The sequence below is a fragment of the Stenotrophomonas sp. GW821-FHT01H02A genome (assembly GCF_059422145.1).
The window spans coordinates 1-57,143 of record NZ_JBWKWI010000011.1; the positions used below are offsets into that span (position 1 = coordinate 1).

51 protein-coding genes, 1 tRNA gene and 1 pseudogene (1 of these 53 running past the window's edge) are annotated in these 57,143 nt (G+C 66.3%); 23 read left to right on the top strand and 30 right to left on the bottom strand.

The genetic code is table 11. From position 1 onward, the window contains the following. Positions 1–363 (bottom strand): annotated as a pseudogene (locus AC07WC_RS15815) (hypothetical protein); the annotation flags it as partial. Positions 364–604: 241 nt separating this feature from the next. Here AC07WC_RS15815 and AC07WC_RS15820 point away from each other — a divergent pair. After that, the gene (locus tag AC07WC_RS15820) at positions 605–2,092 is read left to right on the top strand and encodes an MATE family efflux transporter (RefSeq protein ID WP_495210847.1); all 1,488 of its coding nucleotides are present in this window, start codon (positions 605–607) and stop codon (positions 2,090–2,092) included. Here the strand turns inward: AC07WC_RS15820 and AC07WC_RS15825 are convergent. The 8 genes from AC07WC_RS15825 to ffh all read right to left on the bottom strand — a co-directional run bounded on the left by AC07WC_RS15825 (position 2,089) and on the right by ffh (position 8,139). Continuing rightward, positions 2,089–2,466 carry a DUF6404 family protein gene (locus AC07WC_RS15825; protein ID WP_495210848.1) on the bottom strand — a complete coding sequence of 126 codons (378 nt, stop codon included), beginning with the start codon at positions 2,464–2,466 and terminating at the stop codon, positions 2,089–2,091. The genes AC07WC_RS15820 and AC07WC_RS15825 overlap by 4 nt on opposite strands. 85 nt (positions 2,467–2,551) lie before the next feature. Further along, a complete protein-coding gene (rplS, locus tag AC07WC_RS15830; RefSeq protein WP_019184486.1) occupies positions 2,552–2,959 on the bottom strand; it encodes a 50S ribosomal protein L19 in 408 nt (135 codons plus the stop codon). A gap of 155 nt (positions 2,960–3,114) precedes the next feature. Then, the gene (gene trmD, locus AC07WC_RS15835; protein WP_495210849.1) at positions 3,115–3,873 is read right to left on the bottom strand and encodes a tRNA (guanosine(37)-N1)-methyltransferase TrmD; all 759 of its coding nucleotides are present in this window, start codon (positions 3,871–3,873) and stop codon (positions 3,115–3,117) included. 5 nt (positions 3,874–3,878) lie between these two features. Beyond that, the gene (gene rimM, locus AC07WC_RS15840; protein WP_495210850.1) at positions 3,879–4,391 is read right to left on the bottom strand and encodes a ribosome maturation factor RimM; all 513 of its coding nucleotides are present in this window, start codon (positions 4,389–4,391) and stop codon (positions 3,879–3,881) included. Between the two features lie 42 nt (positions 4,392–4,433). Further along, positions 4,434–4,694, bottom strand: a complete 261-nt coding sequence (gene rpsP, locus AC07WC_RS15845; protein WP_017356068.1) for a 30S ribosomal protein S16 — start codon at positions 4,692–4,694, stop codon at positions 4,434–4,436. A gap of 127 nt (positions 4,695–4,821) precedes the next feature. Then, positions 4,822–5,610, bottom strand: a complete 789-nt coding sequence (locus tag AC07WC_RS15850) for an aminotransferase class IV (RefSeq protein WP_495210851.1) — start codon at positions 5,608–5,610, stop codon at positions 4,822–4,824. Then, positions 5,607–6,683, bottom strand: a complete 1,077-nt coding sequence (locus AC07WC_RS15855) for an NAD(P)H-dependent flavin oxidoreductase (protein ID WP_495210852.1) — start codon at positions 6,681–6,683, stop codon at positions 5,607–5,609. The genes AC07WC_RS15850 and AC07WC_RS15855 overlap by 4 nt, the downstream gene beginning before the upstream one ends. A gap of 76 nt (positions 6,684–6,759) precedes the next feature. Next, a complete protein-coding gene (gene ffh, locus AC07WC_RS15860) occupies positions 6,760–8,139 on the bottom strand; it encodes a signal recognition particle protein (RefSeq protein WP_019184491.1) in 1,380 nt (459 codons plus the stop codon). 131 nt (positions 8,140–8,270) lie between these two features. On the opposite strand from ffh, the gene AC07WC_RS15865 reads away from it, so the two are divergent. After that, a complete protein-coding gene (locus AC07WC_RS15865; protein ID WP_019184492.1) occupies positions 8,271–9,065 on the top strand; it encodes a cytochrome C assembly family protein in 795 nt (264 codons plus the stop codon). A 29-nt stretch (positions 9,066–9,094) separates the two neighbouring features. On the opposite strand, the gene radA is transcribed toward AC07WC_RS15865, so the two are convergent. Then, positions 9,095–10,477, bottom strand: a complete 1,383-nt coding sequence (gene radA / locus AC07WC_RS15870) for a DNA repair protein RadA (protein WP_495210853.1) — start codon at positions 10,475–10,477, stop codon at positions 9,095–9,097. A gap of 149 nt (positions 10,478–10,626) precedes the next feature. On the opposite strand from radA, the gene AC07WC_RS15875 reads away from it, so the two are divergent. Beyond that, positions 10,627–12,690: a putative bifunctional diguanylate cyclase/phosphodiesterase gene (locus AC07WC_RS15875; protein ID WP_495210854.1), complete on the top strand. Its 2,064-nt coding sequence runs from the start codon at positions 10,627–10,629 to the stop codon at positions 12,688–12,690. Between the two features lie 94 nt (positions 12,691–12,784). Here the strand turns inward: AC07WC_RS15875 and cyoD are convergent, their stop codons facing one another. The 5 genes from cyoD to AC07WC_RS15900 all read right to left on the bottom strand — a co-directional run bounded on the left by cyoD (position 12,785) and on the right by AC07WC_RS15900 (position 18,172). Continuing rightward, positions 12,785–13,135 carry a cytochrome o ubiquinol oxidase subunit IV gene (gene cyoD / locus AC07WC_RS15880; protein ID WP_019184497.1) on the bottom strand — a complete coding sequence of 117 codons (351 nt, stop codon included), beginning with the start codon at positions 13,133–13,135 and terminating at the stop codon, positions 12,785–12,787. Then, a complete protein-coding gene (cyoC, locus tag AC07WC_RS15885; protein ID WP_070426876.1) occupies positions 13,135–13,776 on the bottom strand; it encodes a cytochrome o ubiquinol oxidase subunit III in 642 nt (213 codons plus the stop codon). The genes cyoD and cyoC overlap by 1 nt, the downstream gene beginning before the upstream one ends. After that, positions 13,773–15,770, bottom strand: coding sequence for a cytochrome o ubiquinol oxidase subunit I (gene cyoB, locus AC07WC_RS15890; RefSeq protein WP_495210918.1), 1,998 nt, complete (start codon positions 15,768–15,770; stop codon positions 13,773–13,775). Before cyoB ends, cyoC begins: the two co-directional genes overlap by 4 nt. Before the next feature lie 8 nt (positions 15,771–15,778). After that, the gene (gene cyoA / locus AC07WC_RS15895) at positions 15,779–16,840 is read right to left on the bottom strand and encodes a ubiquinol oxidase subunit II (RefSeq protein WP_495210855.1); all 1,062 of its coding nucleotides are present in this window, start codon (positions 16,838–16,840) and stop codon (positions 15,779–15,781) included. A gap of 327 nt (positions 16,841–17,167) precedes the next feature. Further along, the gene (locus AC07WC_RS15900; protein ID WP_495210856.1) at positions 17,168–18,172 is read right to left on the bottom strand and encodes a 2-hydroxyacid dehydrogenase; all 1,005 of its coding nucleotides are present in this window, start codon (positions 18,170–18,172) and stop codon (positions 17,168–17,170) included. 70 nt (positions 18,173–18,242) lie between these two features. Between AC07WC_RS15900 and AC07WC_RS15905 the strand changes: the two genes are divergently transcribed. From AC07WC_RS15905 to AC07WC_RS15930, 6 genes are all read left to right on the top strand, one after another. Further along, positions 18,243–18,587, top strand: coding sequence for a hypothetical protein (locus AC07WC_RS15905; protein ID WP_495210857.1), 345 nt, complete (start codon positions 18,243–18,245; stop codon positions 18,585–18,587). A 41-nt stretch (positions 18,588–18,628) separates the two neighbouring features. Continuing rightward, entirely contained in the window at positions 18,629–19,429 is an 801-nt protein-coding gene (locus tag AC07WC_RS15910; protein ID WP_495210858.1) for an alpha/beta fold hydrolase, read from the top strand. Continuing rightward, positions 19,426–20,760: a GGDEF domain-containing protein gene (locus tag AC07WC_RS15915; protein WP_495210859.1), complete on the top strand. Its 1,335-nt coding sequence runs from the start codon at positions 19,426–19,428 to the stop codon at positions 20,758–20,760. The genes AC07WC_RS15910 and AC07WC_RS15915 overlap by 4 nt, the downstream gene beginning before the upstream one ends. Positions 20,761–20,913: 153 nt before the next feature. Further along, the gene (locus tag AC07WC_RS15920) at positions 20,914–21,546 is read left to right on the top strand and encodes a TetR/AcrR family transcriptional regulator C-terminal domain-containing protein (protein ID WP_495210860.1); all 633 of its coding nucleotides are present in this window, start codon (positions 20,914–20,916) and stop codon (positions 21,544–21,546) included. A 48-nt stretch (positions 21,547–21,594) separates the two neighbouring features. Beyond that, positions 21,595–22,695, top strand: coding sequence for an efflux RND transporter periplasmic adaptor subunit (locus tag AC07WC_RS15925; RefSeq protein WP_495210861.1), 1,101 nt, complete (start codon positions 21,595–21,597; stop codon positions 22,693–22,695). Beyond that, positions 22,692–25,769, top strand: a complete 3,078-nt coding sequence (locus AC07WC_RS15930) for an efflux RND transporter permease subunit (protein ID WP_495210862.1) — start codon at positions 22,692–22,694, stop codon at positions 25,767–25,769. Before AC07WC_RS15925 ends, AC07WC_RS15930 begins: the two co-directional genes overlap by 4 nt. Before the next feature lie 63 nt (positions 25,770–25,832). On the opposite strand, the gene AC07WC_RS15935 is transcribed toward AC07WC_RS15930, so the two are convergent. The 9 genes from AC07WC_RS15935 to murJ all read right to left on the bottom strand — a co-directional run bounded on the left by AC07WC_RS15935 (position 25,833) and on the right by murJ (position 39,862). Further along, positions 25,833–25,908: transfer RNA gene (locus tag AC07WC_RS15935), tRNA-Thr, on the bottom strand. A gap of 401 nt (positions 25,909–26,309) precedes the next feature. Then, a complete protein-coding gene (locus tag AC07WC_RS15940) occupies positions 26,310–29,426 on the bottom strand; it encodes a TonB-dependent receptor domain-containing protein (RefSeq protein WP_495210863.1) in 3,117 nt (1,038 codons plus the stop codon). A 421-nt stretch (positions 29,427–29,847) separates the two neighbouring features. Beyond that, a complete protein-coding gene (locus AC07WC_RS15945) occupies positions 29,848–31,728 on the bottom strand; it encodes a M61 family metallopeptidase (protein WP_495210864.1) in 1,881 nt (626 codons plus the stop codon). A gap of 140 nt (positions 31,729–31,868) precedes the next feature. Further along, complete coding sequence (locus AC07WC_RS15950; RefSeq protein ID WP_495210865.1) at positions 31,869–32,696, bottom strand: hypothetical protein; 828 nt, start codon at positions 32,694–32,696, stop codon at positions 31,869–31,871. A gap of 200 nt (positions 32,697–32,896) precedes the next feature. After that, entirely contained in the window at positions 32,897–33,847 is a 951-nt protein-coding gene (gene ispH, locus AC07WC_RS15955; protein WP_495210866.1) for a 4-hydroxy-3-methylbut-2-enyl diphosphate reductase, read from the bottom strand. A gap of 53 nt (positions 33,848–33,900) precedes the next feature. Continuing rightward, positions 33,901–34,407 carry a signal peptidase II gene (gene lspA, locus AC07WC_RS15960; protein WP_495210867.1) on the bottom strand — a complete coding sequence of 169 codons (507 nt, stop codon included), beginning with the start codon at positions 34,405–34,407 and terminating at the stop codon, positions 33,901–33,903. Further along, a complete protein-coding gene (ileS, locus tag AC07WC_RS15965; RefSeq protein ID WP_495210868.1) occupies positions 34,407–37,238 on the bottom strand; it encodes an isoleucine--tRNA ligase in 2,832 nt (943 codons plus the stop codon). Before ileS ends, lspA begins: the two co-directional genes overlap by 1 nt. Further along, on the bottom strand, positions 37,235–38,182 hold the full coding sequence (locus tag AC07WC_RS15970) for a bifunctional riboflavin kinase/FAD synthetase (RefSeq protein ID WP_495210869.1): 948 nt from the start codon (positions 38,180–38,182) through the stop codon (positions 37,235–37,237). Before AC07WC_RS15970 ends, ileS begins: the two co-directional genes overlap by 4 nt. Before the next feature lie 75 nt (positions 38,183–38,257). Continuing rightward, the gene (murJ, locus tag AC07WC_RS15975; RefSeq protein ID WP_495210919.1) at positions 38,258–39,862 is read right to left on the bottom strand and encodes a murein biosynthesis integral membrane protein MurJ; all 1,605 of its coding nucleotides are present in this window, start codon (positions 39,860–39,862) and stop codon (positions 38,258–38,260) included. 116 nt (positions 39,863–39,978) lie between these two features. On the opposite strand from murJ, the gene rpsT reads away from it, so the two are divergent. Then, positions 39,979–40,248 (top strand): 30S ribosomal protein S20, encoded by a 270-nt coding sequence (gene rpsT, locus AC07WC_RS15980; protein ID WP_019184515.1) that lies wholly within the window; start codon positions 39,979–39,981, stop codon positions 40,246–40,248. Between the two features lie 184 nt (positions 40,249–40,432). Here the strand turns inward: rpsT and obgE are convergent, their stop codons facing one another. From obgE to rplU, 3 genes are all read right to left on the bottom strand, one after another. Then, positions 40,433–41,485: a GTPase ObgE gene (gene obgE, locus AC07WC_RS15985; protein WP_046272194.1), complete on the bottom strand. Its 1,053-nt coding sequence runs from the start codon at positions 41,483–41,485 to the stop codon at positions 40,433–40,435. Positions 41,486–41,679: 194 nt separating this feature from the next. After that, positions 41,680–41,940, bottom strand: a complete 261-nt coding sequence (rpmA, locus tag AC07WC_RS15990; protein ID WP_019184517.1) for a 50S ribosomal protein L27 — start codon at positions 41,938–41,940, stop codon at positions 41,680–41,682. A 15-nt stretch (positions 41,941–41,955) separates the two neighbouring features. Then, positions 41,956–42,273, bottom strand: coding sequence for a 50S ribosomal protein L21 (rplU, locus tag AC07WC_RS15995; protein WP_495210870.1), 318 nt, complete (start codon positions 42,271–42,273; stop codon positions 41,956–41,958). Positions 42,274–42,568: 295 nt separating this feature from the next. Here rplU and uvrA point away from each other — a divergent pair, with 295 nt between their 5' ends. After that, a complete protein-coding gene (gene uvrA, locus AC07WC_RS16000) occupies positions 42,569–45,544 on the top strand; it encodes an excinuclease ABC subunit UvrA (RefSeq protein ID WP_495210871.1) in 2,976 nt (991 codons plus the stop codon). Then, the gene (locus tag AC07WC_RS16005; protein ID WP_088432134.1) at positions 45,541–45,948 is read left to right on the top strand and encodes an acyl-CoA thioesterase; all 408 of its coding nucleotides are present in this window, start codon (positions 45,541–45,543) and stop codon (positions 45,946–45,948) included. The genes uvrA and AC07WC_RS16005 overlap by 4 nt, the downstream gene beginning before the upstream one ends. A 76-nt stretch (positions 45,949–46,024) precedes the next feature. Here AC07WC_RS16005 and AC07WC_RS16010 read toward each other — a convergent pair whose 3' ends face one another. Beyond that, positions 46,025–46,471 (bottom strand): copper chaperone PCu(A)C, encoded by a 447-nt coding sequence (locus tag AC07WC_RS16010; RefSeq protein ID WP_495210872.1) that lies wholly within the window; start codon positions 46,469–46,471, stop codon positions 46,025–46,027. A gap of 34 nt (positions 46,472–46,505) precedes the next feature. Here AC07WC_RS16010 and AC07WC_RS16015 point away from each other — a divergent pair, with 34 nt between their 5' ends. The 4 genes from AC07WC_RS16015 to AC07WC_RS16030 all read left to right on the top strand — a co-directional run bounded on the left by AC07WC_RS16015 (position 46,506) and on the right by AC07WC_RS16030 (position 50,147). After that, complete coding sequence (locus AC07WC_RS16015; RefSeq protein WP_495210873.1) at positions 46,506–47,285, top strand: enoyl-CoA hydratase/isomerase family protein; 780 nt, start codon at positions 46,506–46,508, stop codon at positions 47,283–47,285. A gap of 102 nt (positions 47,286–47,387) precedes the next feature. Next, positions 47,388–48,296, top strand: coding sequence for an acyl-CoA thioesterase II (tesB, locus tag AC07WC_RS16020; RefSeq protein ID WP_495210874.1), 909 nt, complete (start codon positions 47,388–47,390; stop codon positions 48,294–48,296). Between the two features lies 1 nt (position 48,297). Next, positions 48,298–48,807 (top strand): putative signal transducing protein, encoded by a 510-nt coding sequence (locus AC07WC_RS16025; protein WP_495210875.1) that lies wholly within the window; start codon positions 48,298–48,300, stop codon positions 48,805–48,807. 131 nt (positions 48,808–48,938) lie between these two features. Beyond that, a complete protein-coding gene (locus AC07WC_RS16030; RefSeq protein ID WP_495210876.1) occupies positions 48,939–50,147 on the top strand; it encodes an RNA polymerase sigma factor in 1,209 nt (402 codons plus the stop codon). Between the two features lie 58 nt (positions 50,148–50,205). On the opposite strand, the gene AC07WC_RS16035 is transcribed toward AC07WC_RS16030, so the two are convergent. Continuing rightward, on the bottom strand, positions 50,206–50,811 hold the full coding sequence (locus AC07WC_RS16035) for an EF-hand domain-containing protein (protein WP_495210877.1): 606 nt from the start codon (positions 50,809–50,811) through the stop codon (positions 50,206–50,208). Between the two features lie 154 nt (positions 50,812–50,965). Here AC07WC_RS16035 and AC07WC_RS16040 point away from each other — a divergent pair, with 154 nt between their 5' ends. Both AC07WC_RS16040 and AC07WC_RS16045 read left to right on the top strand, forming a co-directional pair. Continuing rightward, positions 50,966–51,721: an arginyltransferase gene (locus AC07WC_RS16040; RefSeq protein ID WP_495210878.1), complete on the top strand. Its 756-nt coding sequence runs from the start codon at positions 50,966–50,968 to the stop codon at positions 51,719–51,721. 37 nt (positions 51,722–51,758) lie between these two features. Further along, positions 51,759–52,964, top strand: coding sequence for an endonuclease/exonuclease/phosphatase family protein (locus tag AC07WC_RS16045; protein ID WP_495210879.1), 1,206 nt, complete (start codon positions 51,759–51,761; stop codon positions 52,962–52,964). 230 nt (positions 52,965–53,194) lie between these two features. On the opposite strand, the gene purT is transcribed toward AC07WC_RS16045, so the two are convergent. Beyond that, positions 53,195–54,382, bottom strand: coding sequence for a formate-dependent phosphoribosylglycinamide formyltransferase (purT, locus tag AC07WC_RS16050; protein WP_495210880.1), 1,188 nt, complete (start codon positions 54,380–54,382; stop codon positions 53,195–53,197). A 131-nt stretch (positions 54,383–54,513) separates the two neighbouring features. Here purT and AC07WC_RS16055 point away from each other — a divergent pair, with 131 nt between their 5' ends. The 5 genes from AC07WC_RS16055 to AC07WC_RS16075 form a co-directional block, all read left to right on the top strand. Continuing rightward, positions 54,514–55,383: an SPFH domain-containing protein gene (locus AC07WC_RS16055; protein ID WP_088432124.1), complete on the top strand. Its 870-nt coding sequence runs from the start codon at positions 54,514–54,516 to the stop codon at positions 55,381–55,383. 88 nt (positions 55,384–55,471) lie between these two features. Beyond that, a complete protein-coding gene (locus AC07WC_RS16060; RefSeq protein WP_088432123.1) occupies positions 55,472–55,651 on the top strand; it encodes a type II toxin-antitoxin system antitoxin in 180 nt (59 codons plus the stop codon). Next, positions 55,648–55,836: a DUF4177 domain-containing protein gene (locus AC07WC_RS16065; protein WP_495210881.1), complete on the top strand. Its 189-nt coding sequence runs from the start codon at positions 55,648–55,650 to the stop codon at positions 55,834–55,836. The genes AC07WC_RS16060 and AC07WC_RS16065 overlap by 4 nt, the downstream gene beginning before the upstream one ends. Before the next feature lies 1 nt (position 55,837). Then, positions 55,838–56,380 carry a PH domain-containing protein gene (locus tag AC07WC_RS16070; RefSeq protein ID WP_495210882.1) on the top strand — a complete coding sequence of 181 codons (543 nt, stop codon included), beginning with the start codon at positions 55,838–55,840 and terminating at the stop codon, positions 56,378–56,380. A 9-nt stretch (positions 56,381–56,389) separates the two neighbouring features. Further along, a protein-coding gene (locus tag AC07WC_RS16075) for a M15 family metallopeptidase (RefSeq protein WP_495210883.1) crosses the window boundary here: on the top strand, positions 56,390–57,143 show its 5' portion. The gene runs 53 nt beyond the window's last position; the window shows 754 of its 807 coding nt (coding positions 1–754); the start codon lies at positions 56,390–56,392; the stop codon falls past the right edge of the window.

A 57,143-nucleotide genomic window follows, 5' to 3' on the forward strand; every position in this document is an offset into this window, starting at 1 on the left:
GGTCAACAACCAGGGGACCGGCACGGTGTCGCTGCTCCCCACCACCAACGCGTGGGTGGCAAACAGGGAGAACACCGCCGTCCACACCAGAAGCAGCAAGCCCAGACACCGCAGGAACGGGCGGCTGCGCCACTGACGATAGAGAGGCGACAGCGAGAAGCACAGCAGGCCGTAGAGCAGCACAAGCCCGATGATCGCGCGCTCGTGAGGACTGATGGCCACCATGCCAAAGTGGATGACATAGGCCACCGCGGCTGCCAGCATCGCGATGACCAGGTCACCCAGCTTGAAGAACGCATCCAGCGCTGCCTTCGCTTCCAGCGTACGGTGCAGGAACGCTTTACCGTCCTGCAGGCCGCCCAACGATCCATGTAACAAAAGCAATCTCCTGAGACAGAATCACGGCGCGAGGCGGGGACGGGCCCTAGATAGGTGGATGAATGTGCGTCAGTTTTATACCACACCACTGTAATCATCGGAACCTCCAACACCCGCGCAAGCCTCTGAATACGCTGGAAGTCCTATCGATTCACGCACATAACATCGGCTGATCTATCGTGCGTGGCACATCCCTTGCATACCTCCCGCTCCCGGACATTCCCACATGGCCAAAGCGCCACTTGACCTGACCACGGGCCCGATCGGGCGCAACCTGTTCCTGTTCGCCCTGCCGATCCTGGCGGGCAACATCGCCCAGTCGCTCAATGGCTCGGTGAACGCGATCTGGGTTGGCCGCTTCCTCGGCGAAGCGGCGCTGACCGCCACGGCGAACGCCAACAACATCATGTTCTTCCTGATCGGCTCGGTGTTCGGGATCGGCATGGCCGCCTCGATCCTGATCGGCCAATCCATGGGTGCACGCGACCTGCCCCAGGCCCGGCGCGTGATGGGCACCAGCGCGACATTCTTCATCGGCCTGTCGGTGGTGATCGCGATCGCTGGCTGGTGGCTGTCGCACCCGCTGCTGGCGGCGATGGGCACGCCGGCCGAATCCCTGCCGCTGGCCGAGGCCTATCTGCGCATCATCTTCCTGGCGATGCCCACGCTGTACGCCTTTGCATTCCTGAGCTCAGCACTGCGCGGCGTCGGCGACTCGCGCACCCCCTTCCGCTTCCTGCTGCTCTCGGTGCTGTTGGACATCGGCTTCAACCCACTGCTGATCTTCGGCATCGGGCCGTTCCCGCAGCTGGGCATCGCCGGCGCGGCGTGGGCCACGTTGATCGCGCAGACGCTCTCGTTGCTCGGCCTGCTCTGGTACATGCGCAACAAGCGCCATGTGCTGTGGCTGGGGCGCAAAGACATGGCGCTGTTCAAGATCGATGGCGAAATCCTGCGCGCCCTGGTGGTCAAGGGCGTGCCGATGGGCCTGCAGATGGTGCTGATCTCGCTGTCGATGATCCTGATGATGACCATGGTCAACGGCTACGGCACCGACACCGCCGCCGCCTATGGCGCGTCGCTGCAGCTGTGGACCTACGTGCAGATGCCGGCGATGGCGATCGGCGCGGCGTGCTCGACCATGGCCGCACAGAACGTCGGCGCGCAGCGCTGGGACCGCGTGCGCGGCACCGCGCGCAGCGGCGTGCTCTACAACTTCCTGCTGACCGGCGTGCTGATCCTGCCGCTGATCCTGCTCGACCGCTACACGCTGGCCCTGTTCCTGCCCGAGGGCAGCCAGGCGCTGGAGGTGGCCCGCCACCTCAACCACATCGCGGTGTGGTCGTTCCTGTTCTTCGGCGTGAACTTCGTGATCTCCGGCGTGGTGCGCTCGACCGGCGCGGTGATTCCGCCGCTGCTGATCCTGGCCGCCTCGCTATGGGGCATCCGCGTGCCGTTCGCCGAACTGCTGCAGGACCGCTGGGGCGCCGACGCAGTGTGGTGGAGCTTCCCGGTGAGCTCGTTCTGCGCAATGCTGATGTCGCTGGCGTATTACCGCTGGGGCGGCTGGCGCAAGGCGCGCATGCTGCCCAGCCACCGCGAGGAACTGGCAGCGCCGGCCGAGGTCCCCGCCTCGCCGCCGTCGCCGGTGGCGGACCCGAACCCGACCACACCGCTGCAGCCCGCCCCGGCGGGCAGCGCACGGCCGGATTAAGCCACGCGTCCCTGCAGCAGGGTCTTCCAGGCCGGCAGTCTGTAGCGCCGGCGCTGGTAGCGCATCAGCAGCGCCATCATCACGCCGAACAACAACCCGGCCATCACAGCACTGCCAACGGTGATGCCGGGCGTGAGCGAGCCAAGGTCAAGAACCAGCCCCATCAAGGCGCGCCACAGCACGCCCCACAGCACCCCGAACAGCCCGCCCATCACGAGCAGATTGGCACCGAAGCTGGCGAGCAGCGGGGGCGGCACGCGCAGCCCCATGCGCCACAGCAGTCGATGCATCGGCGGCGCACACATGCCCACCGGCACGTTGGCGTCGGCCATGGCCTGCAGCGCGTAACGAACATCAGCGGGATAACGGTCCATGTGTTTCTCCTTCACGAGGCCACAAACGCAAACGGCCACCCGAAGGTGGCCGTTTGAGGCGACAACCGGAGTTGTCAGCCGGGAATTACTGGGCAGCCTTGGCAGCCAGGCGCGCGGCCTTGGCCTGCGCAGCAGCAGCCAGATCTTCCTTGATGCGGGCAGCCTTGCCTTCCAGGCCACGCAGGTAGTACAGCTTGCCGGCGCGGACCTTGCCACGACGCTTCACTTCGACCGAGTCGATGATGGCGCTGTGGGTCTGGAAGACGCGCTCGACGCCGTAGCCGTGCGAGATCTTGCGGACGGTGAACGCGGAGTTCAGGCCGGCGTTCTTGGTGCCGATGACGACGCCTTCGTAAGCCTGCACGCGCTCACGGTTGCCTTCCTTCACCTTCACGTTGACGACGACGGTGTCACCCTGGCTGAACTTCGGCAGCTCGCGGGTGATCTGGGCGGATTCGAAGTCCGAGAGGATGGATTTGTTCAGCTTGCTCATGGGTGCACCGATAGTGTTCGGGTGGTCGTGTCGTTCGACAACGTGGGCTCATGCAGTCACCGGACTGTGCTGCACGTTTTTTGTAGGGATTCCTACCAGCGGGCCCCAAAAGGCCGATGGCAATCCCGGATTATAAACAAGATCCCGCCCCCGCGCTAGGGGGTCGGATCCTTCGCAACGGCCTGCCGCGCCTGCTCCAGCAGGAGGCGGTCGGCCTTGGACAACTGGCTTTCATCGAGCAGGTCCGGCCGCCGCAGCGAGGTACGCAGCAGCGACTGCTGCCGGCGCCAACGGGCGATGGCGGCATGGTTGCCCGAGCGCAGCACGTCCGGGACAGTGCCCCATTCATGCTGCGCCGGATGGCTGTAATGCGGGCAGTCCAGCAGCCCCTGCGGGCCTTCGAAACTGTCCTGGGCGGCCGATTCGGCATCGCCGAGGGCCCCGTCCTGCAGGCGGGTCACCGCATCGACGATCACCGCCGCGCCCAGCTCACCACCGGACAGGACGTAATCGCCGAGGGAGATTTCCTCGGTGACCTCGGCCTCGAGGAAGCGCTCGTCGATACCCTCATAGCGGCCGCAGAGCAGGATCATGCGCGGCAGCGCCGCCAGCTCCCGGACCTTGGCCTGGGTCAGCGGCGTGCCCTGCGGGCTGAGGTAGATCACCGGCGCGGGCGCCGGATCCGCCGCCTTGGCCGCGGCCAGGCACGCCCGCAGCGGCTCGATCAGCATGACCATGCCCGGGCCACCGCCGAACGGACGGTCGTCCACCCGGCGGTAGTTGCCTTCGGCATAGTCACGCGGGTTCCAGCCGTGCAGGTCCAGCAGACCACGTTCGGCGGCGCGGCCGACCACGCCCAGCGCGGCCGATTGCGCCATGAACTCGGGGAACAACGTGACGACGTCGATGCGCATCCGGCCTAGAACTCCGGATCCCAGTCGACCACGATCAGGTTGGCCTCGAAATCCACCGAGACGACGAAATCGGGCTGCACGAACGGAATCATCCGCTCACGATCACCCTGCACCACGAGCACATCGTTGGAGCCGGTCGAGAACAGGTGGGATGCCCGCCCCAGTTCGACGCCATCGACGGTACGCACCTGCAGTCCTTCCAGATCGACCCAGTAATACTCATCGGGCTTCGGCGGCGGCAATGCGCTGCGCGCGACGTAGACTTCGGTCCCGTACATCGCCTCGACCACGTCGCGGTCGGTGATGCCCGGAAACACGGCGACCAGGTGCTTGCCGGACTGACGTCCGCGCGCCCCGATGAGCGTGCTCTCCTGGCCGGCGGGGGTCCGCAGGATCCAGGGCTGATAGTGGAAAATGGCGGTACGTGGCTCGGTCCAGGACTCGAGCTTGATCTCGCCTCGCACACCAAAAGCGCCGACAATCCTGCCCAGCAGGATGCGGCGCTCGGTATCTTTCATCTGTATAGACCGATGGGCCGCGGCAGGCGCGACCCTTCAGGATCAGGCCGCGGAGGCCTGGGCCTTGGTCGCTTCCTTGTACAGGTTGCGGACCTTGTCGGTCATCTGGGCGCCATTGGCGACCCACTTGTCGACCAGCGGCAGGTCCAGCACGATGCGGGACTCGGCACCCTGGGCAACCGGGTTGTAGTAACCGACGCGCTCGATGTTGCGGCCATCACGGGCGCTGCGCGAGTCGGTCACGATGATGTGGTAGAACGGACGCTTCTTGGCGCCGCCGCGGGTCAGTCGAATCTTGACCATGGTGTTGTTTCCTCAATTGCCCAGTCGCCAGGATGGCGCGGTAAGCCGGCGATTATAGCGGCGGCCTCCGTTCATTCCAAGCCTGTGAAGAGTGGGAAAGCTGAACAGGGGTTGCGGGCCGTTCCATTCAGGGCGCCAGGCGCTGCCAAGGTGCCTGGGCAAGCACCTGCCGGGCCTTGACGCACAACGCTTCCGAGTGTCCCAGTTCGACCCCGTCGATCACGGTGATCGGCCAGATCCCGGCTGCATTGCAGGCGATGGCGGCGTCGAATCCTTCCATCTCCGCCAGCGCGACCGGGCGCACCTGCTGATCCTCACCCCACCCCGCCTGCAGCAGACGCTCATGGGTGCCGCGCAGCGCGGGCGCCTGCGGCCAGATCAACGTGCTGCCCGAGGCGAAGGCGACGTTCCAGGTGGTGCCTTCACTGATATACCCGTCGTCACCGACGAACAGCGCGTCGTCCACGCCCGCCTGCAACGCCTCGCGGCGATGCTGGAACAGCGCGAACGTGCCGACGTGCTTCACGTGCGGCAGCTCGCGCTGGTAACGCACCGTGCGCAGCCGCCGCGGCAGGGGCGGCAGGTCCACCGGCGGCGCGACGGCCACCAGCACATCCACGGCGACGGGCTGCAGCGGCCGCCGGAAATCGAACTGCCGCGAGAATACCGTCACCCGCAGCGACGCATCGGCCACGCCTTCGGCCTGCAGCGCGTCGTGCATCCAGGCCCGCACCTGCAGCGGATCCAGCGCGGCGCCGAACAACTCGGCCGAGCCCTCCTTCAGCCGCTGAAGATGCAGGTCCAGGGCCTGCACCGCACCACCGCGCACCTGCAACGAGGTGAAATGGCCGTAGTTGGTCAGTGCGCCAGCCAGGTCATCGGTGCTGGCAAGGATGCCATTGCAGTACAGCGTCATCCCAGCAACGCCTTCGCATCGGACCACATCTGCTGCAGCACGTCGGCCGCAGGGCGTGCCGGTGCCATCCACGCGGACTGCCCGGCCCAGGCCTGCATTGCATCAAGATTGTTGTCCCGGCCCGCCTGCGCGCGCATCGGCGCGGTCAGCCCGCGCTGCACCGGATACGGCCGCGGCGGTGGTGCGTCAGCAGACGCCGCGGCGCGCACATAGGCGGTGGCCAGGCCACGCCCGAGGCGGCCACTGAAGGCGCGTGTCGGCCAGGTGTCTTCGGGCTCAGCCTCGGCCAATGCCTGCGACCACGCCGGATTCAAGCGGCACTCCGGGGTGCGCAGGAACGCGGTGCCGACCTGCACCGCACTCGCGCCCAGTGTCAGTGCGGCCGCGATGCCACGACCATCGGCGATGCCACCGGCCGCGATGACCGGGATATCCAGATGGTCGGCCAGCCGCGGCAGCAGCGCGAACAACCCGACCAGCTGGCGCTCGGCTGCGTCGGGATCGAACGCACCACGATGCCCGCCGGCCTCGAAGCCCTGCGCGACCACCGCGTCGGCGCCGGCGGCCTGTGCGGCACGCGCTTCGGCCAGGGTGGTCGCACACGCGATCCAGGCGATGCCCACGTCTTTCAGGCGCTGTACCTGCGCCGCGGAGAACACGCCCATGATGGTCGAGGCCACCGCCGGGCGCGCCTCGATCAAGGCATCGAACTGCGCATCGAAATCGGCCGGTCCGGCATCGGCGGCACTGACCGGCACCTCCGGCCCCCATTGCGCCAGGAAGCGGCGCGTCGCGGCTTCCGCATCGGCGTCGCGCCTGGGAAGGGGATCCGGAATCCACACATTGACCTGCGCGGGTCCGTCCGACTGCGCGCGGAAATCGGTCATCCAGGCCACGATGTCCTGCGGCTGGGACAACACCGCGCCCATCGCGCCCATGCTGCCGGCGTTGGCCAGCGCGGCCGACAACGGCACGGGGCAGGCGCCGGCCATCGGCGCGAGCAGGATCGGGGCCTGCAATGCAAAACGCCGACAGAAGCTGTCGGCGCGTTCGAGAAGCGGGGAACCATTCACGCGCGGCGCACCTGTGGAAGGAGACGGTGCCAGCATACGCCGCACCGCCCCTGCCCGGAATGCACGCGCGCAGGACTCAGCGGAACGGCATGCCGCCGCGGCCACCCATCGCGCCCATCATCCCCTTCATGCTGCGCATCATGCCCTTCATGCCGCCGCCGGCCATCTTGCTCATCATCTTTTCCATCTGCTGGAACTGCTTCATGAGCTTGTTGACGTCGGCCGGGGTCAGGCCGGAACCACGCGCGATGCGGGCGCGGCGCGAGCCGTTGAGCAGGCCCGGATTGCGGCGCTCTTTCTTGGTCATCGAGTTGATGATCGCGATCATGCGCGGCACTTCCTTGCCCTGGCTGACCTGCTGCTTGAGGTGCTCGGGGATCTGGCCCAGGCCCGGCAGCTTGTCCATCAGGCCGCCGATCCCCCCCATGTTCTGCATCTGCTCCAACTGGTCGCGCATATCGTTCAGATCGAACTTCTTGCCCTTGGCGACCTTCTCGGCCAGCTTCTGCGCCTTGTCCTTGTCGACCTGCTGCTCGACCTGCTCCACCAGCGACAGCACGTCGCCCATATCCAGGATGCGGCTGGCGATACGGTCCGGGTGGAACACATCCAGGCCGTCCGGCTTTTCGCTGACGCCGACGAACTTGATCGGCTTGCCGGTGATGTAGCGCACGCTCAGCGCGGCACCGCCGCGGGCGTCACCGTCGGTCTTGGTCAGCACCACGCCGGTCAGCGGCAGCGCATCGCCGAAGGCCTTGGCGGTGTTGGCGGCATCCTGGCCGGTCATGGCGTCGACCACGAACAGCGTTTCGGCCGGGTTGACCGCAGCATGCAGCGCCTTGATCTCGGCCATCATCGCTTCATCGATGGCCAGGCGACCGGCGGTATCGACGATCAGCACATCGACGAACGACTTGCGTGCGTCGTCGATCGCCGCGCGGACAATGGCTTCCGGCTTCTGGTCGGCGGTGGACGGGAAGAACAGCACGCCGACTTGGTCGGCCAGGGTCTTGAGCTGCTCGATCGCCGCCGGACGGTAGACGTCGGCCGAGACCACCATCACCTTCTTCTTGCGCTTTTCCTTCAGGTGCTTGGCCAGCTTGCCCACCGTGGTGGTCTTGCCCGCACCCTGCAGGCCGGCCATCAGGATGATCGCCGGGGCCGGCACGTTGAGGTTCAGGTCCGAGGCGGCCGAGCCCATGACCGCGGTCAGCTCGTCGCGCACGACCTTGATCAGCGCCTGGCCGGGGGTCAGCGACTTGAGCACTTCCTGGCCGACCGCGCGCACTTTGATGCGCTCGACCAGCGCCTGCACCACGGGCAGCGCAACGTCGGCTTCGAGCAGCGCGATGCGGACTTCGCGGGTGGCCTCGCGGATGTTTTCCTCGGTCAGGCGACCGCGGCCGCGCAGCCGCTCGATGGTGCCGGAGAGGCGCTGGGTCAGGGACTCGAACATGGAAGCGACCTGTTCAGAACAAAAGACAATGAGACCGCCAGTATAACGGTTCCGCCCCGGCTCCCGGACCGGCCGCAACGCGTGGCCGGCCGGGCATCGCCAGCACCCCGGGGGTATGCGAAACTGACACGATGACAATCGTTCTCATTGCGACCCTGCTGTACCTGACCGCCACCGGCCTGCTGGTGCGCGCGGTCGTCCGCGATGATGCGGTGACCTCACCGGCGTGGTTGTGGCCGGCGCTGCCGGCGATGCTGCTGCACGGTGGCTATCACGTACTGGTCGCGATGCGCACCAGCGGCGGCCCGGACATGCACTTCTTCGCCGCCCTGTCGCTGGTCGGCCTGGGCATGGCCTGGCTGACCTCGCTGGTCGCTGCGCGTGGACGCATGGCCGCGCTTGGCGTGTTGGTATTCCCGATGGCCGCGGCCGTGCTGTGGATCTATCACGCCTACGGCCACGAGCCGAGCAGGCCGCTGGGCTGGCAGCTGGCCACCCACGCCTGGATGGCCCTGCTCGCCTACGCCACCCTGAGCGTGGCCGCCCTGCTGGCGATCATGCTGTGGCTGCAGGAGCGCGCCCTGCGCCGCCGCGACTTCCGCCCGTGGCTGCGCGCCCTGCCCCCGCTGGCCGATCTGGAAGCCCTGCTGTTCCGGGTGATCGCGGTCGGCTTCGCACTGCTCACGCTGACCCTGGTCACCGGCGTGCTGTTCGTCGACGACCTGCTGGCACAGAAGCTGGTCCACAAGACCGTGCTCAGCATCCTGTCCTGGATCGTGTTCGGCACCTTGCTGATCGGACGCCGCCGCTACGGCTGGCGCGGTGCCAAGGCCGTGCACTGGACCCTGACTGCGATGGCGCTGCTGCTGCTGGCGTTCTTCGGCAGCCAGTTCGTGATCGAACTGGTGTTCGGGCGCACCCGATAAAGGCTGCCGACCGCTGGTCGGCAGGCCGGTCACAGCGCGTCGATCGCCTCCGAGAGCCGCTCCACCGCGATCACTTCCATGCCCTTCACGCTGCCGGTCTTCGGCGCGTTCGCCTTGGGCACGATGGCGCGCTTGAAGCCATGCGTCGCCGCCTCGCGCAGACGGTCCTCGCCGTTGGGCACCGGGCGGATTTCACCGGAAAGGCCCACCTCGCCGAAGGCGATCGTCTTCTCCGCCAGCGGCCGGTCCTGCAGCGAGGACAATACCGCCAGCAGCACGGGAAGATCGGCGGCGGTCTCCTGCACGCGGATGCCACCGACCACGTTGACGAACACGTCCTGGTCGCCGACCAGCACGCCACCATGACGGTGCAGCACCGCCAGCAGCATCGCCAAGCGGTTCTGCTCCAGGCCGACCGCGACCCGCCGCGGGTTGGACAACGGCGAGGCATCCACCAGCGCCTGCACTTCCACCAGCAGCGGCCGGGTGCCCTCGCGGGTGACCATCACGCAGCTGCCCGGCTGCTGGGTGCTGCCGCCGGAGAGGAAGATCGCCGAAGGATTGGAGACCTCCTTCAGCCCCTTCTCGCCCATCGCGAACACGCCCAGCTCGTTGACCGCACCGAAGCGGTTCTTGAAGGCGCGCAGCAGGCGGAAGCGGCTGCCGCTCTCGCCCTCGAAGTACAACACTGCATCCACCATGTGCTCGAGCACGCGCGGGCCGGCGATGCCCCCCTCCTTGGTGACGTGGCCGACCAGGAACACGGCGGTGCCGGTTTCCTTGGCGAAGCGCACCAGCCGCGCGGCGCTCTCGCGAACCTGGCTGACCGAGCCGGGGGCGGCGGTCAGCGACTCGGTCCACAGTGTCTGCACCGAATCGGCCACGATCAGCCGCGGCTTGGCCACGCTGGCGTGTTGCAGGATCGCCTCCACCTGGGTCTCGGCCAGGGCGTTGACGTTGTCCAGCGGCAGGTCCAGACGCACCGCGCGGCCGGCAACCTGCGACAGCGATTCCTCACCGGTGATGTACAGCACCGGCAGGGACGCAGCCATCTTCGCCACCGCCTGCAGCAGCAGCGTGGATTTGCCGATGCCAGGATCGCCGCCGACCAGGACCACCGCGCCTTCGACCAGGCCACCACCCAGCACGCGATCGAACTCGCCGATGCCGGTACTCACCCGCAGGTGTTCGGTCTGCTGCACGTCCTTGAGCGCCATGATCTTCGGCGCATCGACCTTGCCCGCCCACCCCGAGCGACGCGATGCCGGAGAGGACTTGCTGGCGGGAGTCGCGCTTTCCAGCGTGATCTCGCTCAGCGTGTTCCAGACGCCGCACTCGGTGCACTGGCCCTGCCACTTGCTGTATTCGGCGCCGCATTCGCTGCAGACGTAAGCGGTGAGTCGCTTGGCCATGTCCACTTCCACTTCATCAATTGTCAGGCAGGATAGCCGAGCCGCGTCGCAGCAACCGAGACGCCGAGCGCGCCCGCTCAAGATTCCGGCCCCGTTGCCGATACTCCGGCGGGCCACTGCCCCTCCTTCCATATTCTCCAGGCTTTTCCATGACCGGCACCTACAGCCAGAGTCTTGTCGTGTTCTCGCTGCTGGTCGCCATCCTCGCCTCGTATACCGCGCTGGACATGGCCGGCCGCCTGGCCAGTACCCGCGGCCGGGTCGCCCGCTGGTGGCTGGCCGGTGGCGCCGGCGCGATGGGGCTGGGCATCTGGTCGATGCACTTCATCGGCATGCTCGCCTTCCACCTGCCGATCCCGGTCGGCTATGACCTGGCCATCACCCTGTCCTCGCTGGCGGTGTCGGTCGGCGCGTCGGCCTATGCGTTGTGGCTGGTCTCGCGCGCGGAACTGCCATGGTCGCGGCTGTGTGCCGGCGCGGTGCTGATGGGCCTGGGCATCGCGGCCATGCACTACCTGGGCATGGCCGCGCTGGAGATGCAGCCGGGCATCGACTACGACCCGCTCTGGTTCATCGCCTCGATCCTGATCGCCATCGGCGCTGCCGGTGCGGCGCTGTGGATCGCCTTCCGCCTGCGCCTGGAACAACGCCGCCCGTTCCTGCTGCGCGGGCTGGCCTCGCTGGTGATGGGCCTGGCGATCGTTGGCATGCATTACACCGGCATGGCTGCCGCCAACTTCCCCGAGGGCGCTCTGTGCGGCGCGGCGTATGGCCAGGGCATCGATACCAAATGGCTGGCAGTGCTGGTGATCGTCACCACCCTGGCCACGCTGGGGATCGCGCTGATCGCCTCGGTGTTCGACCGCCAGATGCGTACCCGCACCGGCCTGCTCGCCGATTCACTGGCCCAGGCCAACGAAAAACTGATGCAGGCCGCACTGCATGATCCGCTCACCCAACTGCCCAACCGGATGCTGCTGCAGGACCGGATCGAACAGGCCATCGAGAAGGCGCAGCGCCGACAGTTCAGCTTCGCGGTGATGTTCTGCGACCTGGATGGCTTCAAGGCAATCAACGATGCCTACGGCCACCAACTCGGCGACAAACTGCTGATCCAGGTCAGTGAGCGCATCGCCACCCTGCTGCGTGCACAGGACACCTTCGCGCGGCTGGGTGGAGATGAGTTCGTCATCGTCTTCCAGGTGGAGGACCCGGAGGACGCCGCGGTAGTGGCCGAACGGATCATCGCCAGGGTGGCTGAGCCGTTCGAGATCGATGCGCTGGAACTGCAGGTCAGTGCCAGCCTGGGCATCGCGCTGTACCCGGCCGATGCCACCACCGAGCGCGACCTGATGGCGCATGCCGACGCGGCGATGTACCACACCAAGGATTCGGGCCGGAACGGCTATACTTTCTTCACCCAGTCGCTCAACGTCAGCGCCAACCGTCAGCTGAAGTTGCTGCAGGAACTGCGCAAGGCGGTCAACCGCGGCGAACTGGTCCTGCATTACCAGCCGAAGTTCCAGGCCAACGGACAGTCGCTGATCGGAGCCGAGGCGCTGGTGCGCTGGCAGCACCCCGAACTGGGGCTGTTGTCACCGGATGCGTTCATTCCAATCGCCGAACGCAGCGGGCTGATCCTGTCCATCGGTGACTGGGTGCTGGACCAGGCCTGTGCGCAGCTGCGCCACTGGCACGACGCCGGCCACCCGGACTGGACGATGGCGGTGAACCTCTCACCGCTGCAGTTCGGTTCCAGCACGCTGCTGGACACCGTGCGCCGCACGCTGGACAAACACGGGCTGGACCCGAAGCGGCTGACCCTGGAAGTCACCGAGACCACCGCGATGCGCGATGTGGAAGCGAGCCTGCTGATCCTGCACGGGCTGACCGCGATGGGCGTGAACATCTCCATCGACGACTTCGGCACCGGCTACTCCAGCCTGCTCTATCTCAAGCGCATGCCGGCCACGGAACTGAAGATCGATCGCGCCTTCGTGCACGACCTGGAAGACAACGCCGAAGACGCGGCGATCGTTTCCTCGATCATCGCATTGGGCCGTTCGCTGCAGCTGCAGATCGTCGCCGAGGGCGTCGAAACCGCGGGGCAACGCCAGTATCTCAGCGACATGGGCTGCGACCAGCTGCAGGGATATCACCTTGGGCGGCCGGTGGACGCGGCGGAGTTCATGCGGCTGGCGAAGGCGGCATAACACCGCACGGAACGCTGCGGCACCCTCACCGTACCGCCCAACAGAAAGGCCGCCCGAGGGCGGCCTTTCTGCGTGTGGCAACGTCGCGAGGACGTCAGTGCATCATGTGCACGTTCATGTTGTGCATGACCCACAGCGAACCGGCGACGATGATGCCGATCACCACGACGGTGAAGGCCGCCGCGCTGACGTTCCAGCGCTGTTCCGAGGAGCGGTCCAGGTGCAGGAAGAACACCAGGTGCACCAGGATCTGCAGCACGGCAGCGACGACGATGATGACGCCGGTGGTGAAACGCGGCAGGTCGCCGTGCATGACCGCCCAGAACGGGATGATGGTCAGCACCGCGGCCAGCAGGAAGCCGATCAGGTAGGACTTGACGCTGCCGTGGCTTTCGCCGGCGGCACCGTGGCCGTGATCGTGTGCGTGATTGTCATGTGCGGCCATTACAGCGCTCCATTCAGATAGACGACGGAGAACACGCCGATCCAGATCAGATCCAGGAAGTGCCAGAACAGGCTCAGGCACGCCATGCGGGTCTTGTTGGTCTGGGTCAGGCCGTTCTGCTTGATCTGGATGAACATGATCAGCAGCCACAGCAGACCCGCGGTCACGTGCAGGCCGTGGGTACCGACCAGCGCGAAGAACGCCGACAGGAACGCACTGTGGTCCGGACCGTAGCCCTGATGGATCAGGTGGTTGAACTCCCACACTTCCATGCACATGAAGCCGAAGCCCAGCAGCCAGGTCAGGGCCAGCCATGCATACATCTGGCCCACCTTCTGCTTGTGCATGGCGATCATGCCCAGGCCGAAGGTCAGCGAGGAGACCAGCAGCAGCGTGGTTTCCCAGGCGACGAAGGACAGTTCGAACAGGTCCTTCGGGCCGGGGCCGCCGTCGGTGCCGCCGGACAGCACGATGTAGGTCGCGAACAGGGTGGCGAAGATGAGGCAATCGCTCATCAGGTACACCCAGAAACCGAAGACGGTGTTGCCGCCGGTGTCGTGGTGCTCGTGGTCGTCATGGCCGTGGGCCGCCGCGTGCGCGGCGTGCCCATGGTTCATGGTGTTGGGGATAGTGGTGCTCATGCCTTCAGCTCCGATTTCACCAGGCCCTGCGCCACCAGGTGGCGACGGTGCTCATTTTCGATCCGCTCCACTTCCGCGGCCGGCACGTAGTAATCCACGTCCTTGTCGAAGGTGCGCCAGATGAAGGTGCCGATCATGCCCACCAGGCCCACGATGGCCAGCCACCAGATGTGCCAGATCATCGCAAAGCCGAACACCAGGCTGAAGGCACCGATCACCACACCGGTACCGGTGTTGCGCGGCATGTGGATGTCGCTGTACTTGGCCGGGCGTTCCCACGCCTCACCACGCTGCTTGCGTTCCCAGAACTCGTCCAGCTCGGTGACGCGCGGCAGCGAGCCGAAGTTGTAGAACGACGGCGGCGAAGAGGTTTCCCACTCCAGCGTACGGGCGTCCCACGGATCGCCGGTCAGGTCGGCGGTCTTCTTGCGGTCGCGGATCGACACGGCGATCTGGATGATCTGGCACAGGATGCCGGCACCGATGATGAAGGCACCGCACATGGCGATGATCAGCAGCGGCTGGTACTCCATGTTCGGGTAGCTCTGCATGCGGCGGGTCATGCCCATGAAGCCCAGGATGTACAGCGGCATGAAGGCGACATAGAAGCCGATGAACCAGCACCAGAACGCGCGCTTGCCCCAGGTTTCATTGAGGCGGAAGCCGAACATCTTCGGCCACCAGTAGGTGATGCCGGCGAACATGCCGAACACCACGCCGCCGATGATGACGTTGTGGAAGTGGGCGATCAGGAACAGGCTGTTGTGCAGCACGAAGTCGATGGCCGGGATCGCCAGCATCACGCCGGTCATGCCGCCGATGGTGAAGGTGACCATGAAGCCGATCGTCCACAGCACCGGGGTCGTGAACTGCACGCGACCGCGGAACATGGTGAACAGCCAGTTGAAGATCTTCACGCCGGTCGGGATCGAGATGATCATCGTCGTGATGCCGAAGAAGGCATTGACGTTGGCACCCGAGCCCATGGTGAAGAAGTGGTGCAGCCACACGATGAACGACAGCACGCCGATGCAGGCGGTGGCGTAGACCATGCCCTTGTAGCCGAACAGCGCCTTGCGCGAGAACGTGGCGATGACCTCGGAGAACACGCCGAAGGCCGGCAGGACCAGGATATAGACTTCCGGGTGGCCCCAGATCCAGATCAGGTTGATGTACAGCATGGCGTTGCCGCCACCGTCATTGGTGAAGAAGTGCGTGCCCAGGTAACGGTCCAGGGTCAGCAGCACCAGGGTGATGGTCAGCACCGGGAAGGCGGCGATGATCAGCACGTTGGTGACCAGCGCGGTCCAGGTGAACACCGGCATCTGCATCAGCTTCATGCCGGGGGTACGCATCTTCAGGATGGTGATGAAGAAGTTGATGCCGCTCAGCGTGGTACCCAGGCCTGCCACCTGCAGGCCCCAGATGTAGTAATCGACACCTACCCCTGGACTGTATTCCTTGCCTGACAACGGCGGGAAGGCCAGCCAGCCGGTCTGTGCGAACTCACCGACACCCAGCGAGATCATCACCAGGCCCGCGCCCGCCACGAACAGCCAGAAGCTGAGCGAGTTGACGAACGGGAAGGCCACGTCGCGTGCGCCGATCTGCAGCGGCACGACGACGTTCATCAGGCCGGTGATCAGCGGCATCGCCACGAAGAAGATCATGATCACGCCGTGGGCAGTGAAGATCTGGTCGTAGTGATGCGGGGGCAGCACGCCCTCGTTGCCGCCAGCGGCCATGGCCTGCTGGACACGCATCATGATCGCGTCGGCGAAGCCGCGCAGCAGCATGACGAAGGCGACGATGAGGTACATCACGCCGATCTTCTTGTGGTCGACCGAGGTGAACCACTCTTTCCAGAGATAGCCCCACAGCTTGAACTTGGTGATCAGGGCCAGCACGAGCAGGCCACCGATCCCCGCGCCGATCAGCGTGGTGATGATGATCGGATCGTGCGGGATGTCGGCAAAGGTCAGTTTACCCAACAGATTCATGGTCATTCTCCCGAGCCGCCGTGACCGGTGTGTCCGGCTGCGGCGTGCTCGTCTGCAGTGTGTTCGGCGTGCGCATCGGCCTCGCCTTCAGCCATCGCGTGGCCGTCGTGCGATTCACCGGCCGGCATGGCGTGGCCGGCGTGGCTTTCGCCCTCGGCGCCGTCATGCTTCATGGCCTTGTGGTCGTGCTTCATGCCGTAGTGCTGGTTGTCGCCCATGTGCTTGGCGATCACCCAGTCGAACAGGCCGGCTTCGGTGGTGCCGTAGTAGGTCACCGGGTGCCAGTCATGGTTCTTCTCGGCGGTCAGCGCAGCGAAGGCGGTCTTGTCCAGGGTCGCGCTTTCGCCACGCACCTTGGTCAGCCACTGCTGGTACTCCGCCTCGGTCACCGAGTGCGCGGAGAAATGCATCTTGCTGAAGCCCGCGCCGCTGTAGTGCGAGGACATGCCCGGGAACTCGCCGGTCTCGTTGGCGATCAGGTGGAGTTTGGTCTCCATGGCCGTCATCGAGTAGATCATGCTGCCCAGGTGCGGGATGAAGAACGCATTCATCACCGTATCGGACGTGATCTTGAAGTTCAGCGGGGTATCGACCGGGAAGGTGATCTCGTTGACGGTGGCGATGTTCTCTTCGGGGTAGATGAAGAGCCACTTCCAGTCCAGCGAGATGGCTTCGATCACCACCGGCTTCTTGTCCGAGTCCAGCGGACGGTACGGATCCAGCGCGTGCGAGGAACGCCAGGTCAGCACGGCCAGCACCAGCACGATCATGCACGGGATCGACCAGACCACCACTTCGATGGCCGTGGAGTGCGACCACTTCGGCTCATAACGGGCCTTGGTGTTGGTCGCACGGTACTTCCACGCGAAGGTGAGGGTCATGATGATGACCGGCACGACAACCAGCAGCATCAGCACGGTCGCCGTGATGAGCAGGGTCTTCTCGTCGTGGCCGATCTGGCCCTTGGGGTTGAGGATGGCCGAGTTGCAGCCCGTCAGGAACACGGACAACGCAAACAGCAGGCCCGGACGCAGGAAGCGTCCAAGGGGTTTCAACGGAATCATCGGTCGATCCAATTGCGTAGGGAATGCCAGTTCAAGCCCGCCTCCGTCCCAGCCAAAGCCGGTGGTGCCGGTCCAAGGGGACGGGCACGGAGGACGATCATGTCAGCCTTCTAATTTTAGGCCGTCACGCATCATTTAAGAAAGGCATTGACAATGATCCAGCGCAGGAAAGGCCTGATTTGGGCTGCGACACGTTGTCGCAGTGCCGGGCAATGACCCGATTCGGCAACATTCCCGCCCTTGTATAGACATGAACGGGTCAGTTGCGACGCTCTGGCGGGCGGCCACCGTACACGCGCCTGCGGCCGGCGTCACCGGCGCCGCCGCTCAGGCGGCCACTACCTGGTTCGGGCAGGCCGTCCCATCGACGAAGTCCGCCAGATTCCGCACCGTGATCGCCGAGATCTCCTGCAGCGCCTCGACCGTGAAGAAGCCCTGGTGCCCGGTCACCATCACGTTGGGAAAGGTCATCAGGCGCTGGAACGCGTCATCGTCGATGATCTCACCGGAGCGGTCCTGGAAGAACAGCCCGCTCTCCTGCTCATAGACATCGATGGCCAAATGGCCGAGGCGGCGCGATTTCAGCGCCCGGATCACCGCATGGGTATCCACCAGCCCACCGCGCGAGGTATTGACCAGCATCGCGCCGGGCTTCATCGCGGCAAGTGAGGCATCGCCGATCAGGTGATGGGTGTCCGGCGTGAGGGGGCAATGCAGCGAGACGATGTCCGAACGGACCAGCAGGTCCTCCAGCGTGACCGATGCGCCGATGGCGGCGAACCCGGGCGATGGAAACGGATCGTGGCCCAGCACGGTGCAGCCCATGCCCTTGAAGATGCGGGCGGTGGCCAGGCCGATCTTGCCAGTCCCCACGATGCCCACGGTCTTGCCGTGCAGGGTGCGGCCGAGCAGGCCATCGAGCATGAAGTTGCCCTCGCGCACCCGGTTGTAGGCGCGGTGGGTCTGCCGGTTGAGGGTCATCACCAGCGCCAGCGCATGCTCGGCCACCGCCTCGGGGGAGTAAGCCGGCACGCGTGCCACGAACAGCCCCAACTGCTCCGCCGCGGCCAGGTCGACGTTGTTGAATCCTGCACAACGCAGCAGCACCGCCCCCACCCCCAGTGCATGCAGCGCCTGCAGCACCGGCGCATCGAGCCGATCATTGACGAATACGCAGACCGCTTCGCAGTCCTGCGCCAGTGCCGCGGTATGCACCTCCAGCGTGGCGTCGAAATACAGAAACTCGAACGACGGCCCTGCCCCGCGACGTTGATTGGCTTCATCGAGAAACCGCTGGTCGTACGGGCGGGCACTGAATACTGCGATCTTCATGAGGGCGATCCGCGGGAGTTCGAGCATGACGATACCGCAGTACACTCCGGCCAACTGCCCGGAGCCCGCCGTGTCCCTGACTGCCCACCTTCTCCGCTGGACCGCCACGCCGATCGGCCGGCGCGCCCTGTCCGTGCTCACTACCGCCGTCGTGATCCTGATGGCCTGCAATCCATTACTGGTGCCACTGCTGCCCGTGGTGGATGCGCTGGGGCTGGAGGTACTGGTCCTGCTGATGGGCGCGCAGGCGATGGCACTGTTGCCGTGGGCGCGGCTGCATGCCGGCCGCACCGCCCGAATCGCCGCCCGGTTACTGCTGGGCACGCTCGCAGGCGCCATCGCAGGTTTCATCGGAGGTTATCTGCGGCAATTGACGTTCAGTGCTGCCACGCGTTGGACCCACGCACGCCCGTGACCTAGTATTCGGCACTTGCAGGACGCCATGGGTGGATATGCGTGGAAAGTTTTGAACGGTTCAACGGGCGCCGTCGCGGTGAGGGCAAGGCGGTCGCGATCCTGTCACACGGTTTTGGTACCGACCAGACCGCATGGAATGCCCTGCGTCCCTGGTTTGAATCGCGCTACGACGTGATCTCCTTCGATCTCGCCGGCTGCGGCCCGCAAGGTGCGCAGACATACGATTTCGAGCGGCACGGCTCGCTGTTTGGTTATGCGGACGACCTGGTCGACATTCTCGACGAACTCGAGGTGCACGACTGTACCTACGTCGGCCATTCGATGAGCGGCATGATCGGCGCGGCCGCAGCGGTGGCACGACCGGACCTGTTCGAGCGCCTGGTGATCATCGGTGCGTCCCCGCGTTATCTGGACGATGACGGCTACACCGGTGGCTTCAAACCGCAGGACCTGGAGCACCTGTTCGAGAGCATGCGCGCCAACTACCAGGCCTGGATCGCAGGCTTTGCCCCGATGGTCGTCGGCGTGGAGGACAGCGCAGTCGTCGCCGACTTCTCCAACACCCTGTTCCAGATGCGCCCGGATATCGCACTCAATACGTCGCGGACGATTTTCACCTCTGATCTGCGCAGCCTGGCCGCGCGGGTTTCAACGCCGGTCCACCTCATCCAGACCGCGCACGACATGGCCGTACCGGTCGCGGTCGGCCAATGGCTGGCCACTGCGATCGACGGCGCCACCCTGGATGTGATCGATGCCTCCGGCCACCTCCCGCACATGACCGCGCCGGATGACGTCATGCGCATCCTTGAACAGCGCCTGGCAGGCAACACGCGGTGACCACCTCCGACAGCGAAGCGCTGGCCGCGCTGTGCCAGTTCGCCCGCCTCGCATTGCAGGCCGACCTGGTCATGGCAGTGGAAGTGGAGGCCGGCGGCCGAGCGACCTGGGCTGCCGCGGCCCCGACGCTGCCCTCGTCCAGCTTCAACCTGGCACGCAGCGGCATCCTCGAGTGCCACTGGGCCGGCGAGACACTGGACGCCGCGGGGTTCCGGCTGCCGACGGCTATCATCCACGCCCTGGAAGGCCTCCCCACCCGCCTGCTCTACGTCCCCGCCCCCTCGCATGGTGCCCCGCTGAGCGGTCTGCTGCTGCTCTGGCGAAGCGCCCCTGCCCCTGTGGCACTGACGGCGCAGGTGCCACTGCTGGCGACGAGCGTGGCCCGGCTGTTGTCCGCCCGGCGCGAAGCCGCACGTGGCGCCATCGTCCGCAATCAGTTCCTGGATCTGTTTGAAAGCGTGCCGGCGGGCATCGTGCTGATCGATGGCGATGGCGTCGGCGCTGCCGTCAATGAGCGCGCGGCGGAGCTGCTGGGCTGCGTGGCGGGCAACCATCGGGCGGTGGACCTGGCCGGCCCGATGCGCGCCCTGCGCCAACGCTGCGACAATCACGCCGCGCTGGAGCTGGCCTACAGCGCCCAGATGAACAACGATCAGTTCGCCGCGAAGCAGAACTGGACGCTGGGCGAACGGACCTTCGAAGTGGACACCCACCCGGTACGCGGCAACGGCGCACACGGACGCATCTGGCTGTTCACCGATGTCACTGCGGATCTGCTGATGGCCGCCGAGCTGCGCCGCCTCGCCTCCTCGGATCCATTGACCGGCGTCCCCAATCGCCGTCATTTCGAAGAGTGCTCGGTGCAGATCATCGCCGCCCGCGAAGCCAACGGCCGCGCGGTGGCGATACTGATGGTGGATGTGGATCACTTCAAGAAGATCAACGATACCTACGGCCACCCGGTCGGCGACGAAGTCCTCAAAGTGGTCGCCAAGCGCTGCCGGGACGCCCTGCGCGAGCGTGATCTGTTTGCCCGCTTCGGTGGCGAGGAGTTCATCGCCCTGCTGGCCGCCTCCGCCGTGGAGGAGATTCCCGCCGCCGCCGAGCGACTGCGCAGCGCGGTAGCCGCCGAACCGATCCTCGTGGGCGGTGAGCGCATTGCCGTCTCCGTCAGCGTCGGCGGCGCGATCGGCGAGGCACTGCCGGGCGGCGACCAGCGGCTGCTGGAGGCACTGATCGCGCGGGCGGATGAGGCGCTGTATGAGGCCAAGACCAGCGGGCGCAACCGGGTCCGGATGGCCGATCTGCAGCCGGAGCCGACGGCCCCCTGAGCCGACCAGGCACGTGGCGAGGCCCCGACTCTCGGCGGGCAGGATGACGCAGCCACCACGTCCCGCGGGCCATCCGGCACCGCGCACCGGCACTTGTCCGCGCCAGCCTAACACTGTTAGATTCGCCCCCTAACAACGTTAGGCCAGAGCACAGTGCGCCAACCCATCGCGCGGGAAAACATCGTCGAGGCGGCTTTCCGGATCCTCGACGAGGCCGGTCTGGAGGGTATTACCCTGCGCAAGGTGGCCTGCTCGCTGGGTATCCGGGCGCCGTCGCTCTATTGGCACTTCAAGAGCAAGCAGGCACTGATCGACGCCATGGCCGATGCCATGATCTGCGATGTCGCCCGCGTGATTCCCGACGGGCAGCCATGGCGGGAGACGCTGCTGCAGATCGGGCGCGAATTCCGCCTGGCCTTCAAGGCCCGCCGTGACGGTGCGCGGGTTTATGCCGGCACCTTCCTGGCCACCGAGAACGTACTGCGGGTTGGTGAGGCCAGCATCGCCGCCCTGGTGGGCGCCGGCGCGCCGGCACGCTTTGCCGCGACCGCCTCGATGGACCTGGTGTATTACACGATGGGGTTCGTCATCGAGGAGCAGTCCTGGCCCGGCGACGGCAGCATGGAAGCACTCGGTGAAGCCTTCATGGCGCTGGCCGAGGCGCGCTTTCCACATTGCTGGCAGGCCCGTGATGTGTGGAGCGAGGTCGACTTCGACACCCGCTTCGAACAGGGCCTGAGCCTGATGCTCGACGGCATCGCGCTGCGCCTGCCCCGCGAAATCTGATTCCCCATTCCTTTCTTTTCCCGCTGTTCCGACCCGGAAAGCCACTCGATGCGTGCACCCAACTTCCGCAGTTTCTCCCTGATCCTGGTCGCTGCACTGCTATCTGCATGCGGCGGCAAGGACGACACGGCCTCGGCCGACGCCGCGGCCGCCAGCTCGGCGCTGCCGGTCTCGCTGGCGCCCGCGCAGCAGCAGACCATGGCGCGCACGGTGCTGGTCTCCGGGCCGGTCACGGCCTACGAGGAGATGCAGCTCGGCGTGGAGATCAGTGGCCAGCGCGTGACCGCGTTGCTGGTGGACGTAGGGCAATGGGTCAAGCAGGGCCAGGTGCTGCTGCAGGTCGACCACCGCACCCTGGACAGCGAACTGGCGCAGGCCGATGCCTCGCTGCGGCAGGCGCAGGCTTCGCAGGAACTGGCCCGCATGAACTACGAGCGCAGCGCCAAGCTGGCCGCCCAGCAGCTGATCAGCGAAAGCAGCCTGGATGAGCTGCGTGCCTCGCGTCTCAATGCCGAAGCACAGACCTCCACCGCGCGCGCCGCGCGCGACGCGGCCAAGCTGCGCCGCGACTTCGCCGACCTGCGCGCGCCGGCCGATGGCCTGATTTCCAAGCGCCTGGTGCAGCCGGGCCAGGTGGTGTCCGCCGGTACCGAGCTGCTGCGCCTGATCCGCGATGGCCGCCTGGAATGGCGTGCGGAGCTGCCGGAGAACCAGCTGGCCGACGTGGCCGTCGGCAACACCGTTGAGCTGCCGTACGCGGGCCAGATGGTCAGCGGCCGCATCCGCGCGGTCACCCCCGGTGTCGATGGGCAGACCCGCACCGGCACCATCTACGCCGACCTGCCCACGCCGGGCCCGCTCAAGCAGGGCATCTACGTGGACGGCCGCATCGTGACCGGCGACGGCCCGGTGCTGACCATCCCGACCGCGGCGATCGTGCAGCGCGACGGCCACAACTACGTCTTCACCGTGAACGACAAGCAGCAGGCCACCCGCCACCGGGTCAGCACCGGCCAGGCCGTGAAGGGCCGCACCGCGATCCTCGAGGGGCTGAAGGCGGGCGACCAGGTGGTGGTGGATGGCGCCGGCTTCCTTGGCGAGGGCGACCGCGTGCGCGTGGTGGCCGATACCAAGGCCGCCGCACGATGAACATCTCTGCCTGGGCGATCAAGCGCCCCCTGCCTGCCCTGCTGATCTTCTTCGTGCTGTGCGTGGCCGGCCTGTGGGGTTTCCATCAGCTGCCGGTGGCACGCTTCCCCGATATCGCCTTCCCGATGACCACGGTCACCGTGACCCAGCCCGGCGCATCACCGAGCCAGCTGGAGGCCGAGGTGACCCGCAAGGTCGAGGACTCGGTGGCGACCGTCAACAACGTCAAGCGCGTGATGTCCTCGGTCAGCGAAGGCGTCAGCACCACCACCATCGAGTTCCAGCTGGAGGCCGATCTGGCCACCGCGCTGGACGATACGCGCGACGCGGTCACCCGCATCCGCACCGACCTGCCGCAGGACATCCAGGAGCCGGTCATCTCCAAGGTCGACATCGGCGGTTCGCTGATGACCTATGCGCTGGTCGCCCCGCACATGACCACCGATGAGGCCAGCTGGTTCGTCGACCGCGACATCTCGCGTGCGATGTACGGCGTGCCCGGTGTCGCCCGCGTCACCCGCGTGGGCGGCGTGCAGCGCCAGGTGCGCGTGGACCTGGACCCCAATGCCCTGATCGCGATGGGCATCACCGCCGGCGATGTCTCCCAGCAGCTGGCCCGCATCCAGGTCGAGCGGGCCGGCGGCAAGACCGAGGTCGAAGGCGCGCAGCAGACCATCCGCACGCTGGGCACCGTCGGTGACGCGCAGGCGTTGCGCGACTATTCCATTGCACTGCCGGACGGGCGCGCGGTGCGGCTTTCCACGCTGGCCACCGTCACCGATGCCGCTGCTGATCCGACCGAGGCCGCCCTGCTGGACGGCAAGGGCGTGGTGGCCTTCTCGATGTCGCGGACCCGCGGCTCCAGCGAGGTCAAGGTAGAAGCCGGCGTGCATGACGCGCTGGACAAGATCAAGGCCGAACATCCCGGCATCGACTTCCGGCTGGTCACCACCGCGATCGACGAGACGCACCGCTCCTACGATTCCTCGATGACGATGCTCTGGGAGGGCGCGCTGCTGGCACTGCTGGTGGTGTGGCTGTTCCTGCGTGATTGGCGCGCGACCTGGGTCTCCGCGTTGGCGCTGCCGCTGTCGATCATCCCGACATTCGCGGTGATGTACTTCTTCGGCTTCACCCTCAACATCATCACGCTGCTGGCGCTGTCGGTGGTGGTGGGCATCCTGGTGGACGATGCGATCGTGGAGATCGAGAACATCGTGCGTCACCTGCGCATGGGCAAGCCACCGCTGGAAGCGGCGCGCGAGGCTGCTGGCGAAATCGGCAACGCGGTGATCGCCACGTCGCTGACCCTGGCCGCGGTGTTCGTGCCGGTGGCCTTCATGCCCGGCATCGCCGGCAAGTTCTTCCGCGAGTTCGGCTGGACCGCCGCCACTGCCGTGCTGTTCTCGCTGCTGGTGGCCCGCCTGCTCACCCCGATGATGGCCGCCTACCTGCTCAAGCCGCATGGCGAGGAGAAGCCGGAATCCCGGCTGATGACCTGGTACCTGGGCTGGGTGGACGCCGCGCTGCTCCATCGCGGCCGTACTCTGTGGATCGCCACCGGCCTGTTCGTGGCCTCGCTGGCGCTGGTGCCGTTCATCCCGGCTACCTTCATTCCGCAGTCCGACCTGGGCCGCAGCAACCTCAATCTCGAACTGCCGCCGGGCACCCGCCTGCAGGAGACCGTGGCCGTCGCCGAACGCGCGCGCGGCCTGCTCAAGGACATGCCCGAGCTCAAGCAGGTCTATACCGCCGTCGGCAGCGTGCTGGACCTGGGCGACCCCGGTGCGACCGGCATCGGTGAACCGCGCAAGGCCACCCTGGTGCTCGACTGGGGCAGCGCCGATAAACGCGAACGCGACCAGCGCGTGCTGGAGCGCGAGGCGCGCGAGCGCCTGGCCGACCTGCCCGGCGTGCGGGTCAGCTACGTCAGCTCCGAGCCGGGCAACCTGCTGCAGCTGGTGCTCTCCGGCGATGATCCGCAGCGCCTGCAGGATGCCGCCACCGCACTCGAACGCGACCTGCGCGGCATCCAGGGCCTGGGCAGCGTCACCTCCACCGCTTCGCTGCTGCGCCCGGAAATCCAGATCATTCCCAACGCCGCCCGCGCAGCCGACCTCGGCGTGGCGACGGCCGACATCGCCGAAGCTGCCCGCATCGCCACCGCTGGCGATTACGAACAGCGCCTGGCCAAGCTCAACCTGCCTGATCGCCAGGTGCCGATCCGGGTCGGCTTCGCCGAAGCCACGCTGGCCAACCCGGGCTTGATCAGCCAGCTGCGCGTGCCCGGCCGCAATGGCCCGGTACCGCTGGCCGCCGTCGCCGACATCCAGCAAGGCAGTGGCCCCTCGCAGATCTCACGCTACCAGCGCCAGCGCAACGTGACCCTCACCGCCGAACTCAACGGTCGCCCGCTGGGCGATGTGATGACCGAGGTGCAGGCCCTGCCGAGCGTCAAGCAGCTGCCGCCGGGCGTGACCTTCCTCAACACCGGCGATGCGGAAGTGTTTGTCGAACTGTTCATCGGCTTCATGCTGGCCATGGCCGCCGGCCTGGTCTGCATCTACATGGTGCTGTTGCTGCTGTTCAACCACGCGCTGATGCCGATCACCATCCTCGCCGCGGTCCCGCTGTGTGCCGGCGGTGCATTCGGTGCGCTGCTGATCACCCAGAACATGCTATCGCTGCCGGCGCTGATCGGCCTGCTGATGCTGATCGGCATCGCCACCAAGAATTCCATCCTGCTGGTGGACTACGCGGTGATGGCTGAAGACGAACACGGCATGAGCCAGCACGACGCGCTGATCGATGCCTGCCGCAAGCGTGCGCAGCCGATCATCATGACCACGCTGGCGATGGGCGCAGGCATGATGCCGATCGCGCTGGGCTTTGCCGGCGATTCCAGCTTCCGGGCACCGATGGCGATCGCCGTGATCGGCGGATTGATCACCTCGACGCTGCTGAGCCTGATCGTGATTCCGGCGGCCTTTACCGTGGTGGACGACGTCGGCAACTGGATGTCGCGCAAGTTCCATCGCCGCGCTTCGCATCCGGTGGGGAGTGGTGCGGAGTGAGGTGAGAGACAGCGCCGCCCCAAACAAAAAGCCCCGGCCAAGGCCGGGGCTTTCTGCTGTATCTGGTGCCGGAAATAGGAATCGAACCTACGACCTACGCATTACGAATGCGCCGCTCTACCAACTGAGCTATTCCGGCGAGGTCGTGAATTCTAGGGGGTGCGGACCGCTTTGGTCAATCCGGATAGCCGGCGCACCACGAGATGGCCCTCACCCCGACGACCCTTCCCCGCCCGACCCGGTGGCACCAACCCTTGAGGGGCGGGGCCCTACAGCGGATTTCCCACTGCCGGAGGCATCCCATGCCCTCCGTCCCCGCCTGGCCGGTCTGCTGCTGCCGTCCCCGCTGTGGCGTGCCACCGCGCCGGCACACGGCACGATAACGACGCCGCAGCCACCGGACCAGCAATGGCGGCCGCAGTTCCAGCAGGTCCAGGAGCACACCTGTTCAAGGATCAGAAGATCTTCGCCGATGCCGGGCCCCGCCTGGCCAGGAAAAGAGCCCGGCAAGCCGGGCTCTCTCTTCATGCAGGCGACCGATTACTGGAACTTGTAGCGCAGCGAGGCCATGTAGCGGCGGCCCAGCGAATCCAGCACGTACGGGAACGGACCGATATCGTCGGTGAGATTGATCACCGAGAGGTTCAGGCGTGCGTTGTCGGTCAGGCGGTAGCTGACGTTGGCGTCCCACGTGGTCCAGCTGTCGCGCACCAGGTACTGACGGCTCTCCGGGGTGGCGGTCAAGCTGAACTTCGCGCTGCTGGTGTAGTTCGACGAGAAGCCAGCGCTCCACTTGCCGACATTGTGCTGGGCCGTCCAGCGGAACACGCGCTCGGGTTCATTGAACGTGCCCACCTGCTCCACGAACGGAACATCTGCGTTCGCAGCCTGGCCGCGGTTCTTGGGCATGTAACCGTAGAAGCCCAGGTCCAGCGAGCCGAAGCGCCCCATGTCCCAGCGGTAATCGACTTCAGCGGTCCAGCCGCGGAACATCAGCACCGGGCCATTGCCGTACTGGGTCTTGATGTCCGTGGCGACACCGGTGCCCGGGGTACGGGTGACTAGGCTGCAGAAGCGGTTGGCGTTGGGCACGTCGGCGGCATTGAAGTCCGGGTTGTCGAAGCAGCCGGTGATGATGTCGTTCGCGCTCAGTGCGGTGATCACGTCGGTGATCTCGATGTCATACCAGTCCGCCGCCACGCGCAGGCCGCCGGCCCACTCCGGGGCGAACACGATGCCTGCGGTCCACGACTTGGCCTTCTCGTTCTTCAGACCGGTGTAGCCGTTGGTCGAGCCCAGGGTGTTGGTGGGAGACGCCTGGAAGGTAGCCGGATCCGCGCCCGGGTATGCAGCGAAGAAGGCGGTGCAGTTGGCCTTGCGCACGGCAGGATTGGTGCCGCCGTTGATGTTGGCCACCGAGCATACTTCCGGGATGTTGTAGAACGCCGGCTGCAGCGTGGTGTACAGCTCTGCGATCGACGGTGCGCGCAGCGACTGGGTCTTGTTGCCGCGCAGCTGGATGCCGGCGAACGGCTCGTACTGCAGACCGTAGGTGAAGGCATTGAAGCCACCGGCCACCGAGTTGTCCACGCGACGGAACTTCGCCGTCACGTCCAGGCGGTGCAGGCCCGGCAGGCCCCAGTCCGGGTTGAACAGCGGTGCCAGGAACTCACCGAATACTTCATTGGTGTGGTACTCGCCGCTGGCGGCCTGGATCGGCACCGAGCGCCCCTGGCCCAGACGCTGGTACTCACTCGGGGTGAACGAACCTTCCTCGCGGCGATGCTCGAAACCGGCTGCAACACCGAATTCGCCACCCGGCAGATCGAACAGGCCACCGGACACGGACGCATTGAAGACGGTCTGGCGCGTTTCGGCCTTGGCCACGGTCGGCGTGGACACATAGGCCAGTGCTTCAGCCGATGCCTGGTTCTCACCGAACAGGTTCAGCGGACGGCAGTTCGGATCGGCGATGGTGCCCGGTGCAGCCGAATTACAGACGATGTTGCCGTTGGCGTCGGTGGTGACGTTCAGGGCATTGATGAAGTTCTGCTGGATCAGGCCGGTGCCGAGGTAGTCGAAATCACCGCGACCGTGGGTGATGCTGGTTTCCCAGTTGAAGGCGCGGCTGCCGATGTCGAAGTAGCCATCCAGGCCGGCGACCACGCGGGTCAGGCGGGTTTCCGTGCTGGCGTTGTTCATGCTCAGGTCGCGCGAAGAGCGGGACAGCTGGAAGGAGGTGATGCCGTTCTCGGCGAGGATCCGACGGGATTCAGCGCTGAGGAACGGATTGCTGGCACTGAACAGCAGGGTGCCGCTCTGTGCGCCCGTACCGTTCGGATTGGCGACACCGAAGGAAGCCGCGTTGTAGACGTTCTGGTCCAACGTTTCACGCGCGGTGGCTTCGTAACGGGACAGTTCGAAGAAGCCCCGCACGTTGTCGGTGAAATTGAAGCTGCCCGTGGAGTAGACGGAGCGACGCTCCAGGTCTGCGATCAGGGGCAGGGTCTCGTTGAGGTCCAGGCCGTCGCCACCGGAGGCGTTGCCGCTGGGATAGGAGATGCCCTGGTCGAACTCCACCAGGTCACCCGAGTTGTTGAAGTGCCACAGCTTGTTGTTCGGGCCGAAACCGGTGAGCTCACCCGTCGCATTGCGTTGGTAGGAGCGCACGACGCCCACGTCGGAGGGCAGGATCAGGCCGCCGAAGGTCATGTTCGAAATACGGCGATTGCGGATGAAGACCTGGTCCGGGATGCCATCGGCCGGGCCGGTGTTGAACGGGATGCTGCCATCGATGCGGCCATCCGCGCCGGGCGTACGCCACGGCTGGAAGCGCGCAACGTTCGCAGCGGTCGGGTTGGTCTGGAGGCTGTAACCGTTGCGGTAGAAATCGCGCGACAGCGAGTCCACGCCATCGCTGTTGTCCAGCTCGGCGGCGATGGTGAAGTGACCACGGCCATCGGCGAAGCTGCTGCCAAAGATCGCCGACCACGAGTACCGATCGTTGTCGCTCTTGGTCGTGCTGCCGTAACCGATCTCGACCTCGGCACCTTCGAAGCGGTCACGCAGGATGATGTTGTTCACGCCGGAGATGGCGTCCGAGCCGTAAGTCGGTGCACCGCCCACGCTCAGGCTTTCCACGCGCTCGACCATCACGGTCGGAATGGAGTTCATGTCGACCTGGATACCGGAGCCGCCACCGGCACCGAACACGGTCGGCGGAGCCGAGGTCACGAACCGGCGGCCATTGACCAGGGTCAACAGGCGGTTGCTGCCGAGGCCGAATTTGCTGGCGAAGTTGACACCGGCACCGAAGCCGGCCTGGTCGCCACGCGAGCTGACGCCTGCGGTGACACCCGGCACCTTGGTCAGCGCGTCGATCAGGTTGGTGTAGCCGTAGGCTTCGATGCTCTGCCGCGAGACCACGGCGGCCGGTTCCAGGGTGTCGAAACCGGCGCGGTAAATGCGCGAGCCGGTGACGTTGATGCGATCCAGCTGGGTGAGGGCCTTTTCCGGATCGGCCTGGGTGGGGTCGGGGGTGGCGGCTTCCCGCTCTCCTGCGTCCTGCGCCAGTACCGGCGCGGCTGTGGCCAGGAACAGTGCCGATGTCAGGGCAATGCTCAGCGGATTACGACTGAGAAACGTGGTCTTCGCCATGGTTACCTTCCGTGATGGGTCCACAGAGCCCTGGATCGGCTGAACAAGGCTTTGTCTGAATGGTTCTTTAACGGGCCGATAACGGATCTATACACAATTCAGTAACAAATGACAACACAACGAATTCTCATGTCTCACTCCCGTCGTCGCAGTGGCTTGCTCCGCGGGAACGACGGATAAATTTGAACGTAAAAGTAACGAATCTGCCGGGATCAACCGCTTTCCCGCACGGATCGAGCGGCGTTCCGGCCAATAAAAAACCCCGGCCGGGCCGGGGTTTGATGGGCACACTGTGCTGAAAACGTCACAATCGGCGTGGGAATTCTCAGCGCATCATGCTCTGCCGACCGCCCCGAGGATGTCTCATCCGGGAGCGATCAGCGCGAGAATGATGCACCTGCACGTAACCTGAAGCGCCTGATCAACGCGCCTTCCACAGCTCCGCCAAGCGATCCGGCTTACCCGCGATGCGCTCCAGCGCCGGGTACTTGAGTCCGTCGTGATACTCCAGCGTGACCGTATCGATGCGGTCGAAGCTCTTCACCAGTAGCGTCAGCGGCGCCTTGTCGCTCTTGGCCGCCGTGATCGCTTCCTTCAACTGCTCGGCCTTGAACACACGGCCATTGAGCGCGACCACGCTCATGCCGGGCGTCAGGCCGGCATTGAACGCCGGGCTGTCCCACAGCACGTCGCCGATGTAGCCGGATTCGCTGACCGACAGGCCGATCGAGTAAATCAGGTTGCTGTTCTTGGCGCGGGTCTCCTGTGCCTTGAACGCCTCGTTCGGCGTATCGGTATAGACCAGCCTCCAGCCCGCTGCTTCCAGGCCACCGGTCAGCGGGCCATGCCCGTCCAGGCGCTCGCGCAGGAAGCGGGCCCAGTCGAACGGCGCCACGCCGTTGAGCGTGCTCACCACCTCGTCGAAGGTGTAGGGATTCACATTCCAGTCGCCGTCGTTCATGCCGAAGAACGCCTTGGCGAAGTCGTCCAGGCCGCGTTTGTTGCCGGTCAGCGCGCGCAGCTTGCCGTCCACCTCCAGCCACACCATCTGGCCGCCGGAGTAGTAGTCCTCGCTCATCTGGTAGTTGCGGAACGCCAATGCGCGGCGCTGGGCGATGGTCGGGTCGTTGGTGGTGTCCTGCAGGTTGCGCCACGCCAGGCCGGGGCGGCCGCGGTCGTAGGTGCCCGCTACATTGGCCAGCACGTCCCGGGTCTGCTGCTGGCTCCACAGCCCCGAGCGCGCGGCCAGCACCTGGCCCCAGAACTGGGTCTGACCTTCGTACAGCCACAGCAGGCTGTCGCCCATCGGCACGTTGAAGTTGGCCGTGGTCAGATCCGCGCCACGACGATACTTGCCGTTCCAGGAGTGATTGAACTCGTGTGGCAGCAGATCGCGGCCCAGCCAGGTCTTGTCCCACTCGGTGAAGTAACCGGTGTCGCCGCTGTTCTCGCTGGAGCGCTGATGCTCCAGGCCGATACCGCCGAGCTTGTCGGTCAACGCAAGCAGGAACTCGTAACGGTCGAAGTGTCGCGCGCCATAGAGTTTGTACATCTGCTGCACCAGCGCGCGATGCGCCTGGATCTGCTCGGGCTTGGCAGCCAGCGATGTGGCCTCATCGGCGAAGACATTCAGGTGCACCGGCACCTTCGCGCCCGGGTCCAGATCGAAGCGCTGGAAGTGACGGCCGGCGAACAACGGCGAGTCGACCAGGTGGTCGTAGCTGATCGGCTTGAACACCACCGTGTCACCCTCGCGGCGCTCGGTATCCAGCGCGGTGGCGTACGACCAGCCCGGCGGCAGGGTGACCGTGGCCTGCGCCTGGATGTTGCGGGTGATCACTCCGGCCGGGTACAGCGAATTGGCATTCCACTGCAGGTTGAGCATGTCCGGGGTCATCACCACGCGGCCCTGGTTGCCTTGCGAGGACAGGAACTTGAACTCGGCCACCACTTCGCTGGCGCCCTGCGGCACGTCCACGGTGAAGGCGTAGACGTCGTACTGATCGCGCGTCCATTGCAGCGGCTTGCCATTGGCGGTGACAACCAGGCCGGCGAGCTTGTCGATCGGGCCACTCGGCGAATGCGCGCCGGGCAGCCACTGCGGGTACAGCAGGGTCAGCGGGCCGGGCTTGGCCGGCACCGTCGCCTTGACCTTGAAGATGCGTCGGCCGATGTCGCGCGCGTCCACGTCGATGCGCAGCAGGCCCGGGAACGCCACGTCCTGCGGCGGCGGTGTCTGCGCCTGCGCGCCGGTGGCGGACACGGCCAGCAACACGGACAGGGCAATGGCACGCATCTTCATCAGGCAGGCTCCAGCGGGGGAAGCCTCGATCCTAGTCCTCTGTTACCGCCCTGCCCCATGGCCAAAGGTCATGCAGGGGAAAGCAGCCACAACAGGCAAAGCGCAGGCCGTGCGCCACTTGGCCTGCGCTCTGCCTCGTTTTACGGCGTGGCGCCTGCCACCTGCGGGAGCTGTTGGGTGACGTTGCCCTTGTCATCCATGAACGCAAGCGACGGTTCACCGCTGGGGCTGACCGTCATCATGATGCGTGGCCGACCCGCGGCATCGGCCAGGATCAGCGCCGAGGAATCCCCGCGAGTGCGTCCAACGAACAGGCGCTGCGTCTGCTCGCCGCCGGCCTCTTTCCACTTCTGGCGAAGGGCCTGCTTCTCCGGCCCGGCCGGTGCATCCTTGTACTGCTGGTAGAGCGCGTCATACGCCTTGTGCAATCCGCGATCGTAGACCGACAGCCCGGTCTCCATGTGCCCGTTGGACTCGTAATGATGCACGGCCAGCTGCTGGTCGCCGCCGAAGCGGTCCATTGACAGGTGTACGCCACCGCTGGGCTTGCCCTTGTCATCCAGCTTGCCGTCGTAGATCAATCCGCCCACTTCATCGCCTACACCGTTGTAGAACAACATGCCTGGCATGGCACTACGGCTGCTGTGGACTTTTTTCCCATCAATGATCGGCTCGGGCAGCAGTCCGCGTGCTGCGATGACCATGGATTTGGCACCATCGGCGCCGACAATGTTGATTTTCGCCACATCGATCTCGTCGAACGCGACGCGCGACGGTGGCGTGCGTGCGCCCATCAATACCAGCGCCCCACCTACGGTCAGCACGCCGCCCAACACCAGTTTCAACAGGCGATTCTGGGCATGCAGTTGATCCACCAGACGGGCCGCGGCATCGTCCTGGGCGATGCCCTCATGGAGGGCACCGTTCATTGCCATCGGCCCATTCGCCGGTACGGCTTGCTTGCTCATCCTTCACTCCTTGTGTGGCTCGATCCATCGCGGCACAGCCGCTCCTTGCGACGCCATGCGGTACACGCTGCGTCGCAGAGGATGCTCAAAGGGAGCGAGCAACACCGTCAAGTGCCGTTCTTCAGGATGCCAAGCGGCGGCCTGAGATGCTGCCATAGGCTGGCAGCAAGGATCGTGCAGCAAGCAGCCGCGGTACAGCGTCAGTCGACCAACCGCAGCCGCAGTTCCTTCGGCAACGCGAACACCATCGATTCCGGCTCGCCATCCAGTTCGCCCACACCGGTGGCACCGAGTTCCTTCAAGCGCGCGATCACGCCATCCACCAGCACCTGCGGGGCCGAGGCGCCGGCGGTCAGGCCGATATGCTTCTTGCCGGCCACCCACGCCGGGTCGATCTCGTCGGCACCGTCGATCAGGTAGGACTCCACGCCATCGCGGCGCGCCAGTTCACTGAGGCGGTTGGAGTTGGAACTGTTCGGCGACCCCACCACCAGCACCAGATCGCAGCGCTTGGCCAGGTCGCGCACGGCGTCCTGACGGTTCTGCGTGGCGTAGCAGATGTCATCGTTCTTCGGCCCCTGCATCGCCGGGAAGCGCGCGCGCAGGGCTTCGATGATGCCGCGGGTGTCATCCACCGACAGCGTGGTCTGGGTGGTGTAGGCGAAGTTCTCGGGCTGGTCGATGACCAGCGTGGCGACGTCGTCCACATCCTCCACCAGGTAGATCTGGCCGGCGCCGCGCTCGCGGCTCCATTGGCCCATCGTACCCTCCACTTCCGGGTGGCCGGCGTGGCCGATCAGCACCACGTCACGACCGGCACGGCAGTGGCGGGCCACTTCCAGATGCACCTTGGTGACCAGCGGGCAGGTCGCGTCGAACACCTTCAGGCCACGGCGATCGGCTTCCTGGCGCACGGCCTGGGAGACGCCATGGGCGCTGAAGATCACCGTGTTGTCGTCCGGCACTTCGTCGAGTTCTTCGACGAAGATCGCGCCGCGGGCCTTGAGGTCATCCACCACGAACCGGTTGTGCACGACCTCGTGGCGCACGTAGATCGGCGCACCCAGGGTCTCGATCGCGCGCTTGACGATCTCGATCGCACGATCGACACCGGCACAGAAACCACGCGGATTGGCGAGCAACACATCCATCGGTCAGATACTCCGGCCGGCGTGAGCCGGGTTGTTACGGATACAGGAGGGAATTATCCCGCTTTTTTGGCAGCCTTGCCGTCGAACAGGCCGAACAGGGCGATACCCACCGCGCCGAGCACGATCGCCGAGTCGGCGATGTTGAACGAGGGCCAGTAATGGTCCCCGACATGCCACTGGATGAAGTCGACCACATGACCGTGCATGAGGCGGTCGATCACGTTGCCGATCGCCCCGCCGATCACCAGCGCGTAAGGCACGGCGCTGCGCCAGGCAGCGCGCGCGGTGCCCCACATCCAGTAGGCCATCAGGCCGCTGATGCCCACCGCCAGTGCGGTGAAGAACCACAGCTGCCAGCCACCGGCATCGCTCAGGAAGCTGAATGCCGCACCGGTGTTATAGGTACGGAACCAGTTCCAGAAGCCCTCGATGACCACCACCGGCTCGTACTCGGGCAGGCTGGACAGCACCCAGGCCTTGCTCCATTGATCGGCGATGATGATCACCGCCGACAGCAGCAGCCAGATCAGCGCGTTCGGACGCGGACGGGCGGCGGCCATCAGAACCACCGCCGGTCTTCGCCGGCACCGTCGATGTTGGTCACGCAGCGACCGCACAGTTCCGGATGCGCCGCCACCGAGCCGACATCGGCGCGGTAATGCCAGCAGCGCACGCACTTCTGCTTTGCGGTCGGCTGGGCGCTGACGAACACCTCATCGGTGGTCGCCGGGCGGACCTGGACGTCACCGCTGATCAGCAGGAAGCGCAGCTCCTCGGCCAGCGGCTGCCAGCGCGCGGCGGTTTCTTCGTTGGCCGCGACGGTGATCTCCGCCTCCAGCGCCGCACCGATCGCACCATTGGCGCGCATCGGCTCAAGCACCTTGGCGACCTGCTCGCGCAGGGCCAGCAGCTGCTCGAAATCGGCCGCGTTGAGCGGCGCGTCGGCAGGCAGCGGCGCCAGGCCGTCGTACCAGGTGGCGAACAGCACGTTCTGCTTGCGCTCGCCCGGCAGGTACCCCCACAGCTCATCGGCGGTGAAGCTCAGGATCGGCGCGATCCAGCGCGTGAACGCTTCGGCGATGTGGTACATCGCGGTCTGTGCCGAGCGGCGGCCGCGCGAGTCCACCGGCATGGTGTACAGGCGGTCCTTGGTGACATCCAAGTACACCGAGCCCAGATCGACACTGCAGAAGTTCAGCAGCAGCTGCACGATCTCGGCCATGTTGTAGCCGGTGTACGCCGACTTGATCTTCTCCTGCACCTCGAAGGCGCGATGCACGATCCAGCGGTCCAGCGCGACCATGTCGGCCGGCGCCACCAGGTGCTTGGCCGGATCGAAGCCGTCCAGGTTGCCGAGCAGGAAGCGCGCGGTGTTGCGCAGGCGCCGGTAGGCATCCGCGTTGCGCTTGAGGATTTCCTGCGACAGCGACATTTCATTGCTGTAGTCGGCCGAGGCGATCCACAGGCGCAGGATGTCCGCGCCCAGGGTCTTCATGATGTCCTGCGGCTCGATGCCGTTGCCCAGCGACTTGGACATCTTGCGGCCCTTCTCATCCACGGTGAAGCCGTGGGTGAGGCACTGCTTGTACGGGGCCTGCTTGTCGATCGCCACGCCGGTCAGCAGCGAGGACTGGAACCAGCCGCGGTGCTGGTCCGAGCCTTCCAGGTACAGATCGGCCGGCTTGCCGAAGCCACGTGCCAGCAGCACGCCTTCATGGGTCACGCCCGAGTCGAACCAGACATCGAGGATGTCGGTGACCTTCTCGTACTGCGGCGCTTCATCGCCGAGCAGCTCGGCGCTGTCCAGCGAGTACCACACGTCGATGCCTTCGGCCTGCACGCGGTCGGCGACCTGCTGCATCAATTCGACGGTGCGCGGATGCGGCTCACCGGTTTCGCGGTGGGTGAACAGCGCGATCGGCACGCCCCAGGTGCGCTGGCGGCTGATGCACCAGTCCGGGCGGCCATCGACCATCGCGCCGATGCGTGCCTTGCCCCAGCTCGGGAACCAGCCGACGTTGTCGATCGCAGCCATCGCGTCGCGGCGCAGGTTGGCCTTGTCCATCGAGATGAACCACTGCGGGGTGGCGCGGAACACCACCGGCGTCTTGTGGCGCCAGCAATGCGGATAGCTGTGCACGATCTCGACAGCGGCCAGCAGCGCACCGGAGGCGCGCAGCACCTCGACGATCAGCGGCTGCGCCTTCCACAGGTGCACGCCGGCCAGCTCGACATCGCCGGCCGGCGGGGTCGAGGACAGGTACACGCCGCGGCCATCGACCGGGTTGATCTGGCCGGCGTTGTACTTCTCCATCAGCCCGTACTGCTGGCTGACCACGAAGTCTTCCTGGCCGTGGCCCGGCGCGGTATGCACCGCACCGGTACCGTCTTCATCGGAAACGTGCTCACCGTTGAGCAGCGGGATGTCACGCTGCGGATAGAACGGGTGGGCCAGCAGCAGGTTCTGCAGCGCGGCGCCGGTGGCACGACCGTGCACGACCAGGCCGTCCACGCCGTAACGCTGCAGCGAACGCTCGGCCAGCGCGGCCGCCAGCACCAGCCAACGGCGCTTGCCGTTGTGGGCCGGACCTTCGGCCAGCACGTAGTCGATTTCCGCACCCAGCGACACCGCCAGCGAGGCCGGCAGCGTCCATGGCGTGGTGGTCCAGATCGGCACCGCGACCTCGACATCGGCCGGCAGCGTCACCCCGAAGCGCGCGGCCAGCTGCTGCGAGTCACGCGAGGCGTAGGCCACGTCGATCGCCGGCGAGGTCTTGTCCTGGTATTCGATTTCCGCCTCGGCCAGCGCCGAACCACAGTCGAAGCACCAGTGCACCGGCTTGGCGCCGCGCACGATGTGACCGTTGGCGAACACCTTGGACAGCGCGCGGATCTCGTTGGCTTCGAAATCGAAGCTCAGCGTCTTGTACGGGTTGTCCCAATCACCGATCACGCCCAGGCGCTTGAAGTCGCGGCGCTGCAGCTCGATCTGCTCTTCGGCGAATTCACGGCACTTCTGGCGGAACGCAACGGCGTCGAGCTTGGTACCGACCTTGCCCCACTTCTTCTCGACCGCGATCTCGATCGGCAGGCCATGGCAATCCCAGCCCGGCACATAGGGCGCATCGAAGCCGGCCAGGTAGCGCGACTTGACGATGATGTCCTTGAGGATCTTGTTGACCGCGTGGCCCAGGTGGATCTGGCCGTTGGCGTAGGGCGGGCCGTCGTGCAGCACGAACAGCGGGCGGCCCTGCGCGTTGTCGCGCAGGCGGGCGTAAAGGCCCTCGTCCTCCCAGCGCGACAGAATGCCCGGCTCGCGCTTGGGCAGGTCGCCGCGCATCGGGAATTCGGTTGCCGGCAGATGAAGGGTGGCTTTGTAGTCCTGGCTCACGCAGTGGCTCGCAATCTGTGTTCGGAAAGGATGTGACGGGCCTGTTCGGCGTCACGGTGCATCTGGTCGGTCAACGCAGCCAGATCGTGGAACTTTTCTTCGTCGCGCAGCTTGGCGACGAATTCGACATCGATGTGGCGGCCGTACAGGTCGCCCTGGAAATCAAACAGGTGCGCTTCCAGCAGCGGCTCCACGCCGTCCACGGTGGGGCGCGTACCGAAGCTGGAGACCGACGGCCACGGCTGGTCGAACACGCCGTGCACCCAGGTCGCATAGATCCCCGACAGCGCCGGCGTCTTCGGGAAGCGCAGGTTGGCGGTCGGGAACCCCAGCGTACGGCCCAACTGGCGGCCGCGCACTACCCTGCCCCCAATCGTATACGGCCTGCCCAGCAGATCGCCGGCATGACTGAAATCGCCGGCGCGCAGCAGCTGGCGGATGCGGGTGCTGGAGATGCGCTCACCGTGCAGGTCGACCGGCTCGATCTCACCGGCACTGAAACCACGCTCGCGGCCCATCGCCTGCAGCAGGGACAGGTCACCCTTGCGCCGGTTGCCGAAGCAGAACTCCGGGCCGATCCACACTTCACGCGCGCTCAGCCGGTGCACCAGCAACTGTTCGACGAACTCCTCGGCCTGCATCGCGGCCATGCGCGCATCGAAGCGCAGCAGGCCGACCGCATCCACGCCGACCTCACGCAACATCGCGACCTTGTCGCGGGCCAGGGTCAACCGCGGCGGCGGCTCGCCCTGGGCGAAGTACTCGCGCGGCAGCGGCTCGAAGGCCACTGCCACGGCGGCCACGCCCAGCGCGCGCGCGCGCGAAACGGCGTGGCGCACCAACGCACGATGACCCAGGTGCAGGCCGTCGAATGCGCCGATGCAGACCACGCTTCCGTGCGGGAACAGTTGCCCGCCTTCGACGCTTCTAAACAGCCTGCTCATCTACGTGGAATGCGGCCCACCAGGGCCGATGCTTTGCAAGAGATAGCCATGAAGTATAGCCGGGCTGCCCCCGGATCAATGCTCCCGCAGATGGCGTGGGCGGAAGCCCATCGCGATCAGGGCCACCAGATAGGCCAGACCACCGCTGCCGACCAGCAGCGCGAGATTGCCGATCCGGTGCCATTTGTCCATGCCGGTGAAGTCCGCCATCCCGTAACGCAGGGCCAGCAGCACCGCCACCATGGCCACACAGGCCAGCCCCAGCTTGGTGACATAGCCGCCCCAGCCCGGCTTGGGCTGGTAGACATCGGTCTTGCCCAGCCAGTACCAGAGCAGGCCCAGGTTCAGGTAACTGGACAGCGCGCTCGCGATACCCAGCGCCAGGTGCAGGCCCGGCTGCTTGCCCAGCGCGACCCACACGCCCTGCGCCTTCAGCGCGTCGGGCACCATCACGTGGTACAGCACGGCCAGCAGGATGACGTTGAACACCATGTTGGCCACCAGCGCGGCCACGCCGGCACGAACCGGGGTACGGGTGTCCTGGCGGGCATAGAAGGCCGGCAGCACCACCTTGAGCAGCGCGAATGCCGGCAGCGCGAAGCTCAGGCCGTACACCGACAGCGCGGTCATGCGGGTATCGAACGCAGTGAAGCGCCCGTACTGGAACACCGTGGCGATCAGCGGCTCAGCCAGCAGCAGCAGGCCCAGCATGGCCGGAATGGCGATCAGCAGGGTCGTGCGCAGGCCCCAGTCCAGCGCGCTGGAGAAGCCGGCCTTGTCGGTACTGACATGGTGGCGGGCCAGCGCCGGCAGGATCACCGTGCCCAGCGCCACCCCGAACACGCCCAGCGGCAGCTCCAGGAAACGATCGGCCAGCGACAGCCAGGACTGCGAGCCATCGGTCAGCTTGGCGGCAATCACGGTGTCCAGCAGCAGGTTGATCTGCGCGATCGAGGAGCCGAACAGGGTCGGCACCATCAGGGTCAGCACCTTGCGCACGCCCGGATGCCGCCAGCCCCAGCGCGGCAGGGTCAGCAGGTTGATCCCCTTCAGCGAGGGCAGCTGGAACAGCAACTGCAGCAGGCCGGCCGCCAGCACCGCCCAGCCCAGGGCCAGGATCTGCTTCTCCGGCGTGCCGCCCAGCCGCGGGGCCAGCCACAGCGCACCGGCGATCATGCACAGGTTGAGGATCACCGGGGTCAGCGCCGGCATCGCGAACTTCTGGAAGCTGTTGAGTGCTCCGCCGGCGAGGGCGGTCAGCGAGACGAACAGCAGGAACGGGAAGGTCAGCCGGAACAGGTCCACCAGCAGGCCATGCTTGGCCGGGTCGGTATCCACCCCGCTGGAGAACAGGGTCGCCAGTTGGGGCGCGAAGATCAGCGCCAGTGCGGTGACCAGCAGCAACACCCCGCCCAGGGTGCCGGCCACCCGCGACATCAGCTCGCGCAGCTCGGCATGCGAGCGGGTTTCCTTCACTTCCGTGAACACCGGAACGAACGCGGTGGCGAACGAGCCCTCGGCGAACAGGCGGCGCAGGAAATTGGGCACCCGGAAGGCGACCCAGAAGGCGTCCGTCACCGCATTGGTGCCGAACGTGGTGGTGATGACCAGGTCGCGAACCAGCCCCAGCACCCGCGAAATCATGGTCATGCTGCTGAAAGACAGCAGGCCCCGCAACATCCTTGGTGAACTCACCCGTGTTCCCTCTTGACAATTGACTTGACGTACATTTTTCGAGCCATCATACTTTCCAGCTTGCTGTTCCCATTACACCGATTTTTCAGGAAACCACCACTGTGGCCAATATCAAGTCCGCCAAGAAGCGCGCCAAGCAGACCGTCGTGCGCAACGCGCGCAATACGGCTCAGCGTTCGATGCTGCGCACCGCTGTCAAGAAGGTGATCAAGGCTCTGGATGCCAATGACGCCGCCGGCGCCGAGGCAGCCTTCGCTGTTGCCCAGCCGATCCTCGACCGTTTCAGCTCGCGTGGTCTGATCCACAAGAACAAGGCTGCTCGCCACAAGAGCCGCCTGACCGCGCGCATCAAGGCCATCAAGGCCGCCTGATACGGCGCTGCGGCTGGATCGAAGCCACGCCACGCGTGGCTTCGATCCAGCCGCAGAGAAAAGCCCGGCCCCGGCCGGGTTTTTTGTTGCCTGCGATCCGCGACGTCCAGCCCGGCTGGCGGCGACGGCGGCACCACAGAAAAACCCGGCCGGAGCCGGGTTTCTCAAGGGCGCGCGGGTGCGCTCAGTACGCATCGCGCGCTTGCGCCTCGTCTTCCTTCTGGCGATCGAAGAAGGCCATGATGTTGTTCATGATCGGCCAGGTGCCCTCACGGCCCAGCGCCGAGACCAGGTACCACGGCTGGGTCCAGCCCAGCTCGGCGATGATCTTCTCGGCGGCGGCCTTGGCCTCGTCCTCGAACATCAGGTCGGCCTTGTTCAGCACCAGCCAGCGCGGCTTGTTCAGCAGCTCCGGGTCGTGCTTTTCCAGCTCGCGCTCGATCGCCCGGACCTGCTCGATCGGCGAGACGCCTTCCACGCCACCCTCCATCGGCGAGATGTCCACGAGGTGCAGCAGCAGGCGGGTGCGCTGCAGGTGGCGCAGGAACTGCGCGCCCAGGCCCGCACCGTCGGCCGCACCCTCGATCAGGCCGGGAATATCGGCGATCACGAAGCTGCGGTAGTTCTCCACGCGAACGACGCCCAGGTTGGGGTACAGCGTGGTGAACGGGTAATCGGCGACCTTCGGGGTCGCGGCGGAGACCGCGCGGATCAGCGTGCTCTTGCCGGCGTTCGGGAAGCCCAGCAGGCCCACGTCGGCCAGCAGCTTCAGCTCGAGCTTGAGCAGGCGCTCTTCACCCTCTTCGCCCGGCAGCGCCTGGCGCGGGGAGCGGTTGGTGGAGCTCTTGAAGTGCATGTTGCCCAGGCCACCACGGCCGCCCTTGGCGACCAGCAGGCGGTCGCCGTGACCGGTCAGGTCGCCGATCACCTCATCGGTGCTGACGTTCATGATCACAGTGCCGACCGGGACGGTAATGACCAGGTCTTCGCCGCCCTTGCCATAGGCCTGGCGGCCCATGCCGTTCTCGCCGCGCTGCGCCTTGAAGATGCGGTCATGGCGGAAGTCGACCAGGGTATTGAGGTTCTCGTCGGCGCGGATCCACACGCTGCCGCCATTACCGCCGTCGCCACCGTCCGGCCCGCCCAGCGGAATGAACTTCTCGCGACGGAAACCGATGCAGCCGTTGCCGCCATTGCCGGCGATCACCTGGATTTCTGCTTCGTCTACAAGTTTCATGATTCTGGATGCCAATCTGGAGGCGGCGGGCGCGAGGTGCACCCCACCGCAGAGTCTAACGGCCCCGGTACGATCCAGGGCCGGCGGCGGGAAATGTCCCGCCCGATGTTCGATACCAACGAAAAACCCCGCCGAAGCGGGGCTTTCGTCAGCGACCCCACGCCGTGGCGTGGGCGCCTGCGTACCGCTGAAGATCAGGCTTCGGCGACGACGCTGACGGTACGACGCTTCTTCGGGCCCTTGACCGAGAACTCCACCTTGCCGTCGACGAGCGCGAACAGGGTGTGGTCACGGCCGAGGCCAACCCCGGTACCCGGGTGGAACTGGGTGCCGCGCTGACGCACGATGATGTTGCCGGCATCGATGGCCTGGCCACCGAAGATCTTGACGCCGAGGTACTTCGGGTTGGAGTCGCGACCGTTGCGCGATGAGCCTACGCCCTTCTTATGTGCCATGACTGCTTCTCCTTATTACTTGCTGCCACCGGCAATGCCGGTGATCTCGATTTCGGTGTAGTACTGACGGTGACCCTGGCGCTTCATGTGGTGCTTGCGGCGACGGAACTTGATGATCCGGACCTTGTCGGCACGACCCTGGGACACGACCTTGGCGGTGACCGAAGCGCCGCTCAGCGCGTCGCCCAGCTTGATGCCATCGCTGTTGCCCAGCATCAGGATGTTGTCGAACTTGATCTCGTTGCCGACTTCGATTTCGAGCTTTTCAACGCGGAGCGTTTCGCCCTGCGCCACGCGGTATTGCTTACCGCCGGTTACCAGTACTGCGTACATGACCAGACTTCCTCTGTAGTTATTGTGGTCTATGGACTGCCGCCATCGAGGGCGGACAGAAGCGGAATTTTAATGACTTCAACCACTTCGGGTCAACCCACCCCCTGCTCGGGCCCGGATTTGGCTGAATACGGTTCAGGAAACCGGCCGGGAGGGTCTCAGGGCGTGAGACCCAGGGGTGGCAAAGTCCGTGATTGCCCCCAAATCCCAAGCTCGGTAGGCTGACCGATTGCCGTTTCCGATTGCCCCACCCGCTTGCCGGCTCCCTGAGCCGAAGCCCCACAACGGATCCCCCATGGCGATGGATTTCATCCGCATCCGCGGCGCGCGGACGCACAATCTCAAGAACATCGATCTCGACCTGCCCCGCGACAAGCTGATTGTCATCACCGGCCTGTCCGGCTCGGGCAAGTCCTCGTTGGCGTTCGACACCATCTACGCGGAAGGCCAGCGTCGTTACGTGGAGTCGCTGTCGGCCTATGCCCGGCAGTTCCTCAGCGTGATGGAAAAGCCGGACCTGGACCACATCGAGGGCCTGTCCCCGGCGATCTCGATCGAGCAGAAGTCGACCTCGCACAACCCGCGCTCGACCGTCGGCACGATCACCGAGATCTACGACTACCTGCGCCTGCTGTACGCCCGTGTCGGCAGCCCCCGCTGCCCGGACCACGGCTACCCGCTGGAAGCGCAGACGGTCAGCCAGATGGTCGACCACGTGCTCACCCTGGATGCCGAACAGCGCTACATGCTGCTGGCCCCGGTGATCCGCGAGCGCAAGGGCGAACACGCCCAGGTCTTCGACCAGCTGCGCGCGCAGGGCTATGTGCGCGTGCGCGTGGACGGCCAGCTGCATGAAATCGACGCGGTGCCGCCGCTGGCGCTGCGCCAGAAGCACACCATCGAAGCGGTGATCGATCGCTTCCGCCCGCGCGAGGACATCAAGCAGCGCCTGGCCGAGAGCTTTGAAACCGCGCTGAAGCTGGGCGACGGCATGGTCTCGGTGCAGTCGCTGGATGTGGAGGATGCGCCCGCGCATCTGTTCTCCTCCAAGTACAGCTGCCCGGTCTGCGATTACTCGCTGCCCGAGCTGGAACCGCGCCTGTTTTCGTTCAACTCGCCGGTCGGCGCCTGCCCCGGCTGTGATGGCCTGGGCATGGCCGAATTCTTCGATCCCTCGCGCGTGGTGGTGCACCCGGAGCTGTCGCTCTCGGCCGGTGCCGTGCGCGGCTGGGACCGCCGCAACGCGTACTACTTCCAGCTGATCGCCTCGCTGGCCAAGCACTACAAGTTCGACACCGACGCTCCCTGGCAGAGCCTGCCCGAGGATGTGCGCCAGGCGGTGCTGTACGGCAGCGGCGATGAGACGATCACCTTCACCTACTTCACCGAAGCCGGTGGCCGCACCCAGCGCAAGCATCGTTTCGAGGGCATCATTCCCAACCTCGAACGCCGCTACAAAGAGACCGAATCGGCCGCGGTGCGCGAAGAGCTGGCCAAGTACATCAGCGAGCGCAACTGCCCGGAGTGCAACGGCCAGCGCCTGAACAAGGCCGCGCGCAATGTGTTCGTGGCCGACCGTGCGCTGCCGGAACTGGTGGTGCTGCCGATCGATGAAGCACTGAAATTCTTCAGCGGCATGACCCTGCCCGGCTGGCGCGGCGAGATCGCCGGCAAGATCGTCAAGGAGATCGGCGAACGCCTCGGCTTCCTGGTCGATGTCGGCCTGGATTACCTGACCCTGGAACGCAAGGCCGATACCCTTTCCGGTGGCGAAGCCCAGCGCATCCGGCTGGCCTCACAGATCGGTGCCGGCCTGGTCGGCGTGATGTACGTGCTGGATGAGCCGTCCATCGGCCTGCACCAGCGCGACAACGAGCGCCTGCTCGGCACCCTGACCCGCCTGCGCGACCTCGGCAACACGGTGATCGTGGTCGAGCATGACGAAGACGCGATCCGCCTGGCCGACTACGTGCTGGACATCGGTCCGGGCGCGGGCGTGCATGGCGGCGAGATCGTCGGCCAGGGCACCCTGCAGGACATCCTGGATGCACCGCGTTCGCTGACCGGCCAGTACCTGTCGGGCAAGCGCGCCATCGAGATCCCGGCCCGCCGGCACAAGCCGAACCCGAAGATGACGCTGCACCTGCGCGGTGCCAGCGGCAACAATCTCAAGGGCGTGGACCTGGACATTCCGTCGGGCCTGTTGACCTGCATCACCGGCGTGTCCGGCTCGGGCAAGTCGACCCTGATCAACGACACCCTGTTCTCGCTGGCCGCCAACGAGATCAACGGCTCCTCGCACCCGATCGCTCCCTACAAGGAAGTGGACGGGCTGGATCTGTTCGACAAGGTGGTGGACATCGACCAGTCGCCGATCGGCCGCACCCCGCGCTCGAACCCGGCCACCTACACCGGCCTGTTCACGCCGCTGCGCGAGCTGTACGCGCAGGTGCCCGAAGCGCGTGCGCGCGGCTATTCGCCGGGGCGCTTCAGCTTCAACGTGCGCGGCGGCCGCTGCGAAGCGTGCCAGGGCGACGGCCTGATCAAGGTGGAAATGCACTTCCTGCCGGACGTGTACGTGCCCTGCGATGTCTGCCACGGCAAACGCTACAACCGCGAGACGCTGGAGATCCTCTACAAGGGCTACAACATCAACGACGTGCTGCAGATGACCGTCGAAGATGCGCTGAAGCTGTTCGAACCGGTGCCGAGCATCGCGCGCAAACTGGAAACCCTGGTCGATGTGGGCCTGAGCTACATCAAGCTGGGCCAGAGCGCGACGACCCTGTCCGGCGGTGAAGCGCAGCGCGTGAAGCTCTCCAAGGAACTGTCGCGCCGCGATACCGGACGCACGCTGTACATCCTGGATGAGCCGACCACCGGCCTGCACTTCCACGACATCGAGGCGCTGCTCGGCGTGCTGCACAAGCTGCGCGACGAAGGCAACACGGTGGTGGTGATCGAGCACAACCTGGACGTGATCAAGACCGCCGACTGGATCGTCGATCTGGGTCCGGAAGGTGGCCACCGCGGTGGCACCATCCTGGTCACCGGTACGCCGGAAGACGTGGCGGCCTGCCCGACCTCGTACACCGGCCAGTTCCTGGCCAAGATGCTGCCCTCCACCAGCGCGCGCCCGGAACAGCCGGCGGCCGTGGCCAACAAGCCCGACGCCCGCCCGCCGCGCAAGGCCAAGCCGGAACCGAAAAAGGCGGTGCGCAAGACCGCCGCGACCAAAGCCCCCAGCAAGAGCAAGAAGAAGACCGCATGAGCAACGAGCACAAGATCCTCGCCCGCGTGCCGATCAGTGTCCGCTGGCGCGACATGGACAGCATGGGCCACGTCAACAACGCCAAGTACATCTCCTACCTGGAAGAGGCGCGCGTGCGCTGGATGCTGGGGGTGGAGGGCGTTTCGATGACCGACCGCATCGCACCGGTGGTGGCGGCGACCAACGTCAACTACCGCCTGCCGATCGTGTGGCCCAACGACATCGTGGTGGAGCTGTTCGTCGAGCGTCTCGGCAACAGCAGCGTGACCATCGGCCACCGCATCGTGGACGAGAAGAACGACAGCACGCTGTATTCGGATGGCAACGTGGTGGTGGTCTGGATGGATACGCAGACCGGCAAGAGCGCGCCGTTGCCCGAGGCGATCCGCACGGCATCGAGCTGAGCGACTGCAGAACCGATGGAACGAAAAGGCCGCCCACGGGGCGGCCTTTTTTTCGGGTGGGCGAACACGCGCACCGCTACTTCACCGCGGTGCGAACCTGCAGCATGCCATCCACCTTGCGCCCATCTTCCAGACTGAGCCGCAACGGCAGGGCGGCGCCCTCCTTCAAGGCCACCTCCGGCTGCATCAGCATCAGGTGCAGGCCACCGGGTTTGAGTTCGACCGTCGCCCCGGCCGCGATCGGCAGGCGTTCCACCGCGCGCATGCGGCTGACGCCGTCGACCAGCGTGGTTTCGTGCAGCGACACATCGCCGAACGCCTTGCTGCCGGCAGCGACCACCACCACCGGGGCGCGACAGTCGTTGCGGATCTGTCCGTACCCGGCCGCCATCGGCATCGGCCCCGGCGGCAACCGTACCCAGCCCTCGCGCACCGACACGCAGGCTGGCTCGGCGGCGGCGGCCGCCGATGCTGCGAACGCACACAGCCCCAACAATACGCACACGAATGGTTTGGTTATCATCGGCCTCGTTCCCTGTCCGCAACGAGACTGCAGCATGACGACGCTCATCGAGGTGATCAACCATGGTCCCATCCGCGAACTGCGGCTGGCGCGCCCCCCGGTCAATGCGTTGGATACCGAGCTGTGCCGGCACCTGATCCAGGCAATCAACCAGGCCATGGCAGATGACGTGCACGGCATCGTGCTCTCGGGCAGCGAGCGCATCTTCAGCGCCGGCATGGACGTGCCGCACCTGCTCAGCCACGGCGAGGACAAGCACAAGCTGCTGGACAGCTGGCAGGCCTTCTTCGGTGCCGTGCGCACCCTGGCCGAATGCCGGGTGCCCGTGGTCGCTGCCCTGACCGGGCATGCCCCGGCCGGCGGCTGCGTGCTGGCCCTGTGCTGCGACTACCGGATCATCGCGCGCAGCCCGGACGCCGCCCATCCCACGGTGATCGGCCTGAACGAAGTGCAGGTCGGGCTGGTCGCGCCGGAAGGCATCCAGCGCCTGATGCGCCGCGTGGTCGGTCACCACCGGGCCACCACCCTGCTGGTCGGCGGCGAGATGGTGCCGGCCGAGCGTGCCTTGCAGATCGGGCTGGTCGATGAGGTGGTCGACGCCGATCTGGTCGTCGCCCGCGCCGTGGCCTGGCTGCAGGGCCTGCTCAAGCTGCCGCGGCAGCCGATGCTGCTGACCCGCACCATTGCCCGCGCCGACCTGCATGAGGCCCTGCACGCCGACCTGATCCAGCTCGACCGCTTCGTCGAGGCCTGGTACGCCCCGGACGCCCAGCAGGCGCTGCATGGGCTGGTCGCGAGGCTCGGAAAAGGCTGACCCGCGAACGCGGACACCCCCGCAGACACCGGTAGTGCCGGCCAGCGGCCGGCCCTACCGGACCCCGTATAATCAGCGGCAGTCCAACCCAGGTTGCCGCCTTTGTCCGCCACGCACGAACCCGTCGTTTCCGAGCTGATCGACCTGCTCTCGCTCGAACGTCTGGAAGACAACCTGTTCCGCGGCCAGAGCCGCGACATCGGCACCAAGTACGTCTTCGGCGGCCAAGTGCTGGGCCAGGCGCTTTCGGCCGCCCAGAAGACGGTCGAGAACGGCCGCCACGTGCATTCGCTGCACGCCTACTTCCTGCGCGCCGGCAACATCGACCACCCCATCGTCTATGACGTGGACCGCACCCGCGATGGCGGCAGCTTCTCCGTGCGCCGGGTCACCGCGATCCAGCACGGCAAGGTGATCTTCTTCTGCGCGGCCTCGTTCCAGCAGGCCGAGACCGGCGCCGAGCACCAGCACAAGATGCCGGAAGTGCCGCAGCCGGAAGACATTGAGCCGAACCAGCCGCTGCCGCAGGCGGTCCTGGATCGCCTGCCGATCAAGGTCCAGCGCTGGCTCTCGCGCGGCGGCCCGTTCGAGTTCCGCCATGTCTACCCGCGCGATGAACTCAACCCGCCCAAGCGCCCGCCGTACCACCAGGTCTGGCTGCGCCTGAACGAGACCGTTGGCGATGCCCCGGAGCTGCACCAGGCGCTGCTCGCCTACGCCTCGGATTTCCACCTGCTCGGCACGGCGACCTTCCCGCACGGCATCAGCTACTACCAGCCGCATGTGCAGATGGCTTCGCTGGACCACGCGATCTGGTTCCACCGCCCGTTCCGCGCCGACGATTGGCTGCTGTACTCGCTGGACAGCCCCAGCGCGCAGGATTCGCGCGGGCTGGCGCGTGGCCAGTTCTTCACCCGCAACGGCCTCCTGGTCGCCAGCACCGCGCAGGAAGGCCTGATCCGCGTGGTCGACGACAGTGCCGCGGCCGCCGCCGTACCGGCCAAGGACTGACATGAGACAGATTTTCAACAGCCAGCGCGTGGAAACCGTCGAGGGCGTGGCCCAGCTGTTGCGCGACGCCGGCATCGAAGTGCGCATCACCAACGGGCGCTCGTACCACAGCAAGCGCGGCAGCCAGTTCAGCTATCTGGACAAGGAAAAGGCCACCACCCATCCAACCCTGTGGGTGGTGCATGCCGACGACCAGCCGCGCGCCCGCGAGATCCTGCGCGACGCACGCCTGCTGGAAACCACCCGCCGCGACCATCCGACCGCGCAGTTCGCGTTCCGCGACGAGGTCGCCCAGGCCGACGCCCCGCGCAACTGGGCCTGGCGGATCCGCATCGGCCTGCTGCTGGTGATCGCCGCCGTGGCGATGGTGGTGGTCATGCGCCACCGCAGCGCCCCGACCGTGGCGCCCGCCCCGGCCCCGGTGGCCCAGCCGGCCTCGACGCCGACCTCGCCGGCTGCCACGCCGCCGGAAGAAGAGGAAGTGCGGGTCCGGATCCAGCCCACCGAGTAACAGGTAGTGCCGGCCGCTGGCCGGCTCCTCGTGCGGTTGGAAGCCTGCAGCGCCGGCCAGCGGCCGGCACTACCCGGTCACATCCCGGCCCGACACGCGTCATGATGGAACCATCCCCGGGGGAGGACACCATGACGCCGCATCCGCTGACCACCACGCTCGAACGCGAACTGCCCGCCGCCGCCGGTGGCTGCCAGCAGTCCTACGGCCGCATCGTGCTGGCCTGCCAGAACACGGTCACCGCGATCGCGCTGGCGATCACCCGCGACGTGCACGCCAGTGAGGACATCGCGCAGGAGGCCTTCATCAAGGCCTGGCAGCAGCTCAACCAGCTGCACAGCCATGCCAGCTTCCTGCCGTGGCTGCGCCAGATCACCCGCAATCTCGCCCGCGACTGGCTGCGTGCCAACCGCGGTCGCCCGCTGTCCGGAGAGGCGGCCGAGATCGCCATCAACATGGCTGCCGATCCCAGCCCAAGCGCGCCGGAGCACCTGCAGCGGGTGGAAGAGGAACTGGCGGCCGAAGAGATCATCTCGGCGCTGCCCGAAGACAGCCGCGAAACCCTGCTGCTGTATTACCGCGAAGGGCAAAGCTCGCAGCAGGTCGCCGATCTGCTCGGACTCAGTGATGCGGCCGTGCGCAAGCGCCTGTCGCGCGCACGCGCCACCGTGCGCGAGGAGATGATGCGCCGGTTCAGCGACTTCGCGCGCAGCAGCGCGCCGAGCGCCGCGTTCGCCACGACCGTCGTGTCGATGGTGCTGGTCGCGGCGCCCGGTACGGCCAGCGCCGCGATCCTGCTTGGCACCGGGCTGGGCACCAGCAAGCTCGGGCTGGGCGGTGCCAGTGTCTCCGGTGGCGCCGCCCTGGGCTCACTGAGCGCAGCGGCCAGCCACAGTCATGTGCTGCCACCGGATTTCGCCTGGGGCGCGATCATCGGCGGCATGATCGGCGGCGTACTGGGCAGCTATCTGGGCGGCCGCTATCTGCTCTCGTATGCCGAGAGCACTGACGAGCGCACGGCCATCCGTGGCTTCGTGCACTACAGCACCTTCACCGCCATGGTGACCTGCGTGGCCGTGTTCGCGTTGAGCTTCCTGCCGCTGGCCTGGTACTGGCCGGTGGTGGCGTTGGCGATCGGCCTGGCCGTGATCAACTATCAGTGCCTGGGCCCGCTGCAGCGGATCATGGCACCGATGATCGCGCGCGATGCGGCGCGCCACGGCCGCAGCGGCCCGAACTGGAAATACGAGTCGTTGTATGGCCGCAAGGCCCTGTGGGTGATGAACCTGTTCGTGATCGGCAGCATCGTCTGGGCGATGTACAGGAACGGCAGCGTCTGAAGCAGAAAAGCGCCGGTCGATGACCGGCGCTTTTCCTCGTGCAACACCAGCGTATCGCTTACTTGGCGGCCGGTGCCTTCGGCGCCATCGGCGGCTTGCCGTCGCGGTGCTTGCCATCACGGTGATCGCCGCGCGGGCCACCGAACGGGCCCTTGGCCGCATCGAACTCGGCCTTGCTCAGCTGGCCGTCCTTGTTGGTGTCGGCCGCGGCGAACCAGGCATCACGATGCTGCTTCATGCGCAGCTCGCGGTCGGCCTTGTCCAGGTAGCCATCCTTGTTGACGTCCATCTCATCGAAGCGCGCGGCCAGGCGCGGATCGGCCTTGGCCTCCTCACGGCTGATGCGGCCATCCTTGTTGGTGTCCAGCTTGGCCATCCAGTCGCCCCGGCCACCCGGGCCACGCCCGTGGCGCTTGCCGTGCCAGCGCGGTAGTTCCTCGCGGGAGAGCTTGCCGTCCTTGTTGATGTCCAGGGTGTCGAACTGCGCGGCCAGACGCGGCGCCTTCGCCGCTTCGGCGCGGTCGATGAAGCCATCGCCATTGGTGTCCAGCTTGGCACGGGCGGGCTTGTCGCCGGCGGCGGGGGTATCGGCAGCGACCGCCAGGCCGGCAGCACCGGTCGACAGCAGCAGGGCCAGCAGCAGGAGGGATTTGCGGTTGCGCATGGGTAACTCCGGTTCGTAAGGGAATCTGCGTGCGGTGCATGGCACCCACACCGGTAACAACGCATGGGCACCCGGGGCGTTGACAGCGCGGCCGGCCGTGTTCATTTGGCAGACAGTCGCGGCGGCTGCGACGGCGCGGGGCTATGCTGTCGGCATGGCAATACACGGCGACCGCGACGACGAGCTGCGACTGTTCCAGACCGGCGACCACCCCTGTGGCTACTGGCCGGAACGGGCCGCACGCGATCTGGTGCTCGACCCCAACGACCCGCGGCTGGGTACGCTGTACCCGATGGCGCTGGGCTGGGGGTTCCGCCGCTCCGGCGATCTGGTCTACCGCCCGCACTGCGCCGACTGCCACGCCTGCGTGGCCGTGCGCATCCCCGTGGCCCGCTTCGCACCCGACCGCAGCCAGCGCCGCTGCCTTTCCCGCAATGCGGATCTGGAAGTGCGGATCGTCCCGGCCGAACAGACCGACGAGCAGTTCGCGCTGTACCACCGCTACCTGACCCATCGCCACGCGCAGGGCGGGATGGACGAGCACGGTCCGCACGAGTTCGACCAGTTCCTGATCGGCCGCTGGTCGCAGGGCCGTTTCGTCGAAATCCGCGGCCCGGCCGAGGACGGCCATCGCGGCCCGCTGATCGCGGTCGCCGTGACCGACGTCACCCCGCAAGGGCTCTCGGCGGTCTATACCTTCTTCGACCCGGACCAGGCCCATCGCGGCCTGGGCACCTTCGCGATCCTGCAGCAGATCGCCTGGGCCCGGCGCGAGCAGTTGCCACACCTGTACCTGGGCTACTGGATCCGCGACCACCGCAAGATGGACTACAAGCGCCGGTTCCGTCCGCTGGAGGCCTACGACGGCCGCCGCTGGCACGCCTTCGATGACGAACGGGACGGCCGCTGACGCAACACTGACACCGTGCCGGGTGCAAAATAGGCGGATGAAAGCCCATCCCCTGATCCTTGCCCTGGCCCTGCTCTGCGGCGCCTGTGCCCAGTCCCCCGCCAAAACCGCCACCATGCCGGATTCCACTTCCGCACCGCTGCGGATCGCCACCTACAACACCTCCCTGTACAGCGACGAGACCGGCGGCCTGATCGCCGAGCTCGAAGGCGACAGCGAACACGCGCGCAAGATCGCCGCCGTCCTGCAGCAGGTCCGCCCGGATCTGGTCCTGCTCAACGAGTTCGACTACGACGACGCCCACCGCGCCGCCGACCTGTTCCAGCAGCGCTACCTGGAAGCCGCCCAGCCCGGCGGTGGCGAGCCGCTGCACTACGCTTACCGCTACCTCGCCCCGGTCAATACCGGCGTGCAGAGCGGCCTGGACCTGGACAACAACGGCGAGATCGGCGGTGAAGGCCGCGCCCGTGGCAACGATGCCTGGGGCTACGGCCTGCACCCGGGCCAGTACGGCATGCTGGTGCTGTCGCGCTACCCGATTGACGCGGCCAAGGTCCGCAGCTTCCAGCTGCTGAAGTGGAGCACGATGCCCGGCGCCCTGCGCCCGATCGATCCGCGCACCGGTAAATCCTTCTACAACGACCACGTCTGGTCGCAGCTGCGCCTGTCCTCCAAGTCGCATTGGGACGTGCCGGTGAACACCCCGAACGGCACCGTGCACGCGCTGGTCTCGCACCCCACCCCGCCGGTCTTCGACGGCCCGGAAAAGCGCAACGCCGCCCGCAACCACGACGAACTGCGCCTGTGGCAGGACTACCTCAAGGACCGCGACACGTCCTGGCTGTGCGATGACCGTGGCCACTGTGGCGGCCTCGCGCAGGACGCGCGCTTCGTCATCCTCGGCGACCTCAACAACGACCCGGTCGACGGCGATGGCCGCCACGAGGCCATCGTCGAACTGATCGAAAACCCGCGTGTCCTTCGCTACCCCACCCCGCGCAGCGTCGGCGCCGAACAGACCAGCCTGGCGTACGCCCAGAAAGGCATCGTCCGCAAGGGCGCACCGTTCCATGCCACCGGTGACTTCGGCCCCAAATCCGGCACCATGCGCCTGGACTACGTGCTGCCCTCGGTCGGCTTCAGCTACATCGGCAGCGGCGTGTTCTGGCCGTCCAAAGACCTTCCCGAAGCAAAAATCGCCGACGGCAGCGACCACCACCTCGTGTGGGTCGACCTGGAGTAAGGCCCGCGTCGCTCTTAACAAAAAACGGCGAGCCAGGGCTCGCCGTTTTTCGTTTGCTCCGCTGTTCGAACCGCGCAACCGACCTTCCACGAGGAGGTGATCGGGCAGCCCGATGAAGGACCGTGTGCGGCATGGATGCCGCACTACGAGCCCCCATGGATGGGTTTACGGCGGGTCCTGCATCGGGCAGCCCGATCGCCTCACACCGACAGCACCCAAGGCGCCCTGCCTCACGACCGCAACTCGATCCCGATTGCCTCAGCGGCCTCACGCGCAATCTTCCGCGCTGCATCGATATCCGCACCACGCGCCAAGGTCACCCCCACCCGGCGATGCCCGTGCACGCTCGGCTTGCCGAACAGACGCAGCGCCGAATCCGGCTGCACCAGCGCCGCGGCCACATTGCTGAAGAACGGCACGCCCTCGCCATGCGCCAACAGTGCGCACGAGGCCGACGGACCGCTCTGGCGGATCACCGGAATCGGCAGCCCCAGGATCGCGCGCGCATGCAGCGCGAACTCGCTCAGCTCCTGCGAAGCCAGCGTCACCAGACCGGTGTCGTGCGGACGCGGCGACACCTCGCTGAACCACACTTCGTCGCCCTTCACGAACAACTCGACCCCGAACAGGCCCCAGCCCCCCAGCTCATCGGTGATCGCCTGCGAAATTTCCTCCGCCCACGCCAGCGCGCGCGGCGACATCGGCTGCGGCTGCCAGCTCTCGCGGTAGTCACCGTCTTTCTGCCAATGCCCGATCGGGGCACAGAACGAGGTTCCGCCCGCATGGCGCACGGTCAGCAGCGTGATCTCGTACTCGAAGTCGATGAACCCCTCCACGATGCAGCGCCCGGCACCGGCACGGCCGCCGGTCTGCGCGTACTCCCAGGCCGGCGCGATGTCCGCGTCCTGGCGCAGCGTGCTCTGGCCCTTGCCCGAGGAGGACATCACCGGCTTGACCACGCACGGCAGCCCGATCGCGGCGACTGCTGCACGGTACTCGGCCTCGGTGTCGACGAACCGGTACGGCGAGGTCGGCAGGCCCAGGGTCTCGGCGGCGAGCCGGCGGATGCCCTCGCGGTCCATGGTCAGGCGCGCGGCACGCGCGGTCGGCACGACCCGCAGGCCCTGCTCCTGTTCCAGCTGGACCAGCGTTTCGGTATGGATCGCCTCGATTTCCGGCACCACCAGATGCGGCTTCTCCAGCGCGATCAGCGCACGCAGGGCCATCGCGTCGAGCATGTCGATCACGTGCGACCGGTGCGCCACCTGCATCGCCGGTGCGTCGGCATAGCGGTCGGCGGCAATCACTTCCACCCCCAGCCGCTGCAGTTCGATGGCGACCTCCTTGCCAAGTTCGCCGGACCCCAGCAGCAGCACACGGGTGGCGGAAGGAGACAGCGGCGTACCGAGCGTGGACATGGCGGTGTTCCGGGCAACAGAGACGGGAGGGCATTCTAGCCGCTGCGGCCGCCCCATGGCCGGCTGGGCCGGCACTTGCAGACTGATATCAATTTGATATCTTCCAATCAACTACCCAAGGACGCCCTGCCATGAAAGAGAAGTCGATCCGCTCGCTGTCCGGCCTGCCCTTCCTGCTGCTGGTGCTGGCCCTGACCGCAGTGGCCGTGTGGATGTTCGTGGTCGGGGTGGACAAGGGAAACCGCAATCCGGCGCTGATCGTCGGCAGCCTGGTGCTGGCCACCACCGCCCTGCTCAGCCTAGTCGGCCTGTACACCGTGCAGCCCAACCAGGCCGTGGTCGTCAGCCTGTTCGGCAAGTACGTCGGCACCGTGAAGGAGAACGGCCTGCGCTGGAACAACCCGTTCTTCACCAAGGTCAAGGTCAGCCAGCGCGTACGCAACTTCGAAAGCGGCAAGCTGAAGGTCAACGAGTTGGACGGCAGCCCGATCGAGATCGCCGCGGTGATCGTGTGGCAGGTGGTGGATGCTTCCGAGGCCGTCTACAACGTGGACGACTACGAGAGCTTCGTGCACATCCAGTCCGAATCGGCGCTGCGCGCGATGGCCACCAGCTATCCGTACGACCAGCACGAAGAAGGCCAGCTGTCGCTGCGCAGCCACGCCGCCGAGATCTCCCAGCACCTCAAGGACGAGCTGGCCGAGCGCCTGGCCGATGCCGGCGTGCAGGTGATCGATGCGCGCATCAGCCACCTCGCCTATGCGCCGGAAATCGCCCAGGCGATGCTGCAGCGCCAGCAGGCCAACGCGGTCATCGCCGCGCGGACGCGCATCGTCGCCGGCGCGGTCGGCATGGTCGAAATGGCCTTGGCCGAACTGCAGAAGAACGGCGTGGTCCAGCTCGATGAAGAGCGCAAGGCGCACATGGTCAGCAACCTGCTGACCGTGCTGTGTTCGGACCGTGGCACCCAGCCGGTAGTCAACGCCGGTTCGCTGTATTGATTCGACAGCGTGCCGACCCGAGGTCGGCACCTACCAACGCGACGCGGCGCCGAGGGGACGGCATGCGTTGTAGATAAAGGACCCCCGCATGACCGAAAAGAAAGCGTACCCGCTGCGTATCAACGCCGACGTTCTGGCGGCGGCGCAGCGCTGGGCCGACGACGAGCTGCGCAGCCTCAACGCACAGATCGAATACGTGCTGCGCGATGCGCTGCGCAAGGCCGGACGCCTTCCCAGGCCCACCACCGACAAGGAGAGCAGGACATGAGCAAGCGCTGGAGCTATCTGACCGTTGAAGTGAAGCCGAACCTGATGGGGATCGTCAAAGCCGAGCAGCTCCAAGAGGAACTGACCCAGCAGGGCCAGCTGGGCTGGGAGCTGGTCAACGCGATCAGCCTGGTGTCGGCACCTCCCTTCACGACGGCGGTGCTGATCTTCAAGAAGGAGGCGTGAGATGGGTGCATCCCACCCCTTCGAGGTTGCCCCATCCCCGGTCTGGCGACTGCTGTGGCTGTGGGTTCCACTGCTGCTCGTGGCCGGCCTGATGGTGGGCACCGCGCTGGACGCGCCGGAGCGTTCACACACCGAACTGTTCATCACCCTGCCGTTCCTGGCGGTGCTGGCGGCCGCGCTGACCTGGGCCTACACCCGCCGCCGCATCGTGCTGCACGAGGACACGCTGGACGTGCAGTCGACCTTCTACCGCAAGCGCGTGCCGGTGAGCGAGATGCGGCTGGACGAGGCGCGCATCGTCGATTTCGCCGAGCATGGCCGCTACAAGCCCTCGATCAAGACCAACGGCTACGGAGTACCGGGCTTCCAGTCCGGGCATTACCGGATGGCCGACCGCAGCAAGGCGTTCTGCCTGATCACCGACAGCAGCCGCGTACTGCACCTGCCGCTGCGCGATGGCAGCGCGCTGGTGATCAGCCCGGAACACCCACGTGCACTGCTCGATGCCCTGCAGGCGCTGGCCGGACCGCCGTGCGCGCACTAAGCTGGCAGCATGCGCCGCTCCCCTGCCCTGCTGATCAACACCGCCGAGATCGAACTGTGGCCCGGCGGGCTGCTGCGCGCGCGCAGCTCCGCCGACGCGCGCGCCCTGGCCCGTGCACAGTGGGTACTGCGGCGCAAACGCGATGGACGTTACCTCGCCGTAGCCACCGCTGATGGCGTGCTTCCCCTGGTGCCGCGCCTGATGCGCGAGCCGGGCATCGAGGAGGCGCTGGACGCGCTGGACCGCCAGCTGCTGGACCGCCGCCGCGGACGCGCGCCCGATACGATGCTGCCCCTGAGCGGGCTGCAACACCGCCTCGAAACCCTCGGGATCGATGCCGATGCCTACCTGGCCGCCACCGGCCTGGCGCTGGAAGCCGAACCGGCCCAGCTGCACCTGGCCGGCTTCGACCGCTACCGGCGGCCACTCTGGCTGCAGCGTGACGCCGCCCGTGGCTGGCAACGCCTGCGCGCGCAGGCCGCTGCCGATGGCATCGCCCTGGATGCGATCTCCGGTTACCGCAGCCACGACTACCAGCTCGGGATCTTCGCCCGCAAACGCCACCGCGGGCTGAGCGTGGAGGAGATCCTCAAGGTCAACGCCGCGCCCGGGTACAGCGAGCACCACAGCGGCTACGCGCTGGATATCGGCACCCCGGGCGAACCGCCGGCGGAAGAATCGTTCGAGTCGACGGCCGCGTTCGCGTGGCTGGGCGAGCATGCCGGTCGCTTCGGCTTCCAGCTGAGCTACCCGCGCGACAACC

Excerpts from the sequence above, each read along its gene's own strand:
- AC07WC_RS15820 (WP_495210847.1), top strand. The coding sequence starts at position 605 with ATGGCCAAAGCGCCACTTGACCTGACCACGGGCCCGATCGGGCGCAAC.
- AC07WC_RS15825 (WP_495210848.1), bottom strand. The coding sequence starts at position 2,466 with ATGGACCGTTATCCCGCTGATGTTCGTTACGCGCTGCAGGCCATGGCC.
- rplS (WP_019184486.1), bottom strand. The coding sequence starts at position 2,959 with ATGAGCAAGCTGAACAAATCCATCCTCTCGGACTTCGAATCCGCCCAG.
- trmD (WP_495210849.1), bottom strand. The coding sequence starts at position 3,873 with ATGCGCATCGACGTCGTCACGTTGTTCCCCGAGTTCATGGCGCAATCG.
- rimM (WP_495210850.1), bottom strand. The coding sequence starts at position 4,391 with ATGAAAGATACCGAGCGCCGCATCCTGCTGGGCAGGATTGTCGGCGCT.
- rpsP (WP_017356068.1), bottom strand. The coding sequence starts at position 4,694 with ATGGTCAAGATTCGACTGACCCGCGGCGGCGCCAAGAAGCGTCCGTTC.
- AC07WC_RS15850 (WP_495210851.1), bottom strand. The coding sequence starts at position 5,610 with ATGACGCTGTACTGCAATGGCATCCTTGCCAGCACCGATGACCTGGCT.
- ffh (WP_019184491.1), bottom strand. The coding sequence starts at position 8,139 with ATGTTCGAGTCCCTGACCCAGCGCCTCTCCGGCACCATCGAGCGGCTG.
- AC07WC_RS15865 (WP_019184492.1), top strand. The coding sequence starts at position 8,271 with ATGACAATCGTTCTCATTGCGACCCTGCTGTACCTGACCGCCACCGGC.
- radA (WP_495210853.1), bottom strand. The coding sequence starts at position 10,477 with ATGGCCAAGCGACTCACCGCTTACGTCTGCAGCGAATGCGGCGCCGAA.
- AC07WC_RS15875 (WP_495210854.1), top strand. The coding sequence starts at position 10,627 with ATGACCGGCACCTACAGCCAGAGTCTTGTCGTGTTCTCGCTGCTGGTC.
- cyoD (WP_019184497.1), bottom strand. The coding sequence starts at position 13,135 with ATGGCCGCACATGACAATCACGCACACGATCACGGCCACGGTGCCGCC.
- cyoC (WP_070426876.1), bottom strand. The coding sequence starts at position 13,776 with ATGAGCACCACTATCCCCAACACCATGAACCATGGGCACGCCGCGCAC.
- cyoA (WP_495210855.1), bottom strand. The coding sequence starts at position 16,840 with ATGATTCCGTTGAAACCCCTTGGACGCTTCCTGCGTCCGGGCCTGCTG.
- AC07WC_RS15900 (WP_495210856.1), bottom strand. The coding sequence starts at position 18,172 with ATGAAGATCGCAGTATTCAGTGCCCGCCCGTACGACCAGCGGTTTCTC.
- AC07WC_RS15925 (WP_495210861.1), top strand. The coding sequence starts at position 21,595 with ATGCGTGCACCCAACTTCCGCAGTTTCTCCCTGATCCTGGTCGCTGCA.
- AC07WC_RS15930 (WP_495210862.1), top strand. The coding sequence starts at position 22,692 with ATGAACATCTCTGCCTGGGCGATCAAGCGCCCCCTGCCTGCCCTGCTG.
- AC07WC_RS15940 (WP_495210863.1), bottom strand. The coding sequence starts at position 29,426 with ATGGCGAAGACCACGTTTCTCAGTCGTAATCCGCTGAGCATTGCCCTG.
- AC07WC_RS15945 (WP_495210864.1), bottom strand. The coding sequence starts at position 31,728 with ATGAAGATGCGTGCCATTGCCCTGTCCGTGTTGCTGGCCGTGTCCGCC.
- AC07WC_RS15950 (WP_495210865.1), bottom strand. The coding sequence starts at position 32,696 with ATGAGCAAGCAAGCCGTACCGGCGAATGGGCCGATGGCAATGAACGGT.
- ispH (WP_495210866.1), bottom strand. The coding sequence starts at position 33,847 with ATGGATGTGTTGCTCGCCAATCCGCGTGGTTTCTGTGCCGGTGTCGAT.
- lspA (WP_495210867.1), bottom strand. The coding sequence starts at position 34,407 with ATGGCCGCCGCCCGTCCGCGTCCGAACGCGCTGATCTGGCTGCTGCTG.
- AC07WC_RS15970 (WP_495210869.1), bottom strand. The coding sequence starts at position 38,182 with ATGAGCAGGCTGTTTAGAAGCGTCGAAGGCGGGCAACTGTTCCCGCAC.
- murJ (WP_495210919.1), bottom strand. The coding sequence starts at position 39,862 with ATGTTGCGGGGCCTGCTGTCTTTCAGCAGCATGACCATGATTTCGCGG.
- obgE (WP_046272194.1), bottom strand. The coding sequence starts at position 41,485 with ATGAAACTTGTAGACGAAGCAGAAATCCAGGTGATCGCCGGCAATGGC.
- rpmA (WP_019184517.1), bottom strand. The coding sequence starts at position 41,940 with ATGGCACATAAGAAGGGCGTAGGCTCATCGCGCAACGGTCGCGACTCC.
- rplU (WP_495210870.1), bottom strand. The coding sequence starts at position 42,273 with ATGTACGCAGTACTGGTAACCGGCGGTAAGCAATACCGCGTGGCGCAG.
- uvrA (WP_495210871.1), top strand. The coding sequence starts at position 42,569 with ATGGCGATGGATTTCATCCGCATCCGCGGCGCGCGGACGCACAATCTC.
- AC07WC_RS16005 (WP_088432134.1), top strand. The coding sequence starts at position 45,541 with ATGAGCAACGAGCACAAGATCCTCGCCCGCGTGCCGATCAGTGTCCGC.
- AC07WC_RS16010 (WP_495210872.1), bottom strand. The coding sequence starts at position 46,471 with ATGATAACCAAACCATTCGTGTGCGTATTGTTGGGGCTGTGTGCGTTC.
- AC07WC_RS16015 (WP_495210873.1), top strand. The coding sequence starts at position 46,506 with ATGACGACGCTCATCGAGGTGATCAACCATGGTCCCATCCGCGAACTG.
- AC07WC_RS16025 (WP_495210875.1), top strand. The coding sequence starts at position 48,298 with ATGAGACAGATTTTCAACAGCCAGCGCGTGGAAACCGTCGAGGGCGTG.
- AC07WC_RS16030 (WP_495210876.1), top strand. The coding sequence starts at position 48,939 with ATGACGCCGCATCCGCTGACCACCACGCTCGAACGCGAACTGCCCGCC.
- AC07WC_RS16035 (WP_495210877.1), bottom strand. The coding sequence starts at position 50,811 with ATGCGCAACCGCAAATCCCTCCTGCTGCTGGCCCTGCTGCTGTCGACC.
- AC07WC_RS16040 (WP_495210878.1), top strand. The coding sequence starts at position 50,966 with ATGGCAATACACGGCGACCGCGACGACGAGCTGCGACTGTTCCAGACC.
- AC07WC_RS16045 (WP_495210879.1), top strand. The coding sequence starts at position 51,759 with ATGAAAGCCCATCCCCTGATCCTTGCCCTGGCCCTGCTCTGCGGCGCC.
- purT (WP_495210880.1), bottom strand. The coding sequence starts at position 54,382 with ATGTCCACGCTCGGTACGCCGCTGTCTCCTTCCGCCACCCGTGTGCTG.
- AC07WC_RS16055 (WP_088432124.1), top strand. The coding sequence starts at position 54,514 with ATGAAAGAGAAGTCGATCCGCTCGCTGTCCGGCCTGCCCTTCCTGCTG.
- AC07WC_RS16060 (WP_088432123.1), top strand. The coding sequence starts at position 55,472 with ATGACCGAAAAGAAAGCGTACCCGCTGCGTATCAACGCCGACGTTCTG.
- AC07WC_RS16065 (WP_495210881.1), top strand. The coding sequence starts at position 55,648 with ATGAGCAAGCGCTGGAGCTATCTGACCGTTGAAGTGAAGCCGAACCTG.
- AC07WC_RS16070 (WP_495210882.1), top strand. The coding sequence starts at position 55,838 with ATGGGTGCATCCCACCCCTTCGAGGTTGCCCCATCCCCGGTCTGGCGA.